Source organism: Streptomyces sp. NPDC007856 (genome assembly GCF_042868225.1).
GTDB lineage: Bacteria > Actinomycetota > Actinomycetes > Streptomycetales > Streptomycetaceae > Streptomyces.
Map to the genome: position 1 here is coordinate 1 of NZ_JBIAEC010000010.1, position 55,304 is coordinate 55,304.

General features: G+C 72.3%; 54 protein-coding genes and 5 pseudogenes (1 of these 59 running past the window's edge). 25 read left to right on the plus strand and 34 right to left on the minus strand.

Translation table 11 applies throughout. The features are described 5' to 3' along the window. The first annotated feature begins 348 nt into the window (after positions 1-348). From ACFYOH_RS23245 to ACFYOH_RS23260, 4 genes are all read left to right on the plus strand, one after another. On the plus strand, positions 349-2,592 hold the full coding sequence (locus ACFYOH_RS23245; protein WP_388628476.1) for an RICIN domain-containing protein: 2,244 nt from the start codon (positions 349-351) through the stop codon (positions 2,590-2,592). A 626-nt stretch (positions 2,593-3,218) separates the two neighbouring features. Next, positions 3,219-4,211 carry a dihydroxyacetone kinase subunit DhaK gene (dhaK, locus tag ACFYOH_RS23250; RefSeq protein WP_388628479.1) on the plus strand — a complete coding sequence of 331 codons (993 nt, stop codon included), beginning with the start codon at positions 3,219-3,221 and terminating at the stop codon, positions 4,209-4,211. A 67-nt stretch (positions 4,212-4,278) separates the two neighbouring features. Then, positions 4,279-4,884 carry a dihydroxyacetone kinase subunit DhaL gene (dhaL, locus tag ACFYOH_RS23255; protein WP_388628482.1) on the plus strand — a complete coding sequence of 202 codons (606 nt, stop codon included), beginning with the start codon at positions 4,279-4,281 and terminating at the stop codon, positions 4,882-4,884. Further along, positions 4,881-5,291, plus strand: coding sequence for a PTS-dependent dihydroxyacetone kinase phosphotransferase subunit DhaM (locus ACFYOH_RS23260; protein WP_388628484.1), 411 nt, complete (start codon positions 4,881-4,883; stop codon positions 5,289-5,291). The genes dhaL and ACFYOH_RS23260 overlap by 4 nt, the downstream gene beginning before the upstream one ends. 22 nt (positions 5,292-5,313) lie before the next feature. Here ACFYOH_RS23260 and ACFYOH_RS23265 read toward each other — a convergent pair whose 3' ends face one another. Beyond that, positions 5,314-6,033 carry a glycoside hydrolase family 75 protein gene (locus tag ACFYOH_RS23265; RefSeq protein WP_388629228.1) on the minus strand — a complete coding sequence of 240 codons (720 nt, stop codon included), beginning with the start codon at positions 6,031-6,033 and terminating at the stop codon, positions 5,314-5,316. 431 nt (positions 6,034-6,464) lie between these two features. Here ACFYOH_RS23265 and ACFYOH_RS23270 point away from each other — a divergent pair. Both ACFYOH_RS23270 and ACFYOH_RS23275 read left to right on the plus strand, forming a co-directional pair. After that, a pseudogene (locus tag ACFYOH_RS23270) lies at positions 6,465-7,398 on the plus strand (fibronectin type III domain-containing protein). 106 nt (positions 7,399-7,504) lie between these two features. Continuing rightward, a complete protein-coding gene (locus ACFYOH_RS23275) occupies positions 7,505-8,044 on the plus strand; it encodes a hypothetical protein (protein WP_388628487.1) in 540 nt (179 codons plus the stop codon). 20 nt (positions 8,045-8,064) lie between these two features. On the opposite strand, the gene ACFYOH_RS23280 is transcribed toward ACFYOH_RS23275, so the two are convergent. The 4 genes from ACFYOH_RS23280 to ACFYOH_RS23295 all read right to left on the minus strand — a co-directional run bounded on the left by ACFYOH_RS23280 (position 8,065) and on the right by ACFYOH_RS23295 (position 12,300). Then, a complete protein-coding gene (locus ACFYOH_RS23280; RefSeq protein ID WP_388628490.1) occupies positions 8,065-8,613 on the minus strand; it encodes a PadR family transcriptional regulator in 549 nt (182 codons plus the stop codon). A 31-nt stretch (positions 8,614-8,644) separates the two neighbouring features. After that, on the minus strand, positions 8,645-10,660 hold the full coding sequence (locus ACFYOH_RS23285; protein WP_388628493.1) for an FAD-dependent oxidoreductase: 2,016 nt from the start codon (positions 10,658-10,660) through the stop codon (positions 8,645-8,647). 288 nt (positions 10,661-10,948) lie between these two features. Then, positions 10,949-11,320 carry a hypothetical protein gene (locus ACFYOH_RS23290; protein ID WP_351545904.1) on the minus strand — a complete coding sequence of 124 codons (372 nt, stop codon included), beginning with the start codon at positions 11,318-11,320 and terminating at the stop codon, positions 10,949-10,951. Positions 11,321-11,424: 104 nt separating this feature from the next. Continuing rightward, positions 11,425-12,300, minus strand: a complete 876-nt coding sequence (locus tag ACFYOH_RS23295) for a hypothetical protein (RefSeq protein ID WP_388628495.1) — start codon at positions 12,298-12,300, stop codon at positions 11,425-11,427. A 311-nt stretch (positions 12,301-12,611) separates the two neighbouring features. On the opposite strand from ACFYOH_RS23295, the gene ACFYOH_RS23300 reads away from it, so the two are divergent. Further along, a complete protein-coding gene (locus ACFYOH_RS23300) occupies positions 12,612-14,690 on the plus strand; it encodes a SpoIIE family protein phosphatase (protein ID WP_388628498.1) in 2,079 nt (692 codons plus the stop codon). A gap of 3 nt (positions 14,691-14,693) precedes the next feature. Here the strand turns inward: ACFYOH_RS23300 and ACFYOH_RS23305 are convergent, their stop codons facing one another. Continuing rightward, positions 14,694-15,488 (minus strand): putative protein N(5)-glutamine methyltransferase, encoded by a 795-nt coding sequence (locus ACFYOH_RS23305; protein WP_388628501.1) that lies wholly within the window; start codon positions 15,486-15,488, stop codon positions 14,694-14,696. Between the two features lie 764 nt (positions 15,489-16,252). Here ACFYOH_RS23305 and ACFYOH_RS23310 point away from each other — a divergent pair. Then, positions 16,253-17,056: pseudogene (locus ACFYOH_RS23310) on the plus strand (VWA-like domain-containing protein); the annotation flags it as partial. An 86-nt stretch (positions 17,057-17,142) separates the two neighbouring features. On the opposite strand, the gene ACFYOH_RS23315 reads toward ACFYOH_RS23310, so the two are convergent. Then, complete coding sequence (locus tag ACFYOH_RS23315) at positions 17,143-18,237, minus strand: hypothetical protein (protein WP_388628504.1); 1,095 nt, start codon at positions 18,235-18,237, stop codon at positions 17,143-17,145. Positions 18,238-18,363: 126 nt separating this feature from the next. Here ACFYOH_RS23315 and ACFYOH_RS23320 point away from each other — a divergent pair, with 126 nt between their 5' ends. Next, positions 18,364-18,780 (plus strand): MarR family winged helix-turn-helix transcriptional regulator, encoded by a 417-nt coding sequence (locus ACFYOH_RS23320; protein WP_388629230.1) that lies wholly within the window; start codon positions 18,364-18,366, stop codon positions 18,778-18,780. Between the two features lie 20 nt (positions 18,781-18,800). Here the strand turns inward: ACFYOH_RS23320 and ACFYOH_RS23325 are convergent, their stop codons facing one another. Together ACFYOH_RS23325 and ACFYOH_RS23330 are read right to left on the minus strand one after the other, a co-directional pair. Further along, positions 18,801-19,553, minus strand: coding sequence for a GNAT family N-acetyltransferase (locus ACFYOH_RS23325; RefSeq protein ID WP_388629233.1), 753 nt, complete (start codon positions 19,551-19,553; stop codon positions 18,801-18,803). Positions 19,554-19,558: 5 nt separating this feature from the next. Further along, a complete protein-coding gene (locus ACFYOH_RS23330) occupies positions 19,559-20,482 on the minus strand; it encodes an NADP-dependent oxidoreductase (RefSeq protein ID WP_388628507.1) in 924 nt (307 codons plus the stop codon). A 188-nt stretch (positions 20,483-20,670) separates the two neighbouring features. Here ACFYOH_RS23330 and ACFYOH_RS23335 point away from each other — a divergent pair, with 188 nt between their 5' ends. From ACFYOH_RS23335 to ACFYOH_RS23360, 6 genes are all read left to right on the plus strand, one after another. Beyond that, the gene (locus ACFYOH_RS23335; protein WP_388628510.1) at positions 20,671-21,276 is read left to right on the plus strand and encodes a sulfite oxidase-like oxidoreductase; all 606 of its coding nucleotides are present in this window, start codon (positions 20,671-20,673) and stop codon (positions 21,274-21,276) included. A gap of 385 nt (positions 21,277-21,661) precedes the next feature. Next, complete coding sequence (locus ACFYOH_RS23340) at positions 21,662-22,381, plus strand: ferredoxin reductase (RefSeq protein ID WP_388629236.1); 720 nt, start codon at positions 21,662-21,664, stop codon at positions 22,379-22,381. A 234-nt stretch (positions 22,382-22,615) separates the two neighbouring features. After that, entirely contained in the window at positions 22,616-23,200 is a 585-nt protein-coding gene (locus ACFYOH_RS23345; RefSeq protein WP_388628513.1) for a hypothetical protein, read from the plus strand. A 106-nt stretch (positions 23,201-23,306) separates the two neighbouring features. Beyond that, positions 23,307-24,275, plus strand: a complete 969-nt coding sequence (locus ACFYOH_RS23350) for an acetylxylan esterase (RefSeq protein WP_388628516.1) — start codon at positions 23,307-23,309, stop codon at positions 24,273-24,275. 116 nt (positions 24,276-24,391) lie between these two features. Next, positions 24,392-25,558 (plus strand): serine hydrolase domain-containing protein, encoded by a 1,167-nt coding sequence (locus ACFYOH_RS23355; RefSeq protein WP_388628519.1) that lies wholly within the window; start codon positions 24,392-24,394, stop codon positions 25,556-25,558. A 130-nt stretch (positions 25,559-25,688) separates the two neighbouring features. After that, complete coding sequence (locus ACFYOH_RS23360) at positions 25,689-26,432, plus strand: GntR family transcriptional regulator (RefSeq protein WP_388628522.1); 744 nt, start codon at positions 25,689-25,691, stop codon at positions 26,430-26,432. Here ACFYOH_RS23360 and ACFYOH_RS23365 read toward each other — a convergent pair. After that, a complete protein-coding gene (locus tag ACFYOH_RS23365; RefSeq protein ID WP_388628525.1) occupies positions 26,402-27,154 on the minus strand; it encodes a class I SAM-dependent methyltransferase in 753 nt (250 codons plus the stop codon). The genes ACFYOH_RS23360 and ACFYOH_RS23365 overlap by 31 nt on opposite strands. Before the next feature lie 4 nt (positions 27,155-27,158). Continuing rightward, positions 27,159-27,722, minus strand: coding sequence for a PadR family transcriptional regulator (locus tag ACFYOH_RS23370; RefSeq protein WP_388628528.1), 564 nt, complete (start codon positions 27,720-27,722; stop codon positions 27,159-27,161). Between the two features lie 79 nt (positions 27,723-27,801). Here ACFYOH_RS23370 and ACFYOH_RS23375 point away from each other — a divergent pair, with 79 nt between their 5' ends. After that, positions 27,802-28,200 carry a nuclear transport factor 2 family protein gene (locus ACFYOH_RS23375; protein ID WP_388628531.1) on the plus strand — a complete coding sequence of 133 codons (399 nt, stop codon included), beginning with the start codon at positions 27,802-27,804 and terminating at the stop codon, positions 28,198-28,200. 136 nt (positions 28,201-28,336) lie between these two features. Here ACFYOH_RS23375 and ACFYOH_RS23380 read toward each other — a convergent pair whose 3' ends face one another. After that, positions 28,337-29,602: a cytochrome P450 gene (locus tag ACFYOH_RS23380; protein WP_388628534.1), complete on the minus strand. Its 1,266-nt coding sequence runs from the start codon at positions 29,600-29,602 to the stop codon at positions 28,337-28,339. A gap of 364 nt (positions 29,603-29,966) precedes the next feature. Between ACFYOH_RS23380 and rho the strand changes: the two genes are divergently transcribed. Continuing rightward, positions 29,967-31,115, plus strand: coding sequence for a transcription termination factor Rho (gene rho / locus ACFYOH_RS23385; protein WP_388628536.1), 1,149 nt, complete (start codon positions 29,967-29,969; stop codon positions 31,113-31,115). Between the two features lie 238 nt (positions 31,116-31,353). Further along, positions 31,354-32,049, plus strand: a pseudogene (locus ACFYOH_RS23390) (D-alanyl-D-alanine carboxypeptidase family protein); the annotation flags it as partial. 59 nt (positions 32,050-32,108) lie between these two features. Here the strand turns inward: ACFYOH_RS23390 and ACFYOH_RS23395 are convergent. After that, positions 32,109-33,509 (minus strand): glycosyltransferase 87 family protein, encoded by a 1,401-nt coding sequence (locus ACFYOH_RS23395; RefSeq protein WP_388628538.1) that lies wholly within the window; start codon positions 33,507-33,509, stop codon positions 32,109-32,111. Then, the gene (gene mptB, locus ACFYOH_RS23400; protein ID WP_388628540.1) at positions 33,506-34,909 is read right to left on the minus strand and encodes a polyprenol phosphomannose-dependent alpha 1,6 mannosyltransferase MptB; all 1,404 of its coding nucleotides are present in this window, start codon (positions 34,907-34,909) and stop codon (positions 33,506-33,508) included. Before mptB ends, ACFYOH_RS23395 begins: the two co-directional genes overlap by 4 nt. A 287-nt stretch (positions 34,910-35,196) precedes the next feature. Here mptB and ACFYOH_RS23405 point away from each other — a divergent pair, with 287 nt between their 5' ends. Then, positions 35,197-35,328 carry a hypothetical protein gene (locus ACFYOH_RS23405; RefSeq protein WP_388628543.1) on the plus strand — a complete coding sequence of 44 codons (132 nt, stop codon included), beginning with the start codon at positions 35,197-35,199 and terminating at the stop codon, positions 35,326-35,328. Between the two features lie 14 nt (positions 35,329-35,342). Here the strand turns inward: ACFYOH_RS23405 and ACFYOH_RS23410 are convergent. The 12 genes and pseudogenes from ACFYOH_RS23410 to ACFYOH_RS23465 form a co-directional block, all read right to left on the minus strand. Beyond that, positions 35,343-35,468 (minus strand): annotated as a pseudogene (locus tag ACFYOH_RS23410) (glutaminase); the annotation flags it as partial. A gap of 14 nt (positions 35,469-35,482) precedes the next feature. Further along, complete coding sequence (locus ACFYOH_RS23415) at positions 35,483-36,421, minus strand: glutaminase (RefSeq protein ID WP_388628545.1); 939 nt, start codon at positions 36,419-36,421, stop codon at positions 35,483-35,485. A gap of 64 nt (positions 36,422-36,485) precedes the next feature. Then, positions 36,486-37,898: an aspartate ammonia-lyase gene (aspA, locus tag ACFYOH_RS23420; protein WP_388628548.1), complete on the minus strand. Its 1,413-nt coding sequence runs from the start codon at positions 37,896-37,898 to the stop codon at positions 36,486-36,488. Between the two features lie 144 nt (positions 37,899-38,042). Continuing rightward, complete coding sequence (locus tag ACFYOH_RS23425; protein WP_388628550.1) at positions 38,043-39,059, minus strand: asparaginase; 1,017 nt, start codon at positions 39,057-39,059, stop codon at positions 38,043-38,045. 40 nt (positions 39,060-39,099) lie between these two features. Then, positions 39,100-40,539, minus strand: coding sequence for an amino acid permease (locus tag ACFYOH_RS23430; protein ID WP_388628553.1), 1,440 nt, complete (start codon positions 40,537-40,539; stop codon positions 39,100-39,102). Further along, on the minus strand, positions 40,536-41,216 hold the full coding sequence (locus ACFYOH_RS23435; protein WP_388629238.1) for a FadR/GntR family transcriptional regulator: 681 nt from the start codon (positions 41,214-41,216) through the stop codon (positions 40,536-40,538). Before ACFYOH_RS23435 ends, ACFYOH_RS23430 begins: the two co-directional genes overlap by 4 nt. A 172-nt stretch (positions 41,217-41,388) precedes the next feature. After that, complete coding sequence (locus ACFYOH_RS23440) at positions 41,389-42,225, minus strand: undecaprenyl-diphosphate phosphatase (RefSeq protein ID WP_388628556.1); 837 nt, start codon at positions 42,223-42,225, stop codon at positions 41,389-41,391. Between the two features lie 75 nt (positions 42,226-42,300). Continuing rightward, the gene (crcB, locus tag ACFYOH_RS23445) at positions 42,301-42,675 is read right to left on the minus strand and encodes a fluoride efflux transporter CrcB (RefSeq protein ID WP_388628559.1); all 375 of its coding nucleotides are present in this window, start codon (positions 42,673-42,675) and stop codon (positions 42,301-42,303) included. Further along, on the minus strand, positions 42,672-43,052 hold the full coding sequence (locus tag ACFYOH_RS23450) for a DUF190 domain-containing protein (protein ID WP_388628562.1): 381 nt from the start codon (positions 43,050-43,052) through the stop codon (positions 42,672-42,674). The genes crcB (ACFYOH_RS23445) and ACFYOH_RS23450 overlap by 4 nt, the downstream gene beginning before the upstream one ends. Next, complete coding sequence (gene crcB / locus ACFYOH_RS23455; protein WP_388628565.1) at positions 43,049-43,510, minus strand: fluoride efflux transporter CrcB; 462 nt, start codon at positions 43,508-43,510, stop codon at positions 43,049-43,051. Before crcB (ACFYOH_RS23455) ends, ACFYOH_RS23450 begins: the two co-directional genes overlap by 4 nt. Positions 43,511-43,577: 67 nt before the next feature. After that, entirely contained in the window at positions 43,578-44,546 is a 969-nt protein-coding gene (locus ACFYOH_RS23460) for an SMP-30/gluconolactonase/LRE family protein (protein WP_388628568.1), read from the minus strand. A 49-nt stretch (positions 44,547-44,595) separates the two neighbouring features. Then, positions 44,596-44,883, minus strand: a complete 288-nt coding sequence (locus ACFYOH_RS23465) for an ArsR family transcriptional regulator (RefSeq protein WP_388628571.1) — start codon at positions 44,881-44,883, stop codon at positions 44,596-44,598. A 315-nt stretch (positions 44,884-45,198) separates the two neighbouring features. Here ACFYOH_RS23465 and ACFYOH_RS23470 point away from each other — a divergent pair, with 315 nt between their 5' ends. After that, the gene (locus ACFYOH_RS23470; protein WP_388628574.1) at positions 45,199-45,549 is read left to right on the plus strand and encodes a VOC family protein; all 351 of its coding nucleotides are present in this window, start codon (positions 45,199-45,201) and stop codon (positions 45,547-45,549) included. Positions 45,550-45,623: 74 nt separating this feature from the next. After that, positions 45,624-46,043 (plus strand): MarR family winged helix-turn-helix transcriptional regulator, encoded by a 420-nt coding sequence (locus ACFYOH_RS23475; protein WP_388628577.1) that lies wholly within the window; start codon positions 45,624-45,626, stop codon positions 46,041-46,043. Here the strand turns inward: ACFYOH_RS23475 and pqqB are convergent. The 3 genes from pqqB to ACFYOH_RS23490 all read right to left on the minus strand — a co-directional run bounded on the left by pqqB (position 46,040) and on the right by ACFYOH_RS23490 (position 48,617). Beyond that, positions 46,040-46,951 carry a pyrroloquinoline quinone biosynthesis protein PqqB gene (gene pqqB / locus ACFYOH_RS23480; RefSeq protein ID WP_388628580.1) on the minus strand — a complete coding sequence of 304 codons (912 nt, stop codon included), beginning with the start codon at positions 46,949-46,951 and terminating at the stop codon, positions 46,040-46,042. The genes ACFYOH_RS23475 and pqqB overlap by 4 nt on opposite strands. 48 nt (positions 46,952-46,999) lie before the next feature. After that, entirely contained in the window at positions 47,000-48,112 is a 1,113-nt protein-coding gene (locus ACFYOH_RS23485; RefSeq protein ID WP_388628583.1) for a hypothetical protein, read from the minus strand. A gap of 106 nt (positions 48,113-48,218) precedes the next feature. After that, positions 48,219-48,617 carry an SseB family protein gene (locus tag ACFYOH_RS23490; RefSeq protein ID WP_388628585.1) on the minus strand — a complete coding sequence of 133 codons (399 nt, stop codon included), beginning with the start codon at positions 48,615-48,617 and terminating at the stop codon, positions 48,219-48,221. Between the two features lie 246 nt (positions 48,618-48,863). On the opposite strand from ACFYOH_RS23490, the pseudogene ACFYOH_RS23495 reads away from it, so the two are divergent. Continuing rightward, positions 48,864-50,092, plus strand: a pseudogene (locus tag ACFYOH_RS23495) (alpha-L-fucosidase); the annotation flags it as partial. Positions 50,093-50,119: 27 nt separating this feature from the next. Here the strand turns inward: ACFYOH_RS23495 and ACFYOH_RS23500 are convergent. The 5 genes from ACFYOH_RS23500 to ACFYOH_RS23520 form a co-directional block, all read right to left on the minus strand. After that, complete coding sequence (locus ACFYOH_RS23500) at positions 50,120-50,818, minus strand: GntR family transcriptional regulator (protein WP_388628588.1); 699 nt, start codon at positions 50,816-50,818, stop codon at positions 50,120-50,122. A 5-nt stretch (positions 50,819-50,823) separates the two neighbouring features. Continuing rightward, on the minus strand, positions 50,824-51,375 hold the full coding sequence (locus ACFYOH_RS23505) for a cysteine hydrolase family protein (protein WP_388628590.1): 552 nt from the start codon (positions 51,373-51,375) through the stop codon (positions 50,824-50,826). Further along, entirely contained in the window at positions 51,372-52,886 is a 1,515-nt protein-coding gene (locus tag ACFYOH_RS23510; RefSeq protein ID WP_388628593.1) for a purine-cytosine permease family protein, read from the minus strand. Before ACFYOH_RS23510 ends, ACFYOH_RS23505 begins: the two co-directional genes overlap by 4 nt. A gap of 106 nt (positions 52,887-52,992) precedes the next feature. After that, positions 52,993-53,316: a DUF2795 domain-containing protein gene (locus ACFYOH_RS23515; RefSeq protein WP_388628596.1), complete on the minus strand. Its 324-nt coding sequence runs from the start codon at positions 53,314-53,316 to the stop codon at positions 52,993-52,995. Between the two features lie 10 nt (positions 53,317-53,326). Next, positions 53,327-53,467, minus strand: a complete 141-nt coding sequence (locus ACFYOH_RS23520; protein ID WP_388628599.1) for a hypothetical protein — start codon at positions 53,465-53,467, stop codon at positions 53,327-53,329. A 105-nt stretch (positions 53,468-53,572) separates the two neighbouring features. Here ACFYOH_RS23520 and ACFYOH_RS23525 point away from each other — a divergent pair, with 105 nt between their 5' ends. The 3 genes from ACFYOH_RS23525 to ACFYOH_RS23535 all read left to right on the plus strand — a co-directional run. Continuing rightward, positions 53,573-53,866, plus strand: a complete 294-nt coding sequence (locus tag ACFYOH_RS23525; protein ID WP_388628601.1) for a DUF2795 domain-containing protein — start codon at positions 53,573-53,575, stop codon at positions 53,864-53,866. 361 nt (positions 53,867-54,227) lie between these two features. Continuing rightward, a complete protein-coding gene (locus tag ACFYOH_RS23530; protein ID WP_388629241.1) occupies positions 54,228-54,911 on the plus strand; it encodes a helix-turn-helix transcriptional regulator in 684 nt (227 codons plus the stop codon). Positions 54,912-55,276: 365 nt separating this feature from the next. Next, positions 55,277-55,304, plus strand: the 5' portion of a protein-coding gene (locus ACFYOH_RS23535; RefSeq protein WP_388628604.1) for an NAD(+)/NADH kinase. Its footprint extends 1,046 nt past the window's final position; only the first 28 of its 1,074 coding nucleotides appear in the window; the start codon lies at positions 55,277-55,279; its stop codon lies off the right edge, out of view.

Here is a 55,304-nt window from a genome sequence, read left to right on the forward strand (position 1 = left end):
AGATCCCCGCCACCCTCCAGTGGCTCAGCTCACGGCTGGTCGCCCACTGAGCCCCCGCACGACTGACGCCGCGCAAAGCCGGTGATGTGGCCGGGCCGCGCCGGCCGTCCCCCTTGGCTCCCCCGCCCGCCCCGGCCCCAGATAGGGGCTCGGCGTGGGAGTGCTCAGCATGCCTTCCCCCGGACGACGAGCACCGCATCAGCGGCTGGCGCGACTCCAACGACACGACGTTCCGACAGTCCATGGAACATAGTTCACGACTTTTCTTTCAACTTATATTGACGGTTCGTCGGGTGGCGCCTAACGTCCGATCAACCTCTCGCCCCGCAGGCGACCTAGGAGACACGCGTGGCAAACGTTCTCGCTGTGCTCGTCCGAGCCCACCGTCATCGCAGACGCGCAACCGCCCTCACGGCTACGCTCCTGCTGCCGGCCGCCGCCGGCATCGCGCTGGTCTCGGCCCCGAGCGCCGGCGCCGCGACCATCCCCGCCGCCCCCACCACCGTCGTCAACGCGAACAGCGGCAAATGTGTGGACGCGCGTGCCGCGGCCACCGGTAACGGCACCGCTGTGCAGCAGTACACCTGCAACGGCACCGGCGCCCAGTCATGGCAGTTCACCGCGACCGACAGCGGCTACTACCGGATCGGGGTCGCCTCCGCGCCGAATCAGGTCTGGGACGAGACCGACGTCTCCACCGCCGACGGCGCGCTGACCCAACTGTGGCTCTACGGCGGCGGCGCCAACCAGCAGTGGCTGCCCGTCGCCGAGGCCTCCGGCACGTACCACTTCGTCAACCGCAACAGCGGCAAGTGCCTCGATGTGGCGTCCGCGTCCACTGCCGACAGCGTCCAGTTGCAGCAGTACACCTGCAACGGCACCGGCGCCCAGTCCTTCACGCTCACCGGCGGTCTGACCTCGCCGCCCAACACCCCGGACTTCGGCCCCAACGTGACGGTGTTCGACCCGTCGATGCCGACGTCCTCCATCCAGTCGAAGATCGACTCGCTCTACCGCACCCAGCAGACCAACGAGTTCGGCACCCAGCGCAACGCCCTGCTGTTCACCCCCGGCACCTACAACGTCGACATACCCGTCGGCTACTACACCCAGGTCTCCGGGCTGGGCCTGTCACCGGACCAGGTGTCGATCACGGGCGGCGGCGTGCACGTCGAGGGGCACACCAGCGACGGCAACGCCACACAGAACTTCTGGCGTGACGCCGAGAACATGTCGGTGAGTCCCAGTTCGGGAAGCACCATGTGGGCCGTCTCGCAGGCGGACCCGTTCCGGCGCATGGACGTACACGGCAGCATGAAGCTGTGGGACGACACCCACGGCACCACCACCAACTGGTCCAGCGGCGGCTACATCGGCGACTCCCGCGTCTCCGGCCAGATCAACTCGGGAACACAGCAGCAGTTCCTCACCCAGGACACCGCCATGGACGGCGGCTGGACCGGGCACAACTGGAACATGGTCTTCGTCGGCGACACCGGCGCCCCGGCGACCAGCTTCCCCAATCCGCAGTACACCAGCGTCGCCCAGAGCCCCGTGATGCGCGAGAAGCCGTTCCTCTACGTCGACGGTTCGGGTAACTGGCAGGTGTTCGTCCCGTCCGTTCGCACCGATGCGCAGGGCCCCGACTGGATCAACGGTACCGTTCCCGGCACCTCGCTGCCGATCAGCCAGTTCTACATCGTCAAGCCCGGTGACACCGCCACGACGATCAACAACGCGCTCGCCGCGGGCCAGAACCTGATCGTCACTCCTGGCGTTTACCACCTGTCCGCCCCGCTGAACATCGCGCGCCCCGACACGGTGGTCCTGGGACTGGGCCTGGCCACCCTCGTGCCGGACAACGGCGTCACGGCGATCACGACCGCCGATGTCGACGGCATCGACATCGCCGGGCTGCTGATCAGCGCGAACACCACCAACTCCAGCACACTGATGCAGGTCGGCCCGGCGGGCTCGACCGCCAGTCACACCGGCGACCCCATCGTGCTGCACGACGTGTTCTTCCGCATCGGCGGCGACATCGCCGGCAAGGCCACCCAGACGCTGGTGGTCAACAGCAACGACGTCATCGGCGACGACCTCTGGCTGTGGCGGGCGGACCACACCAACGGCGTCGGCTGGACGACCAACCCGGCCGCCAGCGGACTGATCGTCAACGGCAACGACGTGACCATGTACGGCCTGGCGGTCGAGCACTACCAGAAGTACCAGACCACCTGGAACGGCAACGGCGGCCGCACGTACTTCTACCAGAGCGAGACCCCCTACGACGTGCCCGACCAGTCCAGCTGGACCACCAGCGGAGGCGACCTCGGCTACGCCTCCTACAAGGTCGCCAACTCGGTCACCTCACACGAGGCGTGGGGGGTGGGTGTCTACGCCTACCTCCGCGACAACCCCTCCGTCGTGCTCGGCCACGCCATCGAGACACCCACCACGTCCACGGTGAAGCTCCACAGCATGGTCACCACGGTCCTGGGCGGTGCCGGCACCATCAACCACATCGTCGACGGCACCGGCACCCAGGTGACCCCGAGCAGCAACGTGGCCTACCTGGTCGGCTATCCGTAAGTCCGGCGCGGACCTGAGGGCACCCAGGAGAGAGGCCGGCATGGTCGAGAGGGCCCGGGCGGGGGACCGCCCGGGCCCTCTCGGCGGAGCGGAACCAGGACAAGGACGACGCCCCCCGCAACTGGCGTGAGACTGCGCATCCCGCTGGCGCCGATCCAGGCCAGTTCACTCGGGCGCATGCGGAACAAGGTCGAGGCCTCCACCATAAGTGCCACGCGCTGGGTACTTGTTCGTCCTTCGTCGCGTGCCAGCTCCGCCGCCGCGCCGTCGAGCGCCGCATCCGAACGCCATGCCCGCGACCACCTCGCCTTCCTCGGCCTCGCCGCAGCCCTCTGCTGCTACACACGACTCCTCAAACTCGTGACGCCCCGACCATCCACGCATGGCTCACGAACCGCCACAATGCGTGAAAGCCGGCCGCCACAGGTGACCCTCGCTGATGCAAGGTCGATACTGCCGATAGACGGGAGGACGTTACCCCGATCAGGGTGGCCCCAGTACCTGACCCCCCGTCACAAGTCGTCTCCGACCGCCACGAACCACCAAGATCGAGAAAGGCCCTCCGTGCCGATGCCCTGCGAAACGCAGGCCCTGAAACCAAGTGCCAAGCTCCCGAGGAGACACCCATGAAGATGCTGATCAACGTCCCGGAGACCGTTGTGGCGGACGCGCTGCGCGGAATGGCGGCCGCGTGTCCCGATCTGATCGTGGACGTGGAGAACCGGGTGATCGTCCGCCGGGACGCTCCGGTGGCCGGGCAGGTGGCGCTGGTGTCCGGCGGCGGGTCGGGGCACGAGCCGCTGCACGGCGGGTTCGTGGGCCCGGGCATGCTCTCCGCCGCATGTCCCGGAGAGGTGTTCACCTCCCCGGTGCCGGACCAGATGGCGCGTGCCGCGGCGGCTGTGGACAGCGGCGCCGGTGTGCTGTTCGTCGTGAAGAACTACACCGGCGACGTGCTCAACTTCGACATGGCGGCCGAACTGGCCGAGGACGAGGGCATCCAGGTCGCCAAGGTGCTCGTCAACGACGATGTGGCGGTCACCGACAGCCTGTACACGGCCGGCCGGCGCGGCACCGGCGCGACGCTGTTCGTGGAGAAGATCGCGGGCGCCGCCGCGGCCGAGGGGCAGCCGCTGGAGCGGGTCGAGTCCATCGGGCGTCAGGTGAACGAGAACTCCCGGAGTTTCGGTGTCGCGCTCAGCGCCTGCACGACCCCGGCGAAGGGCAGCCCCACCTTCGATCTGCCGGACGGCGAGCTGGAGTTGGGCATCGGCATCCACGGCGAGCCGGGCCGGGAACGGCGGCCGATGATGACCTCCGGGGAGATCGCCGACTTCGCGGTGAACGTGATCCTGGAGGACATGCCACCGCGCGGCCCCGTCCTGGTGCTGGTCAACGGCATGGGCGCCACCCCGCTGCTGGAGCTGTACGGATTCAACGCGGAGGTGCAGCGGGTGCTGCGGGAGCGCGGGGTGGCCGTGGCCCGCACGCTCGTCGGCAACTACGTCACCTCGCTGGACATGGCGGGCGCGTCGGTGACGCTCTGTCAGGTCGACGAGGAGCTGCTGCGGCTGTGGGACGCGCCGGTGCGGACTCCCGCGCTGCGGTGGGGGATGTGATACGGCGGACGAGGCGACCATCACCCGTAGCACGCCGGTCATCACCCCTACCACGCAAGGAGATCCAGTGCTCGACGCCGACTTCTTCCGCCGCTGGATGGCGGCGACCGCCGCGTCCGTGAACCGCGAGGCGGAGCGGCTCACCGCCCTCGACTCAGCCATCGGGGACGCCGACCATGGCAGCAATCTGCAGCGCGGCTTCACCGCCGTGCACGCCGCCCTGGAGAAGGAGGCGCCGGACACCCCGGGCGCGGTCCTGGTGCTCGCCGGGCGGCAGCTCATCTCCACGGTCGGCGGCGCCTCGGGGCCGCTGTACGGCACGCTGCTGCGCCGGACCGGCAAGGCCCTCGGCGAGGCCGCGGAGGTCAGCGAGGAGCAGCTGGCCGAGGCGCTGCGCGCGGGTGTGGACGGGGTGATGGCGCTGGGCGGGGCGGCCCCCGGCGACAAGACGATGATCGACGCCCTGGTGCCGGCCGTGGACGCGCTCGGCGACGGATTCGCCGCCGCGCGGGCCGCCGCCGAGGAGGGCGCGGTGGCCACCACCCCGCTGCAGGCCCGCAAGGGCCGGGCGAGCTATCTCGGCGAGCGCAGCATCGGCCACCAGGACCCGGGGGCGACCTCGTCGGCGCTGCTCATCGCCGGTCTCGAAGAGGCGGCGGAGGGCGGACGGTGAGTGACGAGAAGGTGGTCGGGATCGTGCTGGTGTCGCACAGCGCGGAAGTGGCCGCCTCGGTCGCCGAGTTGGCGAAGGGCCTGGCGGGCGGGGCACCGGCGGTTCCCGTGGCCCCGGCGGGCGGCACCGAGGGCGGCGGGCTGGGCACCAGCGCCGAGCTGATCACCGCTGCGGCGGCCTCGGTGGACCGGGGCGCCGGGGTGGCGGTGCTCACCGATCTCGGCAGTGCCGTGCTGACCGTGAAGGCGCTGATCGCCGAAGGTGAGGAACTGCCCGACGACACCCGGCTGGTGGACGCGCCGTTCGTCGAGGGCGCGGTCGCGGCGGTGGTCACCGCCGCCACCGGGGCCGACCTGGACGCGGTGGAGGCCGCGGCGGCGGAGGCGTACGGCTACCGCAAGGTGTGACCCGGCCGCGGGCGCAGGCTGGTCATCTGTTCGCGACGAACAGCCTGGCCAGCCGCGCTCCCGCGGCGACGGCCGCCATGTGGTCCTCGATGGGGTGCACGCGGGAGTGCCTGAAGACGACGTAGGTGACCCCGGAGGGCGCCCCGCCGCTGCGCGGGTCGGCCCGGATGCCGAGGGCCCGGGCGGTGGCGTAGGAGGCCTCGCCGATGAGGTCGCGCGGACCGGTGTCGCCGACCACGGCGTACTGCACCCGGTCCCGGTAGATGACGGCGGCGACCGAGCCGCCCCGTACGCCGAGCTTGCGGGGGTTCCAGATACGGCTGGGGGCCGGGACGACGATGTAGGGCAGGGTCTCGGCGTTCAGATGGCGGCCGTCGGACTGCTGGTAGGCGGTCATGGTGGCGAACTGCGGGTCGGTGCGGCGGTTGCAGCGGGCGGTGGACAGTCCGTCGCAGTCGACGTCCATGTCGGCCTTCCAGAAGACGGCGTCCTGGGTGCCGCAGACGGGCACGGTCGCGGGTCTGCCGGTGTCGGTGCGGTACCGGCCGCGGGAGATCTGGTGGCATTCGCCCAGCCGGGCCAGCAGGTCGGTGGCCGCCACCGCGCCCGCGCCGCGGGCCGCGGGCCGTTCCCAGGGCGGGACGGGGGCGGCCGGTACGTACAGCGAGGCCGGAAGGTGCAGTGCGGCCGGGGCGAGCAGGGCGACGCCGGCCAGGGCCGGCGTCAGCGACGGGACACGCACGATGAGAGAACCCTCTCGTCGGGGACGGGCGGACATCCAGCACACTGTGGTGGCGGTCCGGGCGGCCGGGCGTACCGGCCGCCCGGAAAGGGCTGGATGGAGCACGCTTCTGACGCCTGATGAGGGACAAGAGGACGCTGCGGGACAACAGGGGCCGGGGATCGGGAACAAGTCCGCCCCCGATCCCCCGGCCACCCGCGTCGGCGCGGCTTCGGCGACGACAGCGTGTCCGCGCCAGCGGCATGAACTCCCCTGCTCTCTTGGGTAGTTCAGCCCTAGGGAAGCTCAGCATACGTAACTTCCCGGCATGGTCACCAACGCGGGCCCCCCAGGTCACCCGTGCGGCCCTCTTGCCGCGCCCGCACCGCCGCGCCATATTGGTCCGGACTTTTGCGTGATGCCCATGGCGCCGGCCCCGGGGAGGCAGAACCGTGCGACGCGTTCCATGGCCGCTCGTGCCGGTCGGCGGGGCCCTGCTGCTGGTCGCGTCCTGCGCCTGGAGCCAGGCCGGCGAAGGCGACGAAGGCCTGGCGCCCGGCGCTCCCGACGGGGTCACCGCGCAGGCGGGCAGTGCCACCAGCGTGCACGTGATGTGGAACGCGGTGCCGGACAGCCCTGGCATCCGCACCTACGAGGTGTATCGCGGCACCACGAAGGTGGAGGACGTGCCGGGTTCGCAGCACATGGTGGACGTCACCAGCCTCAGGCCGTCCACCGTGTATGCCTTCACCGTTCGGGCCCGGGACACCGCGGGGCGGCTCGGACCGCCGAGTCGTACCGTGCGGGCGCGGACCCCGGCGAGGGTGGCGGCGGACCGCTCGGCGCCCACCCGGCCGTCGCATCCCGCCGGGCGGGTGCTCGGCGCCCGGGAGGTCCAGCTGTCCTGGGGCGCTTCCCGCGACGACCGGGGCGTGGTGTCGTACGACGTGTACCAGAGCGGGGCGAAGATCCACAGCGTCGGCGGGAACCAGACCGCGACCGTGCTCACCGGACTGCGCCCCGGCTCCCGTTACGTCTTCACGGTGCGGTCCCGCGACGCCGCCGACAACCTCTCCCCCGCGAGTGTCCAGGTCCGCCTCACCACCCCGGGCACCGACGACGGCCGGAACACCGCCCCCACCGGCTTCACCGCGAAGACCCACCGGGCCGACGGGGCGTACTACCTCGACCTGGCCTGGGATCCGCCGCGCGCGGACGGCGTGATCGCCGAGTACCAGATCCAGCTCGACGGCACCGCGGCGACCTCGCTGGTGTGGGGCGGCACTCCCCCGCGCGGCGGGGCGACCTACACGGCTGCGGGCACGGCTGCCGGACGGCACGTGGGGCGGCTGGTCTCCGGAGCTGACGGTAACGACGGAGGGCTGATGCGGAGGGCGCGGTTGATGGCGCCCTGCGCCGGCCGGAGGAAACCGTCACCTGACCGGCTGCCTCCCAGGTGCGCGCGCCCCCGCAGCCACGTTGGCTGCTGCCCATGCACACCTCGCGACTCCTCGTCCGCTCCGGTCTGGCCCTGGTGGCCGCCGCGGCGCTCCCGGCCACCCTCGCCGGGCCGTCCGCGGCGGCCTCGGGCATCTCCGTCAGCACCACCGGGTCCGGCGTCTCGGTGGTCACCGGCGCCTGCTCGGAGATCAACGGCAGCTGGGGCAACGCGGCCCTGCTCACCAGCAGGCAGGCGAACTTCTCCCAGGGCAGGCAGGTCCCGCTGACGGGCACGTCCGTCCGCCAGTCCGCAACCTGGTCGAAGGTGAAGCCGGGGACGTACACCGTGGTCGTGGTCTGTTCCAGCGGCAGCACCGCGGGCAGCCAGTCGGTGATCGTCTCGTCCGGATCGAAACCGACGATCTCCTCGACGGCCTCGCCGGCGTCCGCCCGGGGTGTGCTGGGCGGCCTGGGCGGCGCCGCCCGGGACTACGGCCCACTGACTCTGGGCATCGGCGCGGCCCTGGTGAGCACCGGAGCCATCGCCACGGGCTGGTATCTGCGCCGGCGTGCGAAGCCCTACCGGCTCTGACGCAGCGGCCGCGGACCGGCTCAGCCGCCTTCGGGTCGCAGTGCGGCGCACTCCGCCAGGGCGTGGGTGAGCCACTGGGTCCAGAAGGTCTCCAGGTCGATGCCGGCCCGCAGCACGAGATGGCGCAGCCGGTCCTCGGGGGCGTCCCGGTCAGGCGGGAAGTCGCGCTTCTCGATCTCCTGGTACTCGGCCAACTGCCGTCGGTGCAGCTCCAGATGGCGGCGCAGGTCCGACTCCAGGCCCGCCGTGCCGACCACCGCCGCGGCCCGCAGCCGCAGCAGGAGCGTGTCCCGCAGCGGCTTGGGGTCCTGCGCGGCGGCAGCCCAGCGGGCCAGTTCGGCGCGGCCCGCGGGCAGGACCTCGTAGCTCTTCTTCTGCCCACGGGCCGGCGCTTCCGCCGGCAGTGTGCGGATGAGGCCGTGCGCCTCCAGTTTCCCCAGCTCGCGATAGATCTGCTGGTGCGTCGCTGACCAGAAGTAGCCGATCGACTTGTCGAACCGGCGGGTCAGCTCCAGTCCCGACGACGGCTTTTCCAGCAGGGCGGTGAGGATCGCGTGCGGGAGTGACATGGCCTCATCCTAGGGATCGCCGGGCGGCGCCCTACAGCGCCGCCGCCAGCTCCGTGCCCTGCTTGATGGCCCGCTTGGCGTCCAGCTCGGCGGCGACGTCCGCGCCGCCGATGAGATGGACGCTGCGCCCGGCGGCGGCCAACTCCTCGTACAGGTCGCGGCGCGGCTCCTGGCCGGTGCACAGGACCACCGTGTCGACCTCCAGCACCGTGCTCTCCTCGCCGACGGTGAGGTGCAGGCCCGCGTCGTCGATCCGGTCGTAGCGGACGCCCGGGACCATGGTCACGCCGCGGTGCTTGAGTTCGGTGCGGTGGATCCAGCCGGTGGTCTTGCCGAGGTCCGCGCCGACCTTGGTGGTCTTGCGCTGCAGCAGGTGGACCTGGCGCGGCGGGGTGGGCCGCTGCGGCGCGGCGAGGCCGCCCGGCGTCCGGTAGTCCATGTCCACGCCCCAGGCGCGGAAGTACGTCTCCGGGTCCTCGCTCGCCTTGTCCCCGCCGTCGGTGAGGTATTCGGCGACATCGAAGCCGATGCCGCCGGCGCCGAGGACGGCGACCCGGTCGCCGACGGACACGCGGCCCTGGAGCACGTCGAGGTAGCCGACGACGCGCGGGTGGTCGACGCCGGGGATGTCCGGGGTGCGCGGGGTGACGCCGGTGGCGACCACGACCTCGTCGTAGCCGGCCACGGTCTCGGCGGTGACCCAGGTGTCGAGGCGTACGTCGACCCCGTGCGCGTCGAGCTGGTGGCGGAAGTAGCGCAGCGTCTCGTCGAACTCCTGCTTGCCGGGGACCTTGCGGGCCACGTTGAGCTGGCCGCCGATCTCGCTCGCGGCGTCGAAGAGGGTGACCTCGTGGCCGCGTTCGGCGGCGCTCACCGCGCAGGCCAGGCCCGCCGGTCCCGCGCCGACGACCGCGACGCGCTTCTTCAGCCGGGTCGGGGAGAGCAGCAGCTCCGTCTCGTGGCAGGCGCGCGGGTTGACCAGGCAGGAGGTGATCTTGCCGCTGAAGGTGTGGTCGAGGCAGGCCTGGTTGCAGCCGATGCAGGTGTTGATGGCCTCGGGGGTGCCGGCGGCGGCCTTGGCGACGAAGTCGGGGTCGGCGAGCATCGGGCGGGCCATGGAGACCATGTCCGCGTAGCCGCCGGCCAGCAACTCCTCTGCCAGCTCCGGGGTGTTGATGCGGTTGGTGGTCACCAGCGGCACGGACACCTCGCCCATGAGCTTCTTGGTGACCCAGGTGTAGGCGCCGCGCGGGACGGAGGTGGCGATGGTGGGGATGCGGGCCTCGTGCCAGCCGATGCCGGTGTTGATGATCGTCGCCCCGGCGGCCTCGACCGCCTTGCCGAGGGTGATCACCTCGTCCAGCGAGGAACCGCCCGGTACCAGGTCCAGCATGGACAGCCGGTAGATGACGATGAAGTCCTCGCCGACCGCTTCGCGGACCCGCCTGACGATCTCGACGGGGAAACGCATCCGGTTCTCGTACGACCCGCCCCAGCGGTCGGTGCGCCGGTTGGTCTGCGCCGCGATGAACTCGTTGATCAGATAGCCCTCGGAGCCCATGATCTCCACGCCGTCGTAGCCGGCCTGCCGGGCGAGGCGGGCGGCACGGGCGTAGTCGTCGATGGTGCGCTCGACCTCGGCGTCGGTGAGTTCGCGCGGCACGAACGGGCTGATCGGTGCCTGGAGCGGGCTGGGTGCGACGAGGTCCTGGTGATAGGCGTAACGCCCGAAGTGCAGGATCTGCATCGCGATCCGGCCGCCCTCGCGGTGCACGGCCTCGGTGACCACCTGGTGCTGCTCGGCCTCCGCCTCGGTGGTGAGCCTGGCGCCGCCCTCGTACGGGCGGCCCTCGTCGTTGGGCGCGATGCCGCCGGTGACGATGAGGCCCACCCCGCCCCTGGCGCGGGCCGCGTAGAACGCCGCCATGCGCTCGAAGCCGCGCTCGGCCTCCTCCAGGCCCACGTGCATGGAGCCCATCAGCACGCGGTTGGGCAGAGTGGTGAAGCCCAGGTCGAGCGGGGTCATCAGATGCGGGTAACGGCTCATCGGGCCCTCCGTGCGCGGTGTCGTCGCCTCTTGTTGTAGAGGAAACGCGAGCCTTTATGCAACTAGTTGCACAACCATCGGCAAGTGACGCAAACCACCTTTGTACCTACTAGTATGTACAGTCGGGACCGAGCACCCTGCGTTACGGCGACCACCTGGGCGTGCGCGAGGACGACGGAGTGGTGTTCGTGGCACACGTCCGTCGACTGGCCCTTCGGCGACGGCGAGGCGCACTACGCCCCGGCCGACGCCGGGCCGGCCGGGGCACTGCCGCAGGGCGGGAGGGGGTCAGCGGCTGCGGAGCCGCAGATGCAGGTCCCTCTCCTGGTCGCCGGAGGCCGTACAGGTCTCCTCGACGGCGAACATCGAGTCGAGGGTGTGCCGGAACCGGTCCACGGCCCAGTAGCCGCCCTGGACGTCCGCCTGGACGGCCGCGTCGAGGTGGACCGGCGGGCAGCCCGGCCCCCGGGCGTCCGCGACGTCGTATGTGCCGAGCCACACCATCGGACGGACCTCATGGAGCTGCTGAGGGATCTCGTCCGCGCCCCGGTCGGACGCGAAGCAGGAGCTCAGCGCGTCGAAGACGAGGCGCGCGTCCTCCTTGGAACCGCTGATCTCCACCGTGACGGTTTCCGGATGCGACCGCTCCGTGTGTGCCATTGATCGCTCCTTTCGTGGCGCGCCGCGGTGCAAGGGAGTACCCCGCCGGACCGCGTCCACCCTCAGGAAAGCACCACCTGCCGGTCGGCACACCCCAGGCGGGTTCAGCCGCGGGAGAACTTGTACGTCTTGCTGTCCGTCAGGATGCAGAAACCCGGTGACATCACGATCACGCGCAGGATCCCGGTGCGGCGGTCGTAGTCGATGCCCTCCACCTCGAAGCTGCCGGAGCAGGAGCTGCGCAGCGGCAGCTGGCGCAGGGCGGTGACATGGCCGGTGACGTCCCCGGAGCCGTTCGGCGGGGCCGACAGGTCGATCTGGAGCAGCGGCTTGGTCATGCCGAAGAGGCTGCCGTCGGGGTCGTCGGAGGAGCACAGCAGGGTGGTGGGGCCGGAGAAGTCGCAGCCCTGGACGTCACGGACGGCGTGGTCGAGGTCGACCGTGGAGACCTGCGGGAGGTTCGCCGAGGGCGAGGTGGACGGGTTGACGCCGGGGGTGGGGAAGACCAGCAGGCGGTTCATCGTCCCCCACTCGCCCGAGAGCATCCACTGGCCGTCGGGCGAGATCGCGTCCCAGGAGTTGTTCAGCGCCTCGCCTGGGCTGAGCGTGTGGACGTACTCCGACCAGGTGCCGTCGGGCGCCTGCACGCGGTACATCTTCGAGTTGCCGGAGTCCCGCTGGTAGGGCTCGATGTAGTAGCCGTTGTACGAGGCGTCGGGGTCGCCGACGTGGTTCCAGCCGCGCATGGAGACACCGAGGGGAATGGTGCCGATACCGGTGTACCGGTTGGGGCTGTTCGCGGGGACCTCCACGGAGGCCAGCCCCTGGCTCTCGTCCAGCGGTCGGGCGCGGTCGGAGCCGGTCTCCGTCCAGGTGTCGGCCGCGGAGGCGGGTGCGGTGAGGGACACGACGGCGGCGGTGGCGAGGGTGACGAGTCCGGCGAGGACTGCGTGACAACGTTGCCGGGCGGACGCGGGCATGGCCGACTCCTCGGGCGGGGCGGGGCTGGGAACACTCGGTCGGCGGACAGTCTGGCGTGGCGCATTAGTCATGTACAGGCCAATGCAGCAACATGAGCGTGAACTCTCCCCGTCCGCCGAACGGGCGTGCAGGATGTCCGGGACAGGAGTTCGGCCCCGGCCTACGGGCTTCGACGGACGTGCACGGCTGTGGTGAGAGATGGTGGAGGTGACCGGCACGGCGTCGGAGAGTCGGGTGTGAGCTTGGTGGATCAAGGGGAGTCGGCACGGGGGACGGCGTGCCGTGCGGACGGGCGAAGGCGGTGCATGGCATGAGTGCAGCCGAGGCTCCGGTGACGGAGGGCGGCGAGCCCGTGCGCGGACCGGTGCGGCCGGGCGGACTGCTCGACGTGCTGGGCGTGGCGTCGGTGGTGCTGGACACCACCGGGCGGATCGTGCTGTGGAGCCCGCAGGCGGAGGAGCTGTTCGGCTACGGCGCGGGCGAGGCCCTCGGCCAGTACGCGGCCCGGCTCATGGTCCACGAACGACACTTCGAGCTGGTCGGCAAGCTCTTCGCCGATGTGATGCGCACCGGGCAGAGCTGGGCCGGCGGCTTCCCGATCCGGCACAAGGACGGCAGCACCCGCCTGGTGGAATTCCGCAACATGCGGCTGCTGGACGACCGCGGTGACGTGTACGCGCTCGGGCTGTGCGCCGATCAGTCGACCGTACGGCGTCTGGAGCAGGACGTGGCGCTGTCCGAGCGGATGGTGAAGCAGTCACCGATCGGCTACGCCGTCCTGGACACACAACTGCGGTACGTCTCGGTCAATCCGGCCCTGGAGAAGATCAACGGGGTGCCGGCCGCCGAGCACGTGGGGCGGACGCTGCGTGAGGTGCTGCCCATGCTGGACTCCGAGCCGGTGGAGACCGACGCCCGGCAGGTGCTGGACACCGGTGTGCCGGTCATCGACAACACGCTGGCCGGCCGTACCCCCGCCGACCCGGACGAGGACCACACCTGGGCCCATTCGCTGTACCGGCTCGAGGACGCCATGGGCAATGTGCTCGGAGTCGCGGTCACGGTGGTCGACATCACCGAGCAGCACCGGGCCTCCATGGAGGCGGAGGCCGCCCGCCGCCGGCTCGCGGTCATCGCCGACGCCTCCGCCCGGATCGGTACGACGCTCGAACTGGAGCGCACCGCCTGCGAGTTGGCCGAGGTCGCGGTTCCGGAGCTCGCCGACCTGGCGGCCGTGGATCTGCTGGACTCGGTGGTGGAGGGCCGGCGCAGCACGCTCGGGCCGTCGGAGTCGGCGGTGATCCGGGCCCTCGCGGTGCGTCCGCAGGACGGCTCGGACGCGGTGCTGGCCGCCGATCCGCCCGGCCGGATCGCGCGGTACGGACCCGACCGGCTGGTCACCGAGTGTGTGCGCTCGGGCGAGGCGGTGCTGGTGCCGCAGGTGAAGGACGAGGACCTGCCGCGCATCGGCCGCAGCCCCGAGGCGGCCGAACTACTGGGCCGCGCGGGGCTGCACTCGTATCTCGCGGTGCCGCTGATCGCGCGCGGCGAGGTGCTGGGCGCCCTGGATCTCAAACGCACCCGCAATCCGGCGCCGTTCGACGAGGACGACGTGCTGCTCGCCCGGGAGCTGGCGGCCCGCGCGGCCGTGCAGATCGACAACGCGCGCTGGTACCAGAACGCCCGCAACACCGCCCTCACCCTGCAACGGAGTCTACTGCCCAGCAGCCCGCCGGTGACGACCGGCCTGGAGGTGGCCTCCCGCTACCAGCCCGCCGGGGCCACCAGCGAGGTCGGCGGCGACTGGTTCGACGTCATCCCGCTGGAGGGCGGCAAGACCGCGCTCGTGGTCGGAGATGTGATGGGCAGCGGACTCAGCGCGGCCGCGACCATGGGCCGGCTGCGCACGGCGACCACCACACTGGCCGCCCTGGACCTCGACCCGGCACTGCTGCTGGAGCACCTGGACAAGACCACGTCGGCCCTGGACCACTCCATCGCGACCTGTATGTACGCCGTGCACGATCCGCATCTGCGGCAGTGCCGGATCGCCAACGCCGGCCATCTGCCGCCGGCCCGTCTCCGCCCGGGCCGGCCGCCGGAACTGCTCGACCTGCCGACCGGTGTGCCACTGGGCGTGGGCGGCGTAGCGTTCTCCACCGTCACCGTCGACTTCGAGCCCGGCGACGAGCTGGTGTTCTACACCGACGGCCTGGTGGAGACCCGCAGCCACTCCCTGGACGAACGCCTGGACTTCCTGCTGTCCCTGCTCGACGACCCCGCCCGCCCCCTGGAGGAGACCTGCGACCTGCTGCTGCGGACCCTGCACCACCCCGACAACCACGACGACGTCGCCCTGCTCATCGCCCGGGCGCAGGAACTGCCCTGACGGTCACGGCAGTACGCCGATCACCACGTGCGCGGACAGTTCCTCCGACACCGCCGTACGGGCCGTCAGACCCGCGTCGGCGAAGGCTCGTACGGCGGCCGGTGCCTGGCGTTCGCTGGTCTCGGTCAGCAGACAGCCGCCCGGTGCGAGCCACTCGGGCGCCCCGGCGGCCACCCGGCGCAGGAGGTCCAGGCCGTCGGCGCCGCCGTCCAGGGCGACGCGCGGTTCATGGTCACGGGCCTCGGCCGGCAGCAGGGGGAGTTCGGCGGTGGGGACGTAGGGCACGTTGGCGGTGAGGATGCCGACGCGGCCGCACAGCGCGGCGGGCAGGGCGTCGTAGAGGTCGCCCTGATGGACCCGGCCGTCGAAGGCGGCGAGGTTGCGCGCGGCACAGCGTACGGCGGCCGGGTCGATGTCGGCCGCGTGCACCTCGGCACCGTCCAGGGCGGCGGCGAGTGCCGCGCCGAGGGCGCCCGAGCCACAGCACAGGTCCACGACGACGCTCGCCCGCGGCGCCTGGGCCAGCGCCTGGTCGACCAGGAACTCGGTACGGCGGCGGGGGACGAAGACCCCCGGTTCCACCGTGACGCGCAGTCCGTGGAACTCGGCCCAGCCCAGGACGTGTTCGAGTGGGTGCCCGGCGGCGCGCCGTTCCACCATCGAGGCCGCCTCCTCGGGCGTGCGGGCGGTGGCGAGGATCAACTCCGCCTCGTCCTCGGCGAAGACACACCCGGCGGCGCGCAGCGCGGAGACGAGGGTGGCGGGAGAAGAAGAGGACAGGGGACCAGAAGAAGACATGGGGGCGGAAAGCCTTTCGGACCGCGGGACTTCAGGGCGCTCTCGCGGTCACCGCTGCCGGTGCGCCGTCAGCGACCGGACGGCCACCCTACCCCAACGGGTGCGCCCGGTTCCGGGTGGGAAAAACGCCTGGCGCGGTGGCGAGCCGGGCGGCTACGCTCGCCGCGATGACGACTCACGCCTCGCAGAGATTGGAGGTCCCGTCCGCGCAAGGTGAGCGCTGATGCTCCCTTCCACCGCGCACGGGGACTCCTGGCTTTCCTTGTGGCTCCGCGTACGGACGTACGCCGTGCCACCGTCCATGATCGAGCTCGCCACCGGCCGCCGTGCCGCCGGGGACTGGGCGGGGGCCTGCGCCGCCGCCCGGATCGACGTCGACGTCGATCTGCGTTCCGTCGCCCGCGCCCACGGCCGGGAGATCGCGGCCCGGCTCCGCGCCGACCTCCGGCGTCTCGCCCCGGACCTGTTGCGCTGGCACATGCCGAGGATCGCGCCCGACGGGTTGCTGCGCCCCGGCCTGACCCTGACACTGGCCCGGTACGAGCGGCCCGGCCGGGCCGGCCCACTGCATCTCGTGGCCCGTACGCCGCCGGCCTGGGCGGATGCCGGCCAGCGGATCAGCCTCGCCCTGTTCGATCCGGCCGACCCGTCCGGACGCGGTCCGGGGGCGCCCCGAGCGGGCCCGCTGGGACGCCGCCTGGGCCTTGCTGGTGCGGGCGATGGAGACCGGGGCACCGGACGTGGTGGTCGTGCCGGCGACCACCCTGCGGGCCTTCCGGCTCCGGCCGCGCCTGGACCGGCTGGCCTGGCTGGACTGCGGCAGCGGCGCCGACGGGCTGGACCGGGGCTGGGAGCTGGGGCCGGACGGCGCGCACGGGCTGAGCGAGCAGGAGCGGGACGCGGTCCGGTTCCGGGTGGCGCAGGGCATCAAGGGAAGCCCGGGCAACGCACCACAGGGCTGGCGGCGATGGGCGGAGGAGGTGTTCCATCCGCCGTAGCCATGGCGGCAGTTGCTGGGCTCGGCGGTGCGGTCGGCGGTCTCCGCTCCGGGCGTGGGCGAGGACTACAGCTACGGCCGGCCGGCGCGGCGCTCGGCCGGGCTGCCCGGGATCGTCCTGCCGAGTCTGCGGCGCCGGCCGCCCCGGGTGTGCGTCGTCATCGACGCCTCGGGGTCGGTCAGCGACGCGGAACTGGGCAGCGCGCTGCTGAAGGTGACCGCGATCTGCCGGGCCGTGGGCGGACGGCGGGACCTGGTCTCCGTGCTGTCCTGCGATGCCGCGGCCCGGACCGTGCAGCCGCTGTGCCGGACGGAGGGCATCGAGCTGGTGGGCGGCGGCGGGACGGATCTGCGCACCGGGTTCGCCCGCGCGCTGCGGACCCGGCCCGACGCGGTGGTGGTCCTGACCGACGGTCAGACGCCGTGGCCCGAGGTGCGGCCGTCGTGCCGGACGGTGGTGGGGCTGTTTCCGCGGGCCGGTGGGTCGTACGACGAGGATCGTCCCGACTACCGGCCGGACTCGCCCCCGGCGTGGGCGCGAGTGGTGACGATGGGGTCGGCGGCGGGATGACAAGCCGGACCGGGGCCCGTCCGACGACATGCCGGCAGGGAGCCCGCCCGTCGCCGGGCGCGCTCCCTGTTCCGGGCGGCACCGGGTCAGACGCCGACCGTCTCCTCGACCTCTTCCTCGACCTCCTCCTCGGCCGCCCGCGCCGCCTCCCGCTCGGTCGGTGCCGCGGCGGGCGGGGCAGCCGGCTCGGTCGCGGTGCCGGGGTGCCCGACCGCGAGCCGGGCCTGCCGGGGCCGCTCGTACAGGGCCGCGATCCCGGTCACGACCAGGCCCACCAGCAGCCAGACGCCGAGGGTCCACACGTTGCGTGCGAGGCCGTCGTCGCCGAAGTACAGCAGGCTGCGCGCGCCCTCGACGAATCCGGCGCCGTTCCAGAAGGCGTGCAGCGTGCCGAAGAAGCCGTTCTGCAGCTCGGGCCGGAACAACCCGCCGGAGCTGGTGAAGTTGAGCATCACGAACAGCACCATCATGGTGAGCGTGGTCCACCGCTTCAGGAAGGTGTGCAGTCCGACGCCGATGAAGAGGATGCCGGCCGAGTACAGCCAGGCCATGCCCCAGACGCCCTCGAGGTCGTGGTGGGCGAGGTGGAACACCGGTCCGGCGAGCAGCGCTCCAATGCTGCCGACCACGGCGGAGACGCCGAGGGTGAGCAGCGCCCGTACCCGCATCGAGAGGGCGGCGCCCGCGGCGCCGAGCGCGGCGACCGAGGCGTAGGAGCCGATGCTGAGGGCGATGAGCAGGAAGAACAGGCCCTGCCCCGTGGGATCGTCGGCGACCGGCTCGGCCACGTCGGTGACCTTCAGCGGCACGCCCTCCTTGGCGGCGACCGGCGTGAAGACCTTCTCGACCGCCGTCGCGCCCATGTCGGAGGCGGCGCTGGCCACCAGCAGTTCGGGCGCCTTGGCGCTCGGCACGTAGGCGCCGGTCACATCCCTGGACTTCAGCAGGTGGACGGCGTCGGCACGGGTCGCGACCGTGCGGACGTCGAGCTTGTCCCCGGCGGTGTCCTTGACCGTCTGCGCGAAGACCTTCGCCTGCGGGGCGCTGCCGACGACGGCGACCGGCAGGTGGTGCGGCTCCGGGGCCACGAAGGCCCCCATGTACGCGAGCCCCATGCCTATGCACATCAGCAGCGGGGTGATCAGGTGCGTGAGCACATGGCGCAGTGCGGGCGACCTCATCGCGCGCGACCTCCAGGTAGTTGGCTTATACAACTCTCACATCAAGTTGTACTATACAACTAGAACGCCGGAGGAGGTATTCCCGTGAGCGCAGCGGAGTCGGCCGTGGAGACGATCCAGCGCGAGATGACCATCTTCGCCCGCCGGGCCCGGGCCTCGGCGGGCCGTATGCACCCGGAGCTGTCCCTGGTGTCGTACACCCTGCTCGGCCATCTGGAGGAGCAGGGCGGTTGCCGGGCGACGGATCTCGCCGCCCATTACGCGCTCGACAAGTCCACGGTCAGCCGCCAAGTGGCCGCGCTGGAGCGGGCCGGGCTGATCGAGCGCCGCCTCGATCCGGAGGACCACCGGGTCCAGGTGCTGCATCTGACGGAGGGCGGCCGGGACATCCTCGCCCAGGTCACCCGCAGCCGCCGGGCCGCGTTCCGCGAGCGGCTCGCCGACTGGCCGGAGGAGGACCTGATGCGCTTCGCGGCCTACCTGGAGCGGTACAACGCGGGTCCGGGCGAGACCGGGGCCGACCGACCGCCGGCCCCGGGATGACAGCGCACCGGCCGCGATAGCTACGCCACCGGCACCGCGGCCCGCTCGTCGGCCAGCCGCTCCGGGGCGCGCGCCGCGAGGAAGGCCGTACGGCGGCGAAGCCGGAAGCCGAGGGACTCGTACAGCCGGATCGCGCCGGCGTTCTGGGCGCTCGTGTGCAGGAAGGGCGTCTCGCCGCGCTCCCGTATGCCGTGCGCGACCGCGAGGATCAGCCGGGTGGCGAGGCCTTCGCCGCGGAAGGCGGGATCGGTGCAGACCGCGCTGATCTCGGTCCAGCCCGGCGGGCGGAGCCTCTCCCCCGCCATCGCGATCAGCGCGCCGCCGCGGCGGATGCCGAGGTAGGTGCCGAGGTCGACGGTGCGCGGCAGGAACGGTCCGGGCCGGGTGCGGTCCACGAGATCGAGCATCTCGGGTACGTCCGCAGGGCCGAGGCGCACCGCCTCCGCGTCCGGCGCGGCGGCCAGGCCGTCGTCCACGAACTGCACGCCCTCGATCCGGAAGGTGATCTCCCAGCCGTCCGGTACGTCGCCGCAGTACCCGGCCAGCGGGATCTCCGCGCCGGAACCGGCCAGCGCGGCCAGGTCGGCCCAGTCCCGCGCGTCCGGTTCGTCGGGCAGCGCCAGCCAGGGAGAGACGTCGAGGGGGTAGCGCAGCACCCGGCCGCGCCGCTCGGCGAAGCGGGCGTGCGGGCCGGTCAGGGAGGCGAAAGCGGGGTTGTCGAGGACGTGCTGGCCGTCGGCGGCGGGCCCGTCGCCGACGCCCGCTCCGGCTATGACGCTCACGCGGCCACCTCGATCACGATCTTGCCGAGGGCGTGCCCGTCCTCGACGGCGCGCAGCGCCTGGCCGGCCTGCTCCAGCGGGAAGGTGCGGGTGATGTGCGGCTTCAGGGCGCCGCGTACGGCGAGGTCGGCCACCGCCTCGAGCACGGCGGCGGTGCGGACCCGTCTGACGGGGGCGCCGCCGAGTGCGGCCGCGGCCTGCTGCGGCGAGCCCGCGGTGACCAGCTTGCCGCGGTCCTTCAGCAGTTCGGCGACCTCGGTGAGCACCGGCTCGCCCACCAGGTCGTACACCCCGTCGATGCCGTCCGGCGCGGCGGCTCGCACCCGCTCGGCCAGGTCGGGTCCGGAGGGCACGTGCACCGCGCCCAGCGACTCCACGAACTCCCTCTTGCCCTCGCTCGCCACGCCCACGACCCGCAGTCCGAACGCCCGGGCGATCTGCACGGCCGCGGTCCCGACGCCGCCGCCCGCGCCCGTCACCAGCAGGGTCGAGCCGCCGGGCAGGTCGAGCTGGCGGACGCCGTCGTAGGCGGTCGCGGCGGCGACCGGGAGGGTGGCGGCGTCACGGAAGGAGAGCGCGGCGGGTTTGTGGGCGGTCACGTCGGCGGTGAGCAGGGCGTACTCGGCGAATGCGCCACGGGCGGCACTGCCGAACACCTCGTCGCCCACGGCGAAGCCGGTGACTCCCGGGCCGACCTCCTCGACGACGCCGGCGGCCTCGCTGCCGAGGACCGTGGGAAAGACAGGCTCGCCCTCGCCGGGGCGGCGGAAGCCCTGGCGCAGCTTCCAGTCGACGGGATTGACGCCCGCCGCGCGGACCGCGATCAGGATCTCACCGGGGCCCGGACCGGGGCGGTCGAGGTCGATCAGCGCCTCGGTCTCCGGTCCCCCGTGCCGCGTGTGGACATACGCCTTGGACATGCTGTTTCCCTCGCTTCTCTCGCCCTGCCACCGGTGTACCGGTGTACCGGTGCCGGCATCGAGGGCAAAGGAGAAGCGCCGCAGAGCTATTCCCGTGGCCCGAAAGAGTTCATACGGCCGCCATCATCCGGGCGTGAGGGGCGACGACCAGGGACGGAGCACGCGGAACGACCACGTACGGTTGAAGGATGAACGTAACGCGAGGCTTCACGGGCCGTCCGCGCGTCCACAACCCTGGGCTGCCGCCCGGGCAGTACGACGCGCGCGAGGAGTGGCCGGTCCTGTCCGCCGAGGTCACCCCCGACCTCGCACCGGCCGACTGGTCCTTCCGCATCGACGGCCTGGTGGAACAGCCGCACAGCTGGGACTGGGACGCGGCGCACGCGCTGCCGGCGTCGGCGTACGACGGCGACATCCACTGTGTGACCGGCTGGTCGAAGTTCGGCGTGCGCTTCGGCGGGGTCTCGCTGGACGCGTTCTTCCATGTGGTGCGGCCACATGTGTCCGCCACCCATGTGCTCGCCCGCTCCCACACCGGCTACACCACCAACCTGCCGCTCGCCGACCTCACCGGCGGGCGGGCCTGGATCGCCTGGGAGTACGACGGCAAGCCGCTCCCGGCCGAGCACGGCGGCCCGGCGCGGCTGCTGGTGCCCCATCTCTACTTCTGGAAGAGCGCCAAGTGGATCGCCGGCCTGACACTCCTCGACCACGACGAGCAGGGCTTCTGGGAACGCAACGGCTACCACGAACGCGGCAACCCCTGGCAGGAGCAGCGGTACTCCGGTGACTGACACGGTGACGACGAACCCGGGCAACCACGCCACACGCCCGGAACCAGGGATTCCGCCCGTGCCTCGGGCCCTGGCCCCGGCCACCGGCGCCACGGCACCGGAAGCAGCCGGCTACGCGCCGGACGAGTGCGCCCGCGCTGCGGCCCCGGGCCCGGCCGTCCCCGCGGACCCGACCGCCGGGGCGGCAACCGGGAACCTGGAGGCTCCACTCCCGGACACGGCCACCCCCTCCCCGCGCCCTGAGCCGATCGGGCCGGCGGCGGCCTCCGGCCTCGCTGCCCGCTCGCAGGACGCGGCCGCCATCACGGCCCCGCTCCTGGCCGCGGCCTCCCTCCCCCCGGACCTCCCGTCCCACGGCGCCGCCGTTGCCGCGAGGCGTTTCGCGGTGCCCGGACGCATCGCCGTGAGCGATCAGGTGGCGGCCGTGTGGCAGATCGCCACGGTGACGGAGATCCGGCGGGAAACGCCGCACGCTGCCACCTTCCGGCTGGCGGTGCCGGGCTGGACGGGGCATCTGCCCGGCCAGCACCTGATGCTGCGGCTGACCGCGGCGGACGGGTATGTGGCGCAGCGGCACTACTCGATCGCCTCGGCGCCTGACGACTCCGGGCACATCGAGCTGACCCTGGACCGGGTACCGGACGGCGAGGTCTCCGGCTGGTTCCACACGGTCGCCCGGCCCGGTGACACCGTCGAGGTGCGCGGGCCGCTGAGCGGTTTCTTCGCCTGGCCCGGCGACCGGCCCGCGCTGCTGATCGGCGCCGGCTCCGGGATCGTCCCGCTGATGTCGATGGTGCGGCACCACCGCAGCCGCGGTCTCACCGTGCCGCTGCGCATGCTGGTGTCCGCGCGCAGCCCCGAGGAGCTGATCTACGCGGCCGAGCTGGGCGCGGAGACGACGCCCGTCTTCACCCGCAGCGCCCCACAGGGGGTGCCCGTGGGACGTATGGCAGCCGCACATGTGGGGCCGCTCCTGGCCGAGCAGCCTCCCGGTGGGTGGGAGGCCTATGTGTGCGGATCCAACGGGTTCGCGGAGCACGTGTCCCGGCTGCTGGTCGCGGCGGGCCAGCCCGTGGACCGGATCCGCATCGAGCGGTTCGGCTGACCCTCCGGGTCGCGCGCTGAGGTCGTTCGCGCAGCGTGGGGCGCATGGCGCGTTCCGTGCTCCAAGTGGGCTTGAACCCGCGGTTCGCGGCGCGAGCGAGGTGCTCCGTACTCCGTACGGGGTACGAGACGGGTGTGGACGCTCGTGTGCGTGAGCGGCGGAGGGGGGCGACGAGTCCGGGCCTCATGGACCGGCTCGTCGGCTCTGCGGCTCCGACGGTGCGAGGAGGTGGGCATGCGTACCGGGGTGTGTGGCTGGCGCTTGCAGCACAATCCGCTGCGGCGCCGCTCGGATGTCGTGGAGGCATGGACGCTGCTGATCGTGGCCGTCCTGCTGTTCGTGGTCACACCGCTGGTCGGCGTGGCCGCGGGTCTGCGCGCGCACGACACGGCCCGCAGCGTCGCGGCCGCGCAGCGGGCCGAGCGCCACCAGGTCCGTGCACGGGTGTTCGGCGACCCGCCCGAGCGGCTGTCCGCCGAGCAGGGCGACCGCGCGTACCCGTACCGCGCCCACGTCCGCTGGACCGAGCCCGGCAAGGGCACGCGTACGGCGTGGGCCCGGGTGCCGGCGGGCACCCGTACCGGTGACACGGTCTCGGTGTGGTTCGACGCCCGGGGCCGCAGTGTCTCACCGCCGCCGGACGACGCGGCGGTCTGGCAGCACGCGGTGACCATCGGGCTGGTCGCGGCGGGTGGTTCGGCGGCCGCCGTGCTCCTCGTGCACGCCGTCGAGCGCCGGATCGCGCTGCGCCACCGGCTGGCGGAGTGGGAACGGGAATGGGCACGGACGGGACCGAGGTGGACCCAGCCCCGGGCATGAGGGGCAGGTGCCCGTCCGCCGACAGGGAGCAAACGCTTGCTGGCCCCTCCTGCGGCACCCACGTACGGTGAACTGACGCAGTCTCCCTTCGCGAAGGTGGTTGTAGATGGCCCTGTTCGACCTGCCCCTCGACGAACTCCGCGAGCACCGCAGCGAGTCCACCGAGCCCGAGGACTTCGACGCCTTCTGGGACAAGACCCTGGAGGAGGCACGCGAGCACGAGCTGGACGCCCGCTTCGAGCCGGTGGACACCGGGCTGTCGACGGTCCAGGTGTACGACGTGACGTTCGCCGGGTTCGGCGGTCACCCGGTCAAGGGCTGGCTCCGGCTGCCGGCCGGCGCGACCGAACCGCTGCCGCTGGTCGTGGAGTTCGTCGGCTACGGCGGCGGGCGCGGACTGCCGCACGAGAACCTGCTGTGGGCCTCGACGGGCCGGGCGCACTTCGTGATGGACACCCGCGGCCAGGGCAGCGCCTGGGGCGCCGGGGGCGGCACGGCGGACCCGGTCGGCACCGGCCCGGCGTACCCCGGGTACATGACGCGGGGCATCGACGCGCCGGAGAACTACTACTACCGGCGTGTGTTCACGGACGCCGTACGCGCCGTCGAGGCGGCCCGTTCGCACCCGCTGACCGACCCGGCCCGTACCGTGGCGCTCGGCGCCAGCCAGGGCGGCGGCATCACCCTGGCCGTCGGCGGCCTGGTCCCCGACCTGGTCGCGGTGGCGCCGGACGTGCCGTTCCTGTGCGACTTCCCGCGCGCGACCACGCTGACGGACCGGCATCCCTACCGTGAGATCGGCCTGTTCCTCAAGACGCACCGGGGCCGCTCGGCGGAGGTGCTGCGCACGCTCTCCTACTTCGACGGGGTGCACTTCGCGGCCCGCGGCCGGGCCCCGGCGATGTTCTCGGCGGCGCTGGAGGACCAGACCTGCCCGCCATCGACCGTGTTCGCCGCGTTCAACGCCTGGGCGCACGAGGACAAGGCGATCGAGGTCTACGACTTCAACGACCACGAGGGCGGCGGCCCCTTCCACGAGGCGGAGCAGCTGCGCTGGCTGCGGTCGTACGCCTGAGGCGGCGGACGGACGCGAGCATCTGCCGGACACTTCCCTCCAGTCCGACCAGTCGGTACGTTCGGGACCCGGGTCGCAGCGTCGCGGCCCGGGTTTCCGGCGACGACGGAGGTCCCATGTCCGCGCACGAGACACAGGTCCACGGCCACTGCGACGCGCCATTCGCGGCGGTGCGGGAGGCGTTCGAGGACAACTTCCGGGAGCGGGGCGAACTGGGCGCCGCGGTGGCGGTGACCGTCGACGGCACCACGGTGGTGGACCTCTGGGGCGGCTGGGCGGACACGGCCGGTACCCGCCCGTGGGAACGGGACACGCTGGTCAACGTGTGGTCCACCACCAAGGGCCCGGTGGCCCTGTGCGCACACCTGCTCGCCGACCGGGGGCTGCTCGACCTCGACGCGCCCGTGGCCGCGTACTGGCCGGAATTCGCAGCGGCGGGGAAGGAGAAGGTGCTCGTCCGGCATCTGCTGTCGCACCGCGCCGGGCTGTCCGGCCTGCGCGAGCCGCACTCCCTGGCGGACCTGTACGACTGGGAGCTGACGACCGCCCGGCTGGCGGCGACCGAGCCGTGGTGGGAGCCGGGCACCCGCTCCGGCTATCACGCGCTCACGTACGGCTTTCTGGTCGGCGAGGTCGTCCGGCGGATCTCGGGGCTGCGGCCGGGGGCCTTCCTGGCGCGCGAGGTGACCGGGCCGCTCGGCATCGACTTCACGGTCGGGCTGCCGGCGAAGGAGGCGGGCCGGGCGGCCGAGCTGGTACCTCCACCGGCCGCCTCCCGCAGTGAACAGGCGGCTGTCTTCGGCCAGTTGGCGCCCGCCGTGCTGGCGGCGCTGGCCAATCCGGTGGTCGGCGCGGCGGAGGCGAACACGCCCGAGTGGCGGGCGGCGGAGATCCCCGCGGCGAACGGGCACGGCACCGCACGCGCCGTCGCTGCGCTGTACGGCGTCTTCGCCGGGCGCGGCTCGCACGGCGGGCGGCGCGTCCTGTCGCCGGAGGCGGCGGAGCGGGTGCGCGAGGGCCAGGGAAGCTGCCGCGATCTGGTGCTGGGCGCGGGCTTCGAGGGCGAGACCGAGGTCGGGCTCGGTCTGTGGTTGAGCGGGCCGAACGGGTCGTACGGCCCGAATCCACGGGCTTTCGGTCATGACGGGTTCGGCGGCTCGTGCGGGCTCGCCGATCCGGAGGCGGGCGTGTCCCTGGGGTACGTGATGAACCGGATGGGGCCGCGCATCGCCGACGACCCACGGAAGATGGCGCTGATCGACGCCCTGTACAGCGCACTGTGACGACGTGATCGCGCGGGCGGGTTTCGGCCGAACCGGCAGACCGCTCTTCCCTCGTGGTTTAGACCAATGCTATTTGTGGTCGCGCAACGAGCCCGCACGACTACGTCTTGTCACCACAGGAGGGCGCGGCATGGCCCGCACCACCCCGCACGAACCCGCGCAGTGCGACGACCGGCCCCTGTACGGGCGGATCGCGGCGCTGCTCCTCGACGAACTGCGCGCCGGCACCATTCCGCCGGGCGAACGACTGCCGGGCGAACGGCACTTGGCCGCGTATTTCCAGGTCAGCCGGGAGACCGTCCGGCAGGCGCTGGAGGTGCTGCGGCGCAGCGGTGCCGTCGCCACCGACCGGCGGGGCAGCCATGCCACGCTGCCCGCCCGGCCGGTCGCGGCGCCGGGGACTCCGGCCTTCCCGCTGGGCGCCCACTCGGCGGACCCGTCCGCGGTCGACCGGGCCACGGTGACCTGGGAGGCGCCGCCGGAGGAGCACGCGCGGGAGCTGGGCCTGGCGCCGCAGCGGCCGACGCTGGTGCACCGCTACCGGTCGGCCACGCCGGACGGCCGGGCGTTGCGGACGGCGGTGACGTCGTTCTCGGCGGTGGCGCTGACCGAGGTCGCGGAGCTGGCCCGCTATCGGGGCCGGGCCGACGGCACCACCTCCGCGCAGCTGCGCCGGGCCTACGACTGGATGCGCAAGGCCGGCCTGTCGCTGCACCACCGCGATTCCATCACCCAGGTCGACGGCGCCGCGTCGGTACGGGTGACCCGGCGGGTGCACGACCAGTACGCCCGGCCGCTGGAGATCACGGATCTGGTGGTGGACGCCGAACGGGACGCGCTGGTCTACGAGTTCACGCTGCCCGCGGCCGGCTGAGCCCGCCTGGCCACCACCAGCCGGGCCCGTGGGCTGCCGTCGCCGCGCCGCCCGAACTCGGGCAGGGCGTGCAGCTCGACGGTGAACCCGGCACGCCCCAACTCCGTGAGCACGCCACTGAGCCGGAAGGCCCGGTAGTACATGACGAACGGCGGCCGCCACAGCGCGTTGCGCACCCGCATCACCGCGTCGAAGGCGAGCAGCATCCAGTAGCCGGCCTGCGTCGGACGGGGCGGGGCGAGCACCGGGAAGGCGAACCGGCCGCCCGGCCGCAGGACGGAGTGGACCTGGGTGAACAGCCCCGGCAGTTCACGCGGCAGGAAGTGACCGAAGGCCCCGAAGGAGACCACGAGGTCGAAGGCCGCCGCGAACGGCAGGGCCCGGGCGTCGCCGCGCACCCAGGCGACCTCGGCCCCGCCGGCGGGCCGCACCCGGCGCCGGGCGACATCGAGCATGCCCGCGCTGAAGTCGACTCCGGTGATGCTCCGCCGGCACAGCCCGGTGAGGACCTCCGCACCCGCGCCCGTGCCGCAGCACAGGTCGAGCCCGTCCTCGAACGGGCCGAGCGGGGTGAGCGCCTTCGCCACGGACTCCAGGACGTCGTCGGGTGTCCGGAAGGGCGTGTGGTCGAACTTCGGGGCGAGCAGGTCGTAGCCGTGCTCGACGGACGACAGTGCCTGCACGGCGAGTTCACGCAGGCTGGGGCCTTGGGGACCGAACATCTCCTCAGCCTAGGGCCACGCGCTCGGCCAGGACCGCGAGAACCCGCTCGCACCAGCGCAGGTTCTCCTCCTCGAAGCCGATCCCGGCCATGAGGGTGAGGTAGGGGCCGACGCGGTCGGCGCCACGGAGGTACTCGTCCTCGGTCCGGCCGTCGAGGAGGCGGCGCTGCACCCGCCGGTAGCGGTCGAGCTTTCCCCGTGCCCAGCCCATGCGCTCCTCGATCAGGGCGCGGGTGACCTCGGGGTCGGCGCCGTCCATCGCCTGGATCTTGATGAGGAGTTCGTCGCGGATGGCCGTGGGCCGTTTGGGGGGCTCGGCGGCGAAGGCGTCCAGCTCCGCCCGGCCGGACTCGGTGAGCGTGAACATCCGCTTGTTCGGCCGCCGCTCCTGCTGCACCGTCCGGGCCTGGACGAGCCCGTCCTGCGCCAGGCGCTCCAGCTCCCGGTAGAGCTGCTGCGGGGTGGCGGGCCAGAAGTTCGCGAGCGAGACGTCGAACGACTTCGACAGCTCGTAGCCCGAGGCCTCGCCCTCCAGCAGGGCGGCCAGGACGGCGTACTTGAGCGACATATGGACAGGCTAGCAGTCGTTGATTAATCTCATCCGCACCTATTCAATTAATTGACTAGTCACTCTGCGAGGTGACCCGATGCACGCGTTCCGCGCCGCGGTCGAGGCCGGCGACATCGATGCCGTCGAGGCGTTGCTGGCCGAGGACGTCGTCTTCACCAGCCCCGTCGTCTTCAAGCCGTATCCGGGCAAGGCGATCACCGCGGCGATCCTGCGCGCGGTGTCCCAGGTCTTCGAGGACTTCCGGTACGTCCGGGAGATCGGCGACCCGGCCTCCTCCGACCATGCGCTGGTCTTCACCGCCCGGGTGGGCGACCGCGAGCTGACCGGCTGCGACTTCCTCCATGTGAACGAGGACGGCCTGATCGACGAGCTCATGGTCATGGTCCGTCCGCTGTCCGGGGCGCACGCCCTCGCCGAGGCCATGGGCGCGCGGTTCGACGAGATCGCGAAGGAGGCGGAGGCACGGTCGGTGTGAGCACCCACGAACGCGTCAGCCCTTGAGCCGCCCCGACGGCGAGCGTGGCGAAGCGGGAACCGCTGCTGTCGTAACCGCCGTTTCCATGACCTGACGGCCCCACAGAAAGGGCGGGTTCGTATGGCCGGTGTGCGGCTCAGACTCCGGGAGATGCGCCGGGTGTGAGCCGGACCGGCAGGGTGCGCACGCTGTTGCCGACGAAACCGGCGTGCGGGACCAGGTCGCCTTCGGCCGCGGCGAGTTCGAGGTGGGGGAAGCGGGTGAAGAGCCGCTCCAGCGCGATGCAGGCCTCCAGTCGGGCGAGCGGCGCGCCCAGGCAGTAGTGCGCGCCGTGCCCGAGCGAGAGATGGCGTACGGCGCCGGGCCGGGCGGGACGGGTGACGTCGAAGCGGTCGGCGTCGGGGCCGTGCGCGGCGGGGTCGCGGCCGGCGGCGGAGTAGCCGGCGAGCACGGGGGTGCCGGCGGGTATGAGCGTGTCGTCGACGGTCAGGTCGCGCACCGGGTAGCGGAACGGGAAGTAGCTGACCGGCGCGTCCCAGCGCAGGGTCTCCTCGACCACGTCGGCCCAGCTCGCCCGGCCCGCGCGCACGAGGTCGAGTTGGTCGCGGTGGGCGCACAGGGCGCGTACGGCGTTGGTGATCAGGTTGAGCGTGGTCTCGTGCCCGGCGACGATCATCAGCAGGAGCGTGCCGATCAGCTCCTGGTCGCCGAGCCGGTCGCCGCCCTCGTCGCGCGCGGCGATGAGCGCGCTGGTGAGGTCGTCGGCGGGCGCCGCGGCCTTCGTCGCCGCGATCTCACCCAGGACGGCGACGAGTTCGCGGTTCGCGGCGATGGCCTCGGCGGGCTCGATGCCGGTGGCCACGACCTGGCTGCTGAGGTGGTGCAGCCGGTCACGGAACTCGGCCTCCACACCTAGAAGTTCGCAGATGACCGCCAGGGGCAGGGGCAGGGCGAAGTGCCGCCGCAGGTCGGCGACGCCGTCCGCGGCCTGCGCGGCCCGCGCCAGGTCGTCCAGCAGGGAGGCGGTCAACTGCTCGATCCTCGGCCGTAGTTGCTCCACCCGGCGGGGCGTGAAGGCGTGCCCGACCAGGGACCGCAGCCGCCGGTGGTCCTCCCCGTCGGCGGTGGTCATGCCCTGCACGGTGGCGAACGTGAGCAGCGGCCAGCCCGCGGGGATCCGGCCCTCTCGCAGATCCGTGAAGTGACGTGCGTTCTTGGCGACTTCCGGATGCTGGAGGAACTCCCTCAGTGCATCGTGCCCGAGTACGGCCATCCCCTCGATCCCGCCGGGCAGTTCCACCGGGGCCACGGCACCGCCGGCCAGCAGCCGTGCGTTGACGGTGTGCGGGCAGCCGCCTGCGGGGTCGAGTCGGTGCGGGGGCCGGGCGGCAGAGGTCTCCACGGGTTCTTCTCCTGACGGTCGGGCGGAATAGCAGGGCGGCTCGGCGGAGGAGCCGGTTGGCTCGGGATGGGAATAGGCGCGGACGGCATCATGTTGACCGAACCGAGCGCACGGGTATAGTGCGATCAGTGCATGTGCGTGTCGCGTCGTACGGACACCGGTGCCGCTGTTCTCTCCACCAGCCCCTCGGCCGAGGCTTCCGACCGGCCCGGGCTTCTTCTCTGCACCACCTCGTGACCAGGGCGATTCCGCCACACCCGAGGTGCCGTTCCCGCCGCCCGGAGGCAGCTGTCAAGCCCTCCCGCTCGCGGCCACTCCCCCCCTTCCCAGCTCTCTTCTCCCGTCCGTGAAAGGACCTCCCGCCATGACCACCACACTCGAACACCCTCCCGTGGTCGAGCCGGCCCCGGCCGCCCGGCTCGTCACCGGTGTCCTCGACATCGACGCGCAGGGGAAGGGGCACCTGCGGGCACCGCACCTGCTGGCCTCCCCCGCCGATCCTCAGGTCCCGCCGGGCCTGATCCGGCGCCATGGGCTGCGCAGGGGCGACCTCGTCGAAGGCGTCCGGGGCGACCGCCGCGCGCTGACCGAGGTCACCCGCGTCGACGGACACGACCCCGCGGACCTGCGCGGCCGGCGTCACTTCCGCGACCTCACCCCGCTCCACCCGCACGAGCGCATCCGCCTCGAACACCCCGCGTCCGGACTGGCCGGGCGCGTCACCGATCTCTTCGCGCCGGTCGGCAAGGGCCAGCGCGGACTCGTCGTGGCCCCGCCGAAGAGCGGCAAGACGGTGCTGCTCCAGCAGCTCGCTGCCGCCGTGGCCGGCAACCACCCCGAGTGCCGGCTGATCGTCCTGCTGCTGGACGAGCGCCCCGAGGAGGTCACCGAGATGCGCCGCTCGGTGCGCGGCGAGGTGTACGCCTCCACCTTCGACCGGACGCCCAAGGAGCACATCGCCCTCGCCGAGCTCGTCGTCGAGCGGGCCAAGCGCCTGGTGGAGGCCGGCGAGGACGTCGTGATCCTGCTGGACTCCCTGACCCGGCTGTGCCGGGCGCACAACAACGCCTCCGCCGCCGGTGGCCGCACCCTGAGCGGCGGTGTCGACGCGGGCGCGCTACTCGGCCCCAAGCGGTTCTTCGGTGCCGCCCGCCAGGCCGAGGAGGGCGGCTCGCTGACCATCCTCGCCACCGTCCTGGTGGACACCGGCTCCCGCGCCGACGGCTACTACTTCGAGGAGCTGAAGAGCACGGGCAACATGGAGCTGCGCCTGGACCGGGAAGCCGCCGCCCGGCGTCTCTTCCCCGCCGTGGACCTCGACGCCACCGGCACCCGCCGCGAGGAACTCCTCCTCAGTCCGGCCGAATTGACGGCCGTCCACGGTCTGCGCCGCGTCCTGCGCTCCCGCGAGGGCGCTCCGTCCGGTCTGGAGACCCTCCTGGAGCGGCTGCGCTCCACGCCCGACAACGCCGCGTTCCTGCGACAGATCCGGCCGACCCTGCCCACCGGCTGAGCCCTGCGCAGAAGGCAGGGATGCCGCGTCCGGGTTGCTCGCGTGGGCCGAACGGCCCTTCCAGCGCGAGAGACGGCGAACCCATTCGTACGTTGATCATATGATCACCGGACTTTCTCATCGGGTGGCCTCGTCGGCCTGTGCCCTCTGCGTGGCGGGCGTGCTGGCACTCACCCCGGCCACCGCCTTCGCCGGGCCCCGTACCGGGGAACCCGCTCCGCCCGCGCCCCGGGCGGCGATGCCCGGCCCCAACCAGCTCTACCGCTCCGGCGTCCTGGTCCGGCCGCACCAGGACGCGCCCGAGCTGCCGGACGTGTCGGCGCTGTCCTGGGTGGTGGCCGACGCCGGCAGCGGGGCGGTGCTGGCCGCGAGCGACGCGCACCGCAAGCTGCCGCCCGCGAGCACCCTGAAGACCCTGTTCGCCCTCACGGTGCTGCCCGCCCTGCCCGCCGACATGCGGCACACCGTGCGCAACACGGAGCTGGCCGACATCGGCGCGGGCAGCAGCATGGTCGGCGTCAAGGAGGGACTCACCTACCGGGTGTCCGACCTCTGGCGCGGGGTCTTCCTCCACTCCGGCAACGACGCCGTGCACGTGCTCGCCTCGCTGAACGGCGGCTGGGAGGCCACGGCCGCCGAGATGCAGACCAAGGCACGCTCGCTCGGCGCCGTGGACACCCATGTCGTCTCCCCCGACGGCTACGACGCCGACGGCCAGGTGTCCTCCGCCTACGACCTCGCGGTCTTCGGCCGGGAGGGCCTGCGCAATCCCGACTTCGCCCGGTACTGCTCCACCGCCGAGGCGGACTTCCCCGGTGACGGCGCGACGTACGGCATCAGGAACACCAACCGGCTGCTGACCGGCCAGAGCGGCGTGAAGAAGTATCCCGGCCTCATCGGCATCAAGAACGGCTACACCACCAAGGCGGGCAACACCCTGGTGGCCGCCGCCCGCCATGGCAGCCGCACGCTGGTGGTGACCGTGATGAACCCTCAGGAGGGCGGCGGACTGGCGGTGTACCAGGAGGCGCGCGAGCTGCTCGACTGGGGCTTCGCGGCGGCCGGCCGGGTGGACCCGGTCGGCTCGCTGGACGGGCTGCGCGTCACCTCGCGGCCGGTGTCGAAGGCCAAACCGGTGGCCCCTGCCGCGTCGCACGCAGCGGACTCGGGCTGGCCCGGCCCCGCCGTCGTCGCGGGGCTCGCGGGTCTCGTCGCCGGCGCCGCGGTGGTGGCGCTGCGGGCCGTCGCGGTGGCGGCGGTGCGGGCCAGGAGCAAGCGCACCCCGCGCGACTGACACGTCGGCAGGCCGAGGAGCAGCCCCAGCGTGATCCAGGTGTAGGTGTTGCTGCCGAGGAAGCCGCCGATGCCGGAGGCGTCGTCGAACCACAGCCACACCACGCTCGTGCACAGCACCGCGTACAGGGCGCCCGCGATCCGCGGGTGCCCGGCGCGCAGCAGCACGGCGAACGACGGCAGCAGCCACACCAGGTGGTGCACCCAGGTGATGGGGCTGACCAGGCAGGCCGCCGCCCCGGTGAGTGCGAAGGCGGCCGTCCAGTCACCGGCCCGCACCGCCTGACGGGTCCGCCACGCCCAGACGCACAGGGTCAGCAGGACCGCCGTCGCCCACAGCGGGCGGCCCGGCTCGCCGAGGCGGGCCAGCACTCCCTGGAGCGACTGGTTCGACACATAGTCGAGCCGGCCCACCCGGCTGGTGTCCCACAGCGCCTCGGTCCAGTAGTAGCGGGACGCCCGCGGATCGGCCCAGGCGGCCAGCGCGGTCGCCGCGAGGGCGACCGCCGTCGCGGCTCCGGCCGCCCGGCGCCGCCCCGCGAGCAGCAGCAGACCGATGAACAGGGCGGGCGTGAGCTTCACTGCGGCGGCGAGGCCGATCCCGGCGCCGGCCCAGCGCTCCCGGCCGGTCGCCAGGAGCAGACAGTCCCCCAGGACGAGGGCGAGCAGCACCAGATTGACCTGGCCGAAGCTGAAGGTGTCCCGCAGCGGCTCGAACAGCGCGAGCAGGCAAAGGCACAGCGACCAGCGGTACCACCCGTGCCGCCGCCAGTCCGGGCCGGCCAGGATGCGCAGGATCACCGCCAGCGCGGCCAGGTTGACCAGCAGGGACGCCACGATCGCCGAGTCACGGTCCAGCAGCGCCAGCGGCAGCATGGCGACCGCGGCGAACGGCGGATAGGTGAAGCCGTACGTGGTGCCCGGCACCTGGTAGTCGTAGATCCGCCCGCCGTGGTGCGCCCAGGTGTGCACGGTGCCGTAGTAGACGCGCAGGTCGAAGAAGTCGCGCAGCAGCGGCACGGTCGCCGTGAAGACGGTGACCGCGGCGCCGAGGACGAGGACCAGCGCCAGACGGCCCCTGGTCGTACGCGGCCCCCTCACGCCATGCGTCCCGGAGCCGGGGCCTGGGCCGCCTGCTGGGCCTGCCACAGGACGACCACGCCGAGCACCCCGCCGGAGACGGCGAGCACGAGTTGCCCGGGGTCGGCCGGACCGCCGCTGGGCAGTACGGCGAGGGCGAGGACGCCGGCCAGGGCCGCGACCCGGTGCCGTACCGAGGTGCTGGGCGCCGCGGCGGCGATGAGGAACAGGCCCCACAGCATGTACCAGGGGCGGATCGCCGGGCCGAACACGGCGACCGTCAGCAGGCTGAGCCCGAGGGCGTACACCGGTCTGACGCGCAGCCGTAGCCATATCAGCGCCACGGCGACGGCGGTGGCGGCGAGGCCGAGCAGATGCCAGGCCGGTACGGCCAGCGGGGCCAGGCTGCTGCCGAGGTGCTCCAGCAGGGCACCGGTGGCGCGGCCGAGCAGGCTGGTCAGGGCCCAGTTGTGCGGGGAGACGGGGGTGGCCAGGGCGCCGATCCAGCCATAGCCGGTGCCGGCGACGGCCGTGGCGGCGACCGTCGTCACGGCGGAGGCGGCCGCCGCGGTCAGGACGGCTGGCAGCGGGCCGCGGCCGGAGCGGACCTGGAGGGCCACGACCGCCAGCAGGCCGAGCGCGGCCGGCGCCTTGACCAGGGCGGCCAGGGTGACGAGGACGGCCCCGAGGACTCCGCCAGCCGGCCGTTCCCCGCGCGCGGCGACCAGGCCGAGCCCCAGCAGACCGAGCATCAGGGCGTCGTTGTGGGCGCCCGCCACCAGGTGCAGCAGGACCAGCGGGTTGAGGGCGCCGAGCCAGAGGGCGGCGGCCGGGTCGGCGCCGCTGTGCCGGGCGAGGCGGGGCAGCGCCACGGCCATCAGGGCCACGCCGAGCAGGGCGACCAGGCGCATGCCGAGCAGGCCGGCCGGCAACTGTCCGCGGGTCAGCCCGGACAGCGCGGAGGCCAGGGCCATGAAAGCGGGGCCGTAGGGGGCGCCGGTGTGCTGCCACATCGGGGCCACCTCGTCGGCGAGCGGGCCGCCGAGCTGGGCCGGGCCCTGGGTGTAGACGTCCATGTGGTGGTCGACCATGGCGCCCTGCGCGAGGTAGCTGTACACGTCCCGGCTGAACAACGGCGGTGCCAGCAGCAGCGGTGCCGTCCATACGGCGAGCACCAGCAGCAGGGCGCGCGGGGTGGGCGGCTGGGGCCCGCGCACCAGACGGCCGAGGAGCACCCATGCCGCTATCAGCAGGACGACACCGAAGTACACCCCGACCAGGCCGAGTGCCGCCTGCACCGAGGCGGGGGCCAGCAGATCCTGCACGGGCAGGGCACCGGCCGTCTCACCGCCGAGCGCGAGAAAGGCGGTACCGGCCAGCCCGAGCACCTGGCAGCTGCGGAGATCGACGGGGAATGCCATGGCCAACACTGGCTCAGCGTGTCAACGCCGGGTGGCCGGAAGGCGACGCTCCTCTCACCTGCGGGCGGCCCGCACGTGACCGGCGTGTGAGAAAGGATGACTTCCGGGCGTACGGGAGGCCACTTCTGCGCACCATCGGCCTGTCCTTCGGCGCCCTCCTGCCCACCCTCGCCTGAACACACGGCTCGCTCGTCGCGCCCTGAAGGGGCGCGGGGAACTGCGCGGCCAGCCACGACGGTGCGGCAGGCGACGGATGGAGGATCGCGGCACCTCCAGCGGAGCACTTCGTGCGGATCGAGCATGCGGCCGAGATCCGCGAACCGATCCCCGACGCCCGGCCGGCGGTGCTGCCCGGCACCACCCGTCTGGCGCTCATGCGCCGCACGGCCCTGCCGCTGCTGCACGAGTTCCTGGACTGAAGCGTGCGGGCCGGTCAGAACACCGAGAGCCCGGTCAGCGTGGTGAACCGGTCGAGGGCCGCCACTCCGGCCACCGAGTTGCCGCGCTCGTCCAGGCCCGGGCTCCACACGCACAGCGTGCACCGGCCCGGTACGACGGCAGCGTGCGGGCCGGTCAGAACACCGAGAGCCCGGTCAGCGTGGTGAACCGGTCGAGGGCCGCCACTCCGGCCACCGAGTTGCCGCGCTCGTCCAGGCCCGGGCTCCACACGCACAGCGTGCACCGGCCCGGTACGACGGCGATGATCCCGCCGCCGACGCCGCTCTTGCCGGGCAGGCCCACACGGTAGGCGAAGTCCCCGGCCGCGTCGTACGTCCCGCAGGTCAGCATCACGGCGTTGACCTGCTTGGCCTGGCTGCGGGTGAGCAGCCGGCCGCCGTCGGCGCGGATGCCGTGCCGGGCGAGGAAGCCGGTGGCGAGGGCGAGGTCGGCGCAGGAGGCGGTGATCGAGCACTGCCGGAAGTACTGGTCGAGCAGGGTCGGCACGTCGTTGTCGATGTTGCCGTAGGACGCCATGAAATGCGCGAGGGCGGCGTTGCGGTCGCCGTGGGTGGTCTCGGAGGCGGCGACCTCCTTGTCGAAGTCCAGGGTGGCGTTGCCGCTCTCGGTGCGCAGAAAGGTGAGCAGCTCGCCGGCCGCGTCACCGGTACGGGTCTGGAGGCGGTCGGTGACGACGAGGGCGCCCGCGTTGATGAAAGGATTCCGCGGGATGCCGTTCTCGTACTCCAGCTGGACCAGGGAATTGAAGGGGTTGCCGGAGGGCTCACGGCCCACGTGCTCCCAGAGTTCGTCGCCCTCGCGGGCCAGGTCCAGGGCCAGGGTGAAGACCTTGGTGATGGACTGCGTGGAGAACGGCTCGCGCCAGTCCCCCACCCCGTACACCGTGCCGTCCAGCTCGGCGACGGCCATGCCGAAGCGGCGGGGATCGCAGGCGGCGAGGGCCGGGATGTAGTCGGCGGCCCGGCCGCGGCCGGGTGTGCGCTCGATCTCCTCGGCGATGCGCTCCAGGACCGGCAGGAAGGTGAGGGACGACGTCGTTGTCATGATCACCATTGTGCCTCCGGACCGGCCCTGGAGCCCATTCGCGTACGGGTTGATATCTGCCCGTAACCGCAGGTCAGGTGGCAGGTGCCCCGCTGCCCGCGACGACCTCGGGGCACAGCAGCTCGGCGAGCCGCTCGGCCGGCAGGAGGCCCTTCTCCAGGACGAGTTCGGCCACGCCCCGGCCGCTGACGAGCGCCTCCTTGGCGATCTCGGTGGCGGCCGTGTACCCGATGTGCGGGTTGAGGGCGGTGACCAGGCCGATGGAGTTCTCCACGGCGGCGCGCAGCCGGCCGGTGTTGGCGGTGATGCCGGACACGCAGCGCTCGGCCAGGGTGAGGCAGGCGCTCTGCAGGTGCGTGATGGACTCCGACAGGGAGTGCAGGATGATCGGCTCGAAGGCGTTGAGCTGGAGCTGTCCGGCCTCGGCGGCCATGGTGATGGCGACGTCGTTGCCGATCACCTCGAAGGCGACCTGGTTGACCACCTCGGGGATCACCGGATTGACCTTGCCCGGCATGATGGACGAACCGGCCTGCACCGGCGGCAGGTTGATCTCACCGAGACCCGCGCGCGGACCGGAGGACAGCAGCCGCAGGTCGTTGCAGGTCTTGGAGAGCTTGACCGCGATCCGCTTCAGCACGCCGGACATCTGCACGAAGGCACCGCAGTCCTGGGTGGCCTCGACCAGGTTGGCGGCGGTGACCAGCGGCAGCCCGGTGATGTCGGCCAGGTGCCGGCGGGCGGCCTCGGCGTAGCCGGCCGGGGCGTTGAGGCCCGTACCGATCGCCGTGGCACCGAGGTTGATCTCATGGATCAACTCGACGGCCTCGGCGAGACGACTGCGGTCCTCCTCGATCATGACGGCGAATGCGGAGAACTCCTGACCGAGCGTCATCGGCACGGCGTCCTGCAACTGTGTACGGCCCATCTTGAGCACGTCACGGAACTCAACGGCCTTGCGGGCGAAGGCGTCCTGCAGTACGGCCATCGCCTTGAGCAGTCCACGGACCGCGAACACCGTCGCTGTCCTGACGGCGGTCGGGTAGACGTCATTGGTGGACTGACCGAGGTTGACGTCCTCATTGGGGTGCAGATACATGTACTCGCCCTTGGCGTGACCGAGCAGCTCCAGCGCCCGGTTGGCCACGACCTCGTTGGCGTTCATGTTGGTGGACGTGCCGGCGCCGCCCTGGATGACGTCGACGACGAACTGGTCGTGCAGCTTGCCCGTCCGGATCTCCTGGCAGGCGGCCACGATCGCGCGCGCCTTCTCCGGCGCCAGCAGGCCGAGTTCCTCGTTGGCGAGGGCGGCGGCCTCCTTGACGGCGGCCAGGGCGTCGATCAGATGCGGGTAGGCGGAGATCGGGGTGCCGGTGATGGGGAAGTTCTCCGTCGCGCGCAGGGTGTGCACACCCCAGTAGGCGTCGGCGGGTACGTCGCGGTCGCCGAGCAGATCGTGCTCACTGCGCGTGGTGGCGGCGGTCATGAGGGTACGGTCCTCTTTCTGAGGTACGGAAGTGAAGGCGCCCCCGAAAGGGGCGCGGGGCGGTGCTCGATATGCGGCTCCGTCGCGCGGGCGCGATCAACCACAACGGACCCGCGGCTGCAGGACGGCCGATCCAGCCGAGGGCTACGCGCAGGCAGTGAACGGAACCGGATCCAGCGCACGCACAGCCCGCACGCAGCCCACCGGCTCCCCGCCCCCGAGCAACGGCTCTCCGGCGAACTCGGTCAGCAACTCGGGATCCACGCCCGCGCGAGCGAGCGCCGCCGCCGCGACCGGGATCCGCGCCCGATTCGCCCCGTCGGCGATCTTCACGGCGATGGCACGGCCATCCGGCAGGGCAGCGACCTGAACGCCCTCGAACCCGTCCTTGGCGAGCAACCCCGGCACGGCCCGCATGAGCGCGGCGACATCGCGCCCCGAGCCGGAGGCCATCTCGGCGTGCGTGCGCATCGCGTCGGCGACGCGGGCCTCGGGCGTGCCGGGGGCGGCCGAGGTGATCCGGGACAGGGCGCGGGCGAGGCCGTGCAGGGAGATGGCGAAGAGCGGCGCGCCGCAGCCGTCCACGGTGACCCGGGCGACCCGCTGGCCGGTCAGGTCCTCGACGATCTCCTGGATCGCCTGCTGGAGCGGGTGCTCCGGGTCGAGGTAGTCACCCAGGGACCAGCCGTTGAGCTTGGCGGTCCACAGCATGGCCGCGTGCTTGCCGGAGCAGTTCTGGGCGAGCCGGGAGGGCATGCGGCCCTCGCGCACCCAGGAGTCCCGGACGACCGGGTCGAACGGCATGTCGGGGACGTTGCGCAGGTCGTCCTCGGTGAGCCCGGCGAGTTCGAGGATGCGCCGGGTGCCGGCCAGGTGGCGGTCCTCGCCGGAGTGGCTGGCGGCGGCCAGCGACAGCAGTTCGCCGTCCAGCGGCAGCCCGGCCCGCAGCATGGCCACGGCCTGGAGGGGCTTGACGGCCGAGCGCGGGTAGAAGGCGGCCTCGATGTCGCCGAGTTGGAACTCCACCCGGCCGTCGGCGCCGAGGACGACGACGGAGCCGTGGTGGATGCCCTCGACGACTCCACCGCGGATGAGGTGGGCGACCGGGGCGTGGAGTGGTTCGCGGACGAGGGGTGCGTCTGCGGGGGAACTGCTGTACATCACTGCCTGCATCGATGGGTTGGGACGCCCGGGTCGCGGGTCACGCGTCGGCGCCGGTGGATGTGCGGGATATCCGGCCGCGGATGCCGTACCAGCCCGCGACCAGGGTTGCGACGATCAGCGGCAGACAGAGCACGGTGGTGCGTCCGGCGCCGCCGTCGGCGTACATGAGGACCAGGACGGAGGCGAGGAACGCCAGCGTCACGACCTCGGTCCAGGGAGAGCCCGGCAGCCGGTACGACGGCCGGGTCAGCTCGCCCTTCCGGGTCTTCTGCCAGAAGAGCAGGTGACAGAGCATGATCATGCCCCAGGTCGCGAGGATGCCGATCGCCGCGAAGTTGAGGACGATCTCGAACGCGTCGGCGGGGACGACGTAGTTGAGGCCCACGCCGAGGACACAGATTCCGCTGGTGAGCAGGATGCCGCCGTACGGGACCTGGCTGCGGCTCATCCGCGCGGTGAACTTCGGGGCCGAGCCGCTCATGGCCATGGAGCGCAGGATGCGACCGGTGGAGTAGAGGCCGGAGTTCAGCGAGGACATGGCGGCGGTGAGCACGACCAGGTTCATCACGTCGCCGGCCGCCGGGATGCCGATGTGCGACAGGACCGTCACGAAGGGGCTCTGGCCGGCGCTGTACGCGTTCCAGGGCATCAGCATGGACAGCAGGACGACGGAGCCGACGTAGAACAGGCCCACCCGCCACATGATCGAGTTGATCGCCTTCGGCATGATCTTCTCGGGGTTCTCGGTCTCACCGGCGGCCACGCCGACCAGCTCGACGGAGGCGTAGGCGAAGACGACACCCTGGATGATCAGCAGCATGGGCAGCAGGCCGTTGGGGAAGATGCCGCCGTTGTCGGTGATCAGGGACGGGCCGGGGTGGTGGCCGGCCACCGGGTGCTGGGTGACCAGCAGGAAGATGCCGATCGCCATGAAGACCACGAGCGCGCCGACCTTGACGATCGCGAACCAGAACTCCAGTTCGCCGAAGATCTTCACCGAGATCAGGTTCACGGTCAGGACGACCGCCAGGGCTATCAGCGCGATCACCCACTGCGGGATGTCGGAGAACATGCCCCAGTAGTGGGTGTAGGTGGCGACCGCGGTGATGTCGGCGATGCCGGTGGTCGCCCAGTTGAGGAAGTACATCCAGCCCGCGGTGTAGGCGCCCTTCTCGCCCAGGAACTCCCGGGCGTACGACACGAAGGCGCCGGAGGACGGGCGGTACAGGACGAGTTCGCCGAGGGCGCGTACGACCAGGAAGGCGAAGACGCCGCAGACGGCGTAGGCGATGAACAGGGAGGGCCCGGCGTCGGCGAGCCGGCCGCCCGCGCCAAGGAAGAGGCCGGTGCCGATGGCTCCGCCGATGGCGATCATGTTGACGTGCCGGTGCTTCAGGCCTTTGCTGTAGCCGGCGTCTCCGGCGTCGACATGGCCGGACGAGGGGCGCGTCTCGTCTTTGAGGTGCTGCTCGCTCACGCCTCGGGTCCGCCTTCCGTGGGTAGATCGTCCGTCCGCTGGGGACGGACGATGTCGGTGAGGGTCGTCTCGACGCGGTCCAGGTGGTGACTCATGGCCTGGACGGCGTCGTGTTCGGAACCGTCGATCAGCGCTTCGACGATGGCCCGGTGCTCGCGGTTGGACTGCTCGCGGCGGCCGCCCAGCTCGTTCAGGAAGGCCGACTGACGCGCCAGTGCGTCGCGGATCTCCTCGATGACCCGGCGGAAGACCGGGTTCTGGGCGGCTTCGGCGATCGCGAGGTGGAAGAGGGTGTCCATCGCGACCCAGGCCGTGGTGTCCGTCTCCCGCTCCATGCGGTCGAGCAGATGGGCCAGGTGGTCCAGGTTCTCCGGGGTGCGGCGCACGGCCGCGTAGCCCGCGACCGGGATCTCGATGTGTCGGCGCACCTCCAGCAGGTCGCTGGCCGCGTAGTCGCCGAAGGTGGGGTCCTCGACGGCGTTCGCGACGACGAAGGTGCCCTTGCCGGTCCGGGAGACCGTGAGGCCCATCGTCTGCAGCGCGCGCAGCGCCTCGCGCAGCACGGGCCGGGACACCTCGAGGGTGCGGCACAGCTCGGCCTCGGAGGGGAGCTTGTCGCCGATGGCGTACTCGCCGCGTTCGATGGCGCCGCGCAGGTGGGCGAGGACCGCTTCCATGGCGCTCACACGCCGGGGACCCAGACCACCTGTCTGGCTGTCTGACAGGTTCACGGGAGCGATCCTGCGGGTTGCGTGCCCGCACTGTCAAGACATCGCGTAAGGAAACATTCACGGGGTGCGGCGCCTGAATGCAGGCATCCGCACCCCGTGGGTGATCAGGAGGGTTCGGTCAGGCGTTGAGCACACCCGTGGCGAGCAGGCCGAGCAGCCCCACGCCGATGACGATCCGGTAGATCACGAAGGCGTTGAAGGAGTGCTTGGCGACGAACTTCAGCAGCCAGGCGATGGAGGCGTAGGCGACCACGAAGGAGACGATGGTGCCGACGGCGAGCGGCGCCGCGCCCACGCCCGCGCCGAGGGCGTCCTTGAGCTCGTAGATGCCGGCGCCGGTCAGGGCCGGGATGCCGAGGAAGAAGGACAGCCGGGTGGCGGCGACACGGTCCAGGTCCAGGATGAGCGCGGTGGACATGGTGGCGCCGGAGCGGGAGAAGCCGGGGAAGAGCAGGGCGAGGATCTGCGAGCAGCCGACCCACATCGCGTCCTTGAACGAGGTGTCGTCCTCACCGCGCTTGTGCCGGCCCATCTGGTCCGCGCACCACATCACGACGGAACCGAGGATCAGGGAGCCCGCGACGACCCAGAGGGAGCCAAGCGGCCCGTCGATCAGCGGCTTGGCGGCCAGGCCCACCAGCACGATCGGGATGGTGGCGTAGATGACCCACCAGGCGAACTTGTAGTCGTGGTGGTAGCGCTCCTCGCGGTTGGTCAGACCGCGGAACCAGGCCGAGACGATCCGCTTGATGTCCTTGAAGAAGTACACGAGCACGGCGGCGATGGCGCCGACCTGGATGACGGCGGAGAACCCGACGACGGACTTGTCGTCGACGGGGATGTTCATGAGCCCCTCGGTGATCTTGAGGTGACCGGTGGAGGACACCGGGAGGAACTCGGTCACCCCCTCGACTACTCCGAGGACGACGGCCTGACCGACGGAGATGGCGCTCATGGGATCCAGTTCTGAGGAGAGTTGGTCGACATTGTTGTAGACAGTACTTGTTGCGTCCGGCGCTCCGGCAAGCGCCTAGGACCACAGGGTGGCGGCGATCGAGACTCCGGCGAAGGCGGCGGCGAGCCCCGACACCACGCTCCCCACGACGTTGGCGGCAGCGTAGAGGCCCGAGCCCGCCTCGGACAGCCGCAGTGTCTCGTAGGAGAAGGTCGAGTACGTAGTCAGCGCTCCGCAGAACCCGGTGCCCACGAGCAGCTGCAGATGGGGCCCGGCCGCCCCGGCGGTGAAGGCGCCCGTGAGCAGCCCGAGGATCAGCGAGCCGGTGACGTTCACCATGAAGGTGCCCCAGGGGAAGACGGAGTCATGCCGGGCCTGCACGGCACGGTCGGCGAGATAGCGCAGCGGTGCGCCGACCACGGCCCCCGCAATGACGAGCAGCCAGTTCACAACGACTTCTTACCCTTCGGCTTCGTGCCCTCGGGGCCGCCGGTGCGCCCCACGTACCGGACGACCTCGCACTCCTCCAGGGTCACGAGCCCCTCCTCGACGAGTTCGTCGAGCTGCGGCAGGAACGCCCGTACCCGCTCCTCGGTGTCCACGACGACGACCGCCACGGGCAGGTCCTCGCTCAGGGAGAGCAGGCGGGAGGTGTGGATGAGAGAGGAGGCGCCGAAGCCCTCGATGCCCCGGAAGACGCTCGCCCCGGCGAGGCCGGCCGCGTGTGCGCGGTGCACGATCTCGGAGTAGAGGGGCTTGTGGTGCCAGGTGTCGTCCTCGCCGATGTAGACGGTCAGCCTGAGGGCGCGGCCGGTGAGTGACGTCATCGCTTCCTCCTGATCAGCACACGGCGCGCGGCGACGGAGGCGAGCCACACCGCGGCGAGGGCCGCGCACAGCGTCGCGGCGAGGTAGGCGAGCCCGAGGCCCGGGCGGCCCGCGTCCACCAGCTTGCGGATGTCGACGGCGTAGGTGGAGAAGGTGGTGAAGCCGCCGAGCACGCCGGTGCCGAAGAAGGGGCGTACGAGGCGGTGGGCGGCCCACACGTCGGTGATGAGCACCATGAAGACGCCGATCACCGCGCAGCCGATGACGTTGGTGAGGAAGGTCGCCCAGGGGAAGCCGCCGGGCGGCGTGGGCCAGGCGAGGGCGAGGCCGTAGCGGGCGCACGCGCCGAGGGCGCCGCCGAGGGCGACCATCGCGACGACGGGTATCTGGGCACGCCACTCCGGCCGCCGCCGTGGGGTGGGGCGGACGCGGAGGCTCTGCGCTTCCGGGGCTGTCATGCTGGTGCGTCTCCTGTTCGGCCCGCCCTGTCGGGTGATCACGGCCGGGCACCAGCGTACCGCCGTGTCAGCGGGCCGCGGTCCGTGCGCAGACCGCGACACCGGACTCCCACAGGCTGCCGAGGACGAGGTGGTCCCCGCTCGCGCAGACGCTGGTGACCATGCGGAAGCCGGAGCGGCGGCGGGTGAGGTGCCGGACCGTCCGCCCGCTGTCGTCGAGGGCCATCACCCCGATCGTCCCGCTCGGGCGGTACGGCGCGTGTACGGCGGCCCGGGCTGCGGCGCCGCGCACCGCGGGCGGCGTGCGGTGCAGAAGGTCCAGCGGCGGAACCCGGGGACCGGCGAGCGCGACCCAGAGCGGGCCGTCGGGGCCCTCGCGCCAGAGGTTGTCCGGCATGCCGGGCAGCGTGGCGAAGAGGTCGGCGTGGCCGGCGCGCGGACCGGTGAGGTGGTAGCGGGTGAGGCGGCAGGCGCCGGTCTCGGCGATCACCAGGAAGCCGCCGTCGGCACTCCCCGCCAGTCCGTTGGCGAACTGCAGCCCGTCCAGCAGGACTTCGGGCTCACCGCCTTCCGGAGGCAGGCGCAGCAGCCGTCCGGTGCCGGTGTGCTCGACGATGTCGCCGATCCACTGGTCCAGTGGGTAGCGGCGGCTGGAGACGGTGAAGTACACGGTGCCGTCGGGCAGGGCGACGACGTTGCTGCAGAAGCGGAGCCGCTCCCCCGCCGCCGAGTCGGCGAGTACGCGGACGGTGCCGACGGCGCCTTCGCCGGGATCGACGCGCAGCAGTCCGCGTTCCGCGTCGCACACCAGCAGGGCGCCGTCCGGCAGGGGTTCGAGTCCGAGTGGACGGCCGCCGGTCTCGGCCAGCACCTCCACGCGGGCCGTGCGCCGGTCGCCGGGGTGGTGGACGCGCAGGATCCGGCCGTCCTCCACTCCGGTCAGCACGCTTCCGTGCGCGTCGACGACGACGTCCTCGGGGCCGCGGGCGCCCAGGGGGACGTGGTGGAGCGGGACGAGTGCCGTGGGTCGGTCCATGCGCGTGCCCTTCGCGGTCGGGTCGGCCCATTACGACTGTGTCGTCCCCTCACCACCCCTTCTCGAAAACCCGGGCCACCTCCGCGATGCGGATCTCGTCGCGCCGGTAGCAGGTGCCCCGGTAGCTGCGGCGGGTGCGCAGCAGGCCGAGGCGGGTGAGGAAGTCCAGGTGGGCGACGGCGGTCCGGCGGGGCACGCCCAGCTTGGCGGCGACGGCGCGCGCGGTGACTCCCGTGTCGGCGAGGTCGCGGCGACGGGGCGCCGAAAAGTGGTCCGCGGGGTCCTTGAGCCATTCCAGAATCGACTGCCGCACCCGGCCCGAGGGAGTTCCCATCATCCGTCCGCCTCCGTCCCCGACCTCCTCGTACGCAGTGTTCCCACTGTCGCGCGGCCGACTCCGGCACGTCCGGGACTCGACGGTCGTTGTCCGGTACCGAACGGCCGTACGACCGAGCGGGTGTACATGACCCCGGAAAATCGGCGAAGGCCCGGCCGCCCCTTACGGCCGGGCCCATCACCGGTGGTTCAGCGGTGGCCACCGGGGAGCCCGCAACCGGTCAGGATCGAAGAAGCCGGAGCGGGCTCCCCGGTCCTAGCGTGAGGTACACCGGCGGAAAACCCGTCGGGCCACGCACCGCAGAAGGAGAGTCCCATGACCGCCGGCGTGCAGACGATCATCTACCCCGTCAAGGACAAGGACCGTGCCAAGGCTCTGTTCACCGCCCTGCTGGGGGTCGAGCCGTACGCGGACCAGCCCTACTACGTCGGCTTCAAGGCCGAGGGACAGGACATCGGCCTCGACCCGAACGGGCATGCCCAGGGCCTGACCGGGCCGGTGCCGTTCTGGCACGTCACCGACCTCCGGGAGCGGCTCGCGGCCCTGCTCGCGGCGGGCGCCGAGGTGGTCCAGGACGTGCGGGACGTCGGCAACGGCCGGCTGATCGCCTCCGTGAAGGACCCCGACGGCAACCTGATCGGTCTGCTCCAGGACCCGGCCGCCTGAGCACCGCCACCTCCGCTCGCACCGGCACTAGTTGCACACTCAACGATTGGCCGGATCGGTGCTACGGTGCGGGTATGGCAGTGAAGACGGCCGAGGCCCGGCTCGAGGAACGCTGGCGGGACATCCTCGCCGTGCACGCGCGCACGATGTGCGAGATCGACCGGGCCCTGCATCCGCACGGGCTGGGCGCCAGCGACTTCGAGGTGCTGGACATCCTGGCGACCGAGTCGCCCGCGGAGGGCGACCAGTGCCGGGTGCAGAACCTGGTCGGCCGGGTCCATCTCAGCCAGAGCGCGCTGTCCCGGCTGATCGGCCGGCTGGAGAAGGACGGGCTGGTGGAGCGCTCGGTGTGCGCGGAGGACCGGCGCGGGGTGTGGGTGGCGCTGACCCCCAAGGGCCGCGCGCTGCACGCCGAGGTGCTGCCGCTGCAGCGCGAAGTGCTGGCGCGCATGCTGACCGGGCAGGAGCGCTGGAGCGCCGGGCAGGATCACTAGAGCACCAGCTCGGCCCCGTCGGGCAGGACCTCGACGCCCTCCTCTGCGACACGCGCGTGTGCCGCTGAGGCGGGGTCGAGCAGCGGGTTCGTGTTGTTGAGGTGGGTGTAGATCCGGCGTGCGCCCGGATGCCGGGCCAGGGCGGCGAGGCTGCCGTCCGGTCCGGTGACCGGCAGGTGCCCCATGGCGGCCTGCCCGGCGCCGGACCGCACCGCCGTGCCCATCTCGTCGGCCGCGTAGAAGGTGCCGTCCAGCAGCACGCAGTCGGCCTCGGCGCACAGGTCGTCCAGCGCCGGAGTCCAGGCGCCCACACAGGGCGCGTACACCAGCACTCCCCCACTGGCCAGTGACTCCACCCGGTACGCCGTCACCCACGGGCCGGCCGGTCCCGGCGCCTGCACCGGCACGTACTTCGGGATCTTCACACCCACCGGATGGGCCGTGACCACCAGCCCGCCGGCCAGCACGAACCCGCCGTCGGCCAGGCTGTCCGGCCATTCCCAGTGGGCATAGCGGTCCAGGGCGGCCCGGGCGGGGGCCAGCACGGTGCGGACCGGCGGGGCCGCGTAGACCTTCAACCCCGCCGCGCCGCGCAGGCCGGCGAGGCCGGTGACGTGGTCGGCCTCGGCGTCGGTGAGCAGGACGCCGCGGAGCGGGCTGTCCCGGGGGCCGGGTCCCGGCCACAGCGCCGGTGTGGCGGCGACCTGGGTGCGCAGGTCGGGCGAGGCGTTCAGCAGCCACCAGTCGCGGCCGTTGCCGGTGACGGCCACGCACTCCTGGGTCCGGGAGGGCAGCTTGCCGTCCCTTGCCGCCGTACACAGCGAGCAGGCGCAGTTCCACTGCGGGAAGCCACCACCGGCGGCGGTTCCCAGCAGGACGACCCTCACGACCATCCGCTCCTTCGACATGCGTCCGGACCTGTTCTCGCTGGGGATCTTCCCGTGTCGGGCCGGGGACTACCCGGCGGCGGGGGGCAGTTCCGGCCGTCCTGCGCCCGGCCGGCGGTCCGCCGGGCGCTCGGGCGGGATCGGCCCACCGGGGAAGTCGCGGGGACCGGTCCACAGAGCGGGTACGGCGTCGCAGCGCCGGCACAGTTCGTAGGCGATCGCCTCGTAGTTGACCCGCCAGCCCCGGAAGTGCGGCCAGGCCTCCTTCGGCGGGCGCTCGGCTCGGAACCCGGCCGACTCCAGGATGGCCACGGCCGCGTCGAACTCGGCGAAGGTGAGCCTGATGGCCGTGTCCGGCGACGGGTCGGCGTCGAAGGGGATGCGCAGCGCGCGGGCGATGTCGCGCAGGGCGGTGAAGCCGGCCCGCAGCACCAGCCGGGCCTCCGGCGGGGCGAGCCGCGGCGCCAGGGCCAGCTGCATCGCGGCCGCGTCCATCACCGCGACGAGACCGACCAGCCAGCTGCGGTGCGGGCGCGGGGAGCGGAAGGTCAGCAGGACCGGGTACGTCGAGTGGCTCTCGCCCATGTCCGAGGCGAGGCGTTCCCAGGCGCGGTACAGCGTCGGCAGCGCGGTCTCGGTGTCGACCAGCCACTGCCGGGCGAGGATCTCCGGCCCCCAGGCGGGCTCGCCGGCCCGTGCCTGGAGCAGGGTGACCTCCAGTTCGCGGCGGTTGTAGGCGGCGTACAGGGTGGGCAGATAGGCGATCTGCAGCGCGATCACGACCGGTCCGGTGGCCGCGGCGACGAAGTCGAGCACGGACAGCTTCAGCCGGGCGCCGCCGGCGAAGCCGAGCGTGAACAGGCTGGACCCCGCCTCCCGGAACGAGGTGGTCCAGGACAGCGGGGACAGCGAGTACAGCAGGAGGCCGAAGCCGAGCAACGCACCGGCGAGCCACGTGGCGAGCATGCCGATGAGCATCAGCGGGGCCAGCCAGGTCTGTGCGCGGTCGATGGACGCGTAGTCCTTGCGGACGGCGGTGACCCGGAGGATTCGGCGCAGGGCCCACCAGAGGCGGAAGACCAGCACGGAGTAGAGGCCCCGGGGGACCACGAGGGTGCGGAGAATGCTGGTCAGGACCAGCACCAGGACCAGTGCCCCTGCCGCGCCGGCGATGTATTCCATGGGCCCATTTTTGTCGCCCATGGGGGTGGGGTGATCGCTTTCCTGCGCGGGTGCGGGTCGCCGGCGGTGTCTCGCGCCGTTCCCCACCGCCCCTCGGGGCGCTTCGTCAGCGGGCCAGCAGCGTGCGCACCCCCTGTGAGGTGAGCGTCAGGGCGTGGGTGGAGTTGCCGTCTATGGCCAGGGAGAGGTCCTCGTCGGGCCACTGGGAGGCCAGGGCGCCGAGGGGGATGAGGCGGTAGCGGGAGACGAAGGGCAGGAGCTCGGCCATCTCGCCCTCCGTGGTGAAGACGGGGACGACCGGGTCGCCTCCGGGCTGTTCCAGGACGGGCAGGGCCACGGTCGTGGCGTCGGCGCCTTCCCCGTCGACCGCGTCGTCCGGCACGGGGACGAGCACGTCACTGTGGGCGAGGACGTCCAGCGCGCTCTGGTCCTCGGCGTTCACGGTCAGCGCGTCCAGCGCCTGCTGGGCCGGCGTCGGCAGGTCGTTGTGTGCGGGTGTCTCCATGGCAGATCCCCAGGTAGCGACGGTCGTACAGGAGGGGGCGGAACCGCGCCCCAGGCGTGCTTCGCCTCGCGTACCCGGTGGGCCGCGGGACATGCGTGAGGATCCACGGGAGATCCGGTGACGGCCCGGCTCCGGTGGACGCCGGGGGCGGTGGAAATCCACGGGCAGGGCGATCGTCGCGCGTGCGGGTCGCCCGGGCTCCAGCGTGGCCGCATGCCGATGCAGCCATGATTCCGCGACGCCAAGCTGGGGATCTTCGTCCACTGGGGCATCTACGCGGTGGACGGGGTCCCGGAGTCCTGGTCGTTCTACACCGGACAGGTGTCCCACGAGCAGTACATGAAGCAGCTGGGCGGCTTCACCGCGTCCCGCTACGACCCGCGTGCCTGGGCCGACCTGTTCGCCCGTGCCGGTCCCCGGTACGCCGTGCTCACCGCGCGCCATCACGACGGTGTGGCCCTGTGGGACAGCGCCCACGGCGATCTGAACGTGGTGCGCCGCACGCCGGCGGGGCGCGACCTGATCGCCGGATACGCCGACGCGCTGCGCGAACGCGGCCTGCGGGTGGGTCTCCACTACTCCCACTCGGACTGGAATCAACCCGACTACGCGAGCGTGCGGCACCCCGACCCGGACGAGTATCCCCCGAACCCCCTGGCGCACGCCCGGCCCGGCGAGGAGGATCCGGCGGCCTGGGCGCGGTTCCTCGCCTACCGGGACGGTCAGGTCGGGGAGCTGGTGGAGCGGTTCCGGCCGGATCTGCTGTGGTTCGACGGCGAAGGGGAGCGCACCGAGGAGCAGTGGGGCCTGGACGCCCTGGCCGCGCGGATCCTGGCCGGCAACCCGGAGACGGTCCTCAACGCGCGCATGCTGAGCCACGGCGACTACGCCACCCCGGAACAGGGCGTGCCGCTCCGGGCGCCCGACGGACCCTGGGAGTTGTGCCTGACCGTCAACGACTCCTGGGGTTTCCAGCACGGGGACCACAACCACAAGTCGGTGCGCCAGTTGGTGCGTTACTTCACGGAGACGATCGGCGCGGGCGCCAACCTGCTGCTCGACGTGGGCCCGCGCGAGGACGGCACGATCCCCGCGGAGCAGGCGGAGCGCCTGGCGGGGCTCGGGGCGTGGCTCGGGGCGTGGCTCGGCCGGCACGCCGAGGCCGTGTACAGCACGGTGGCCGGCCTGCCGCCGGGACATCACTACGGTCCGAGCACCCTGTCGGCCGACCGGCGGACGCCGTACCTCGTGTGCTTGACGTCCCGCGCGAGACGGTGTCCGTGCGCGGGCTGCGCAACCGGGTGCGCCGGGTGAGCGTGCTCGGGACGGGCACCGAGCTGGGCCACCGGGTCACGGGCGGGCTGGACGAGGTGCCGGGCGTGACCTGGCTGGACGCGCCGGCGGCGGAGCACGTGGCCGAGTACGCCAGGTGCTCGCCCGTGGAACTCGACGGAGAGCTGGACCTCTACCGGGGGGGACGGGGCGCACCTGACGCGGGAGCGTCAGCCGAAGGCGAGGGTCAGCTCGAAGTGGACGGCGTCGAGCAGGGTGACGACGTGCCCGGCGAAGGAGCCGTCGGCGGCCCGGCCGGTCCACCGCGTCACCAGGAACCACTCCCCCGGCGCGCGCCCGAGCAGCACCGCCTCCCCGGCGTCCAGCGGCCGCCCGGACACCCGCTGCTCCCCGTGGTCCGGTCGCAGTCCGGCCCGCAGCAGCACCTCGGTGAGCGAGGCCCGGCCGAGGCCCCGGGAGGGCAGCTCGCGGATCCCGGGCACCGGCGGCAGCAGGCTGCGCTCGTACGACACCACCGCGCCGTCCGCGACCAGCTCTTCGGTCCGCTCCACGCACACGAACTCGTCCTTCTCCAGGCGGAGTTCGGCAGCCAGGGCCGCGTCGTGCGTCTCGCCCACGGCGAGGGTCCGCACGGTGGTGTCCGCGCGCCGCACGGGACGGGCGCGGGCCCAACCGGGCCGGTCCTCCGCCGGGCGACCGTCGAAGACGACGTACGAGCCCTTGCCCGTGCGGGTCGCGATCAGGCCCTCCTCGGACAGTTCGGCGAGGGCCGCGCGGATGGTCGTACGGCTGACGCCGAACCGCTCGGCGAGGGCATGTTCGCCGGGCAGCCGCTCACCGGCTCGGCGGCAGCCGTCGCGGATCTCCCGGGCGAGGATCCGGCTGATCCGCTGGTGCTTCAGTGGCACGCCGGTCACGGCCCGGCCTCGGCGAGCAGGTCGTCGACGGTGGTGACCCGGACCAGCGGCCGGTACAGGTCCATGATCTGCAGGGCCTTGAGGTGGGAGTCGTCGTCCACGCCCGCGCAGGCGTCCGCGACCACCAGTACCTCGGTGCCGGCGTCGGCGGCGGCCAGGGCGGTGGAGAGCACACAGCACTCGGTGCTGACACCGGCCAGGACCAGCCGGTCGTCCGGGCCGACCCGGGCGGCGAGCTCCGGGATCCACTTGCCGAAAGTGGTGGCGTCCACGACATGGCCGGCCAGATCGGCGAACTCGTCGGACAGATGCCAGAGTTCGGCGTCCGGGGGCTGCAGGGCGAAGGGCCATGCGCCGTAGTAGGCGCGCCAGGCCCCGGCCGGTTCCCCGGGGGCCAGGAAGCGGGTGAAGGTGACGCGGTCGGCGAAGGCGGGCAGCAGGCTGCGCACGCCCGCGACCGCGTCGGCGTACCGGGGGGTGGCCCAGGGGCTCGCCGGGTCGGCGAAGACGCGCTGCATGTCGATGACGGCGAGGTGTCCGGCGGTCATGGGTGGAGCGGCCCCTCGCCGGTCACGGGGCTCGGCGCCTGCGCCTCCTGGGCGCGGACCCGGGCCCGGCCCGTCAGCAGGTGGCCGAGGAAGGCGAGCACCAGCGCCACCAGGACGCCGAGGTTGGCGTACGCCCAGGCACCGGCCTTGCCCCCGAGGCCTACGGGGCCGAGCAGGTAGCCCTGCCAGGTGAGCCAGCTCGCCGCGGTGTTGGTGACCAGGCCCCAGCCGACGGCCGTGGTGGCGAGGGTGAGGAGCAGAGGCGGCAGGGGGATGTCGCCGTAGCGGCCGTGCGGGCGGTAGAGGTCGCCGTCGTCGTAGTCGCGGCGGCGCAGGGCGAGGTCGGCGAGGATGATGCCGCACCAGGCGGCGATGGGGACGCCGAGCGTGGTGAGGAAGCCCATGAACTGGCCGAGGAAGTCGCCGGCGAAGAACACGATGTAGACCGAGCCGGCGATCATCAGGAGGCCGTCGAGGAAAGCGGCCAGATAGCGGGGTACCGGCAGGCCGGCCGAGAGCAGGGCGAGGCCCGAGGAGTAGATGTCGAGGACGGCGCCGCCAACGAGGCCGAGGACGGCGACCACGGCGAACGGCACCAGGAACCAGGTGGGCAGGATGGTGGTGAGCGCGCCGATCGGGTCGGCGGCGATGGCCTTGCTCAGCTTCGGCGAGGAACCGGCCAGCAGCAGACCGAAGACCAGCAGGAGCAGCGGGGCCACCGAGGCGCCGAAGGTGGTCCAGCCGATCACCCCACGGCTGGACGAACTCCGGGGCAGATAGCGGGAGTAGTCGGCGGCGGCGTTCACCCAGCCCAGGCCGAAGCCGGTCATCATGAACACCAGCGCGCCGATGAACTCCTGCGCGGAACCCGACGGGACGGCGCTCACCGTGCTCCAGTGGATGTGGCCGACGACGAGAGCGACGTAGACGACGGTGAGGACGCCGGTGATCACGGTGATCGCCGTCTGCAGCCGCATGATCAGGTCGAAGCCCATGACCCCGCCGACGACGGTCAGCGCGGCCACCACCACCAGGGCCGCGATCTGGGTCTCGGTGCCGCCGCCCCAGCCGAGGCGGGCGAAGACGGTCGCGGTGGCCATCGTGGCGAGCGCGGTGAGGACGGTCTCCCAGCCGACGGTGAGCATCCAGGAGATGACCGACGGCAGCCGGTTGCCGCGCACTCCGTACGCCGCCCGGCTGAGCACCATCGTGGGCGCCGAGCCGCGCTTGCCGGCGACCGCGATGAACCCGCACAGCAGGAACGAGACGACGATGCCGAGCACGCCGGCGGCGAGGGCCTGCCCGAAGGAGATCCCGAAGCCGAACGCGAAGGCGCCGTAACTCAGGCCGAGGACGGAGACATTGGCGCCGAACCAGGGCCAGAACAGCGTGCGCGGGGTGCCCTTGCGCTCCGCGTCCCCGATCACGTCGAGGCCGTGCGTCTCCACCTGCATCGCACGGCCGGCGGATCTGCCCCCGGTGCTGCCGAGCGGATCCTGCGGATGCGTCATCGCCGAGCCACCTGCCCTACCTGTCCAGACGTGTCCACTCAAGCTAGGAGTGAGCTGGTGGACCGTCAAGAAGGGGTCTTGGCGAGGACCCGGCGGTACGTACGGTTCAGCGGTCGAACTCCTCCTGGATCGGTGTCTTCGGTTCCTCCCGCAGGTGCTGGGAGAGTCCGGGCTTGCCGCCCGCGCGTGCCTGTTCCGCGCGCTGTGCGGCGGTGCGGTCGAGGTCCGAGTCCGGGTCCACCCGCACCGACCTCGCCACGTCGTCACGGCCGGTGTACTGCTCGGCGGGGATGCCGCGCAGGGCCTTGACGACCTCCTCCGACGCACCAGCCGCACGCGCGGCCGTGACCAGGCGCTCCTTGTCGGCCGGGTACGACACGTCCTTCAGTGCGTCCAGCACCTCGGGGACGCTGGTGTGTGCCGTGCTCATGGCTCCTCCCTCACTCGTCGCCTTCCTCGGCGTTCTCGTCCGCGGTGTCCTCACCCTCGGCCTGGGACGGGGTCGTACGCGGCGGCTGCTCGTCCTCCGCCATGCCCGGCTCCCACTCGCCCTCTGCCTGCGAAGGGGTGCTCTCACTCATCGGGCGTCCCACACGCGTCCGTGCCGGTTCCGAAGACCCCGAGTACCCGTCCCTCGCCCCGCCATGACCGGGGAGAACTCCCGCCTGCCATGACCGGCGGAATCCGTGAATCCGCTGCCGGGGGATGGGTACCTGAGCGGTCCCGGCGCAGTATGCGGCGCCGGCGTACGGCCCCAGAACCATCTCACCGCCTGGAGGAGCCATGGCGGGTATCCGCCCCCCCCAGATCTGCAGAAAGCCCTGTCCGGCGCCGAATACCCGGCCGACACGGAGCAGCTCAAGAAGGTCGCCAGGGACAACCATGCCTCCAAGGAGATCACCGACCGCATCGCCCACCTCGGTAAGAAGGAGTTCCAGAACCCGGCCGAGGTGAGCGAGGCGGTCTTCCAGGACGAGTGACCGACCACGGGGGTACGGCGGCCGGGGCACACCGCCCCGGCCGCCGTACGCCCACGCGCGCCCGCACTCAGTCCACGGCACGGACGGCCGGCAGGCCCAGCTCGACGAGGTGGGATCGCCGCAGGTCATGGCGAGGACGCCGGGTGCGTCTCCTGCCCTTCGCCGGGTGCCCTGGAGAAACCGGCTCCCGCAGGGTGCGCAGCAGCAGCCGGCTCAACGCCGGCATGAGGACGAGCGGGGTGAGGGCCGTCCGCAGGGAGGTGGCATCGGCGAGCCGGCCGATCAGCGGGCTCGTCAGTCCACCGACGCTGACGGCCAGGCCGAGAGTGACCCCGCCGGCCGTACCGACGCGGGAGGGCAGATAGTCCTGGCCCAGCGTCACCTGGAGGGAGAACGACACATACAGACCGGCGGAGGTCAGCGCCACGCACCCGTACAGAGCGGGACCGGGGACGAACACCACCCCGGCCACCGACACGACCGACACCGCATAGGACCAGCGGCACACCGTGACCCGGTCCCACCGCTCCGCCAGCGCGCCGCCCAGCACGGAGCCGACGGCGCCGCCGAGATAGAGCACGAACAGCGCGGCGGTGCCGGCGGCCGCGCTTCCTCCCGGGCGCTGCTCGGCGTACAGGGACAGGAAGGTGCTCAGCCCGACGACGCGGTGTTGCTGGATCAGCTGAGGGTCTCGCCCCAGCAGCCCCTGCACCTGCCCACGACCTCTGCGCCGCTGCTGCGCGCACTGTGCGACATCCTGCGCGCGGACCCGGCCGACGCCCGCACCCTGGCCGAGCTGGGCCGGGAGGTCGGGGCGAGCGACCGTACCCTCTCCCGGCTGTTCCGCGGCGACCTCGGCATGACGTTCCCGCAGTGGCGCACCCAGTTGCGGCTGCACCACGCCCTGGTCCTGCTGGCGGAGCGGACTCCGGTCACGACGGTGGCGCATCGGTGCGGCTGGTCCTCGGCCAGCGCGTTCATCGACGTCTTCCGGCGCACTTTCGGGCACACCCCGGGCTCCCGGCCGGCCGAGCACCTGGGGTAGGCGGCGCCGAGCGCCGCGGCGTGGAACAGGGCACCGACCGCGCCGCCGGCCCACGGCCGCGGGCCGGGCGGGGTGCGGAAGATCCACGGCGTCGGGGCCGTGACCAGGAACGCACCCACGTCGGCGAGGCTCGCGTGCGCGTGCCGACGCGCCGAGGGAGCGCCGCGAACCGCTCTTGTCGCGGAACCTCCCGTGAGCGTCTCCGCCGCCCGCGGACGCGCGGTACGGCGCCGGCGGCTTGAGCAGCCGTAGCCACGTTCCCCCGCACGCCTGCCGAGGGAGCCACGTCGGCGGCGTGGCGCGTGCGGCGTCGGAGCGGTCCGCGGTGAGGATGGCGAGCGGGAGCAGCCGGCTGGGAGGTGGGTATGACGGTGAACCGTGTCGGCCTCGTGG

Bases quoted from the DNA above. Each gene is read 5' to 3' on its own strand.
- dhaK (WP_388628479.1), top strand. From the start codon at position 3,219: ATGAAGATGCTGATCAACGTCCCGGAGACCGTTGTGGCGGACGCGCTG.
- ACFYOH_RS23275 (WP_388628487.1), top strand. From the start codon at position 7,505: ATGCACACCTCGCGACTCCTCGTCCGCTCCGGTCTGGCCCTGGTGGCC.
- ACFYOH_RS23280 (WP_388628490.1), bottom strand. From the start codon at position 8,613: ATGTCACTCCCGCACGCGATCCTCACCGCCCTGCTGGAAAAGCCGTCG.
- ACFYOH_RS23285 (WP_388628493.1), bottom strand. From the start codon at position 10,660: ATGAGCCGTTACCCGCATCTGATGACCCCGCTCGACCTGGGCTTCACC.
- ACFYOH_RS23290 (WP_351545904.1), bottom strand. From the start codon at position 11,320: ATGGCACACACGGAGCGGTCGCATCCGGAAACCGTCACGGTGGAGATC.
- ACFYOH_RS23295 (WP_388628495.1), bottom strand. From the start codon at position 12,300: ATGCCCGCGTCCGCCCGGCAACGTTGTCACGCAGTCCTCGCCGGACTC.
- ACFYOH_RS23300 (WP_388628498.1), top strand. From the start codon at position 12,612: ATGAGTGCAGCCGAGGCTCCGGTGACGGAGGGCGGCGAGCCCGTGCGC.
- ACFYOH_RS23305 (WP_388628501.1), bottom strand. From the start codon at position 15,488: ATGTCTTCTTCTGGTCCCCTGTCCTCTTCTTCTCCCGCCACCCTCGTC.
- ACFYOH_RS23315 (WP_388628504.1), bottom strand. From the start codon at position 18,237: ATGAGGTCGCCCGCACTGCGCCATGTGCTCACGCACCTGATCACCCCG.
- ACFYOH_RS23320 (WP_388629230.1), top strand. From the start codon at position 18,364: ATGACCATCTTCGCCCGCCGGGCCCGGGCCTCGGCGGGCCGTATGCAC.
- ACFYOH_RS23330 (WP_388628507.1), bottom strand. From the start codon at position 20,482: ATGTCCAAGGCGTATGTCCACACGCGGCACGGGGGACCGGAGACCGAG.
- ACFYOH_RS23335 (WP_388628510.1), top strand. From the start codon at position 20,671: ATGAACGTAACGCGAGGCTTCACGGGCCGTCCGCGCGTCCACAACCCT.
- ACFYOH_RS23345 (WP_388628513.1), top strand. From the start codon at position 22,616: ATGCGTACCGGGGTGTGTGGCTGGCGCTTGCAGCACAATCCGCTGCGG.
- ACFYOH_RS23350 (WP_388628516.1), top strand. From the start codon at position 23,307: ATGGCCCTGTTCGACCTGCCCCTCGACGAACTCCGCGAGCACCGCAGC.
- ACFYOH_RS23355 (WP_388628519.1), top strand. From the start codon at position 24,392: ATGTCCGCGCACGAGACACAGGTCCACGGCCACTGCGACGCGCCATTC.
- ACFYOH_RS23360 (WP_388628522.1), top strand. From the start codon at position 25,689: ATGGCCCGCACCACCCCGCACGAACCCGCGCAGTGCGACGACCGGCCC.
- ACFYOH_RS23365 (WP_388628525.1), bottom strand. From the start codon at position 27,154: ATGTTCGGTCCCCAAGGCCCCAGCCTGCGTGAACTCGCCGTGCAGGCA.
- ACFYOH_RS23370 (WP_388628528.1), bottom strand. From the start codon at position 27,722: ATGTCGCTCAAGTACGCCGTCCTGGCCGCCCTGCTGGAGGGCGAGGCC.
- ACFYOH_RS23375 (WP_388628531.1), top strand. From the start codon at position 27,802: ATGCACGCGTTCCGCGCCGCGGTCGAGGCCGGCGACATCGATGCCGTC.
- rho (WP_388628536.1), top strand. From the start codon at position 29,967: ATGACCACCACACTCGAACACCCTCCCGTGGTCGAGCCGGCCCCGGCC.
- mptB (WP_388628540.1), bottom strand. From the start codon at position 34,909: ATGGCATTCCCCGTCGATCTCCGCAGCTGCCAGGTGCTCGGGCTGGCC.
- ACFYOH_RS23415 (WP_388628545.1), bottom strand. From the start codon at position 36,421: ATGGTGATCATGACAACGACGTCGTCCCTCACCTTCCTGCCGGTCCTG.
- aspA (WP_388628548.1), bottom strand. From the start codon at position 37,898: ATGACCGCCGCCACCACGCGCAGTGAGCACGATCTGCTCGGCGACCGC.
- ACFYOH_RS23425 (WP_388628550.1), bottom strand. From the start codon at position 39,059: ATGTACAGCAGTTCCCCCGCAGACGCACCCCTCGTCCGCGAACCACTC.
- ACFYOH_RS23435 (WP_388629238.1), bottom strand. From the start codon at position 41,216: ATGGAAGCGGTCCTCGCCCACCTGCGCGGCGCCATCGAACGCGGCGAG.
- ACFYOH_RS23440 (WP_388628556.1), bottom strand. From the start codon at position 42,225: ATGAGCGCCATCTCCGTCGGTCAGGCCGTCGTCCTCGGAGTAGTCGAG.
- ACFYOH_RS23450 (WP_388628562.1), bottom strand. From the start codon at position 43,052: ATGACGTCACTCACCGGCCGCGCCCTCAGGCTGACCGTCTACATCGGC.
- crcB (WP_388628565.1), bottom strand. From the start codon at position 43,510: ATGACAGCCCCGGAAGCGCAGAGCCTCCGCGTCCGCCCCACCCCACGG.
- ACFYOH_RS23460 (WP_388628568.1), bottom strand. From the start codon at position 44,546: ATGGACCGACCCACGGCACTCGTCCCGCTCCACCACGTCCCCCTGGGC.
- ACFYOH_RS23465 (WP_388628571.1), bottom strand. From the start codon at position 44,883: ATGATGGGAACTCCCTCGGGCCGGGTGCGGCAGTCGATTCTGGAATGG.
- ACFYOH_RS23470 (WP_388628574.1), top strand. From the start codon at position 45,199: ATGACCGCCGGCGTGCAGACGATCATCTACCCCGTCAAGGACAAGGAC.
- ACFYOH_RS23475 (WP_388628577.1), top strand. From the start codon at position 45,624: ATGGCAGTGAAGACGGCCGAGGCCCGGCTCGAGGAACGCTGGCGGGAC.
- pqqB (WP_388628580.1), bottom strand. From the start codon at position 46,951: ATGTCGAAGGAGCGGATGGTCGTGAGGGTCGTCCTGCTGGGAACCGCC.
- ACFYOH_RS23485 (WP_388628583.1), bottom strand. From the start codon at position 48,112: ATGGAATACATCGCCGGCGCGGCAGGGGCACTGGTCCTGGTGCTGGTC.
- ACFYOH_RS23490 (WP_388628585.1), bottom strand. From the start codon at position 48,617: ATGGAGACACCCGCACACAACGACCTGCCGACGCCGGCCCAGCAGGCG.
- ACFYOH_RS23505 (WP_388628590.1), bottom strand. From the start codon at position 51,375: ATGACCGCCGGACACCTCGCCGTCATCGACATGCAGCGCGTCTTCGCC.
- ACFYOH_RS23510 (WP_388628593.1), bottom strand. From the start codon at position 52,886: ATGACGCATCCGCAGGATCCGCTCGGCAGCACCGGGGGCAGATCCGCC.
- ACFYOH_RS23515 (WP_388628596.1), bottom strand. From the start codon at position 53,316: ATGAGCACGGCACACACCAGCGTCCCCGAGGTGCTGGACGCACTGAAG.
- ACFYOH_RS23520 (WP_388628599.1), bottom strand. From the start codon at position 53,467: ATGAGTGAGAGCACCCCTTCGCAGGCAGAGGGCGAGTGGGAGCCGGGC.